Source organism: Granulicoccus phenolivorans DSM 17626 = NBRC 107789 = JCM 15570 (assembly GCF_000423085.1).
GTDB lineage: Bacteria > Actinomycetota > Actinomycetes > Propionibacteriales > Propionibacteriaceae > Granulicoccus > Granulicoccus phenolivorans.
In genome coordinates, this window is the sequence record NZ_AUHH01000033.1 from 1 (window position 1) to 48,083 (window position 48,083).

The 48,083-nt window shown below is 69.8% G+C and carries 46 protein-coding genes, 1 pseudogene and 2 CRISPR repeat arrays; of the genes and pseudogenes, 18 read left to right on the forward strand and 29 right to left on the reverse strand.

The genetic code is table 11. From position 1 onward, the window contains the following. The first annotated feature begins 3 nt into the window (after window positions 1-3). Window positions 4-398: a CRISPR direct-repeat array (repeat unit 28 nt; unit sequence GTGCTCCCCGCGCGAGCGGGGATGATCC). 248 nt (window positions 399-646) lie between these two features. Further along, window positions 647-1,858: pseudogene (istA, locus tag G531_RS22475) on the forward strand (IS21 family transposase); the annotation flags it as partial. 89 nt (window positions 1,859-1,947) lie between these two features. Further along, a complete protein-coding gene (gene istB, locus G531_RS0113210; RefSeq protein ID WP_026927625.1) occupies window positions 1,948-2,745 on the forward strand; it encodes an IS21-like element helper ATPase IstB in 798 nt (265 codons plus the stop codon). A gap of 107 nt (window positions 2,746-2,852) precedes the next feature. Next, a CRISPR array of direct repeats spans window positions 2,853-5,750; the repeat unit is 28 nt; unit sequence GTGCTCCCCGCGCGAGCGGGGATGATCC. Window positions 5,751-6,186: 436 nt separating this feature from the next. Here istB and G531_RS0113215 read toward each other — a convergent pair. Further along, the gene (locus G531_RS0113215; RefSeq protein ID WP_026927626.1) at window positions 6,187-6,831 is read right to left on the reverse strand and encodes a response regulator; all 645 of its coding nucleotides are present in this window, start codon (window positions 6,829-6,831) and stop codon (window positions 6,187-6,189) included. A gap of 20 nt (window positions 6,832-6,851) precedes the next feature. Next, the gene (locus G531_RS0113220; protein ID WP_211221852.1) at window positions 6,852-8,297 is read right to left on the reverse strand and encodes a sensor histidine kinase; all 1,446 of its coding nucleotides are present in this window, start codon (window positions 8,295-8,297) and stop codon (window positions 6,852-6,854) included. 226 nt (window positions 8,298-8,523) lie between these two features. Between G531_RS0113220 and G531_RS22480 the strand changes: the two genes are divergently transcribed. Further along, window positions 8,524-11,127: a heterodisulfide reductase-related iron-sulfur binding cluster gene (locus G531_RS22480; RefSeq protein WP_245630461.1), complete on the forward strand. Its 2,604-nt coding sequence runs from the start codon at window positions 8,524-8,526 to the stop codon at window positions 11,125-11,127. A gap of 376 nt (window positions 11,128-11,503) precedes the next feature. Here the strand turns inward: G531_RS22480 and G531_RS0113230 are convergent, their stop codons facing one another. The 4 genes from G531_RS0113230 to G531_RS0113245 form a co-directional block, all read right to left on the reverse strand. Beyond that, window positions 11,504-12,115: a vitamin K epoxide reductase family protein gene (locus G531_RS0113230; protein ID WP_051215467.1), complete on the reverse strand. Its 612-nt coding sequence runs from the start codon at window positions 12,113-12,115 to the stop codon at window positions 11,504-11,506. Then, window positions 12,115-12,897, reverse strand: coding sequence for a DsbA family protein (locus G531_RS22485; RefSeq protein ID WP_035758897.1), 783 nt, complete (start codon window positions 12,895-12,897; stop codon window positions 12,115-12,117). Before G531_RS22485 ends, G531_RS0113230 begins: the two co-directional genes overlap by 1 nt. A gap of 106 nt (window positions 12,898-13,003) precedes the next feature. Next, a complete protein-coding gene (locus G531_RS0113240) occupies window positions 13,004-13,474 on the reverse strand; it encodes a hypothetical protein (protein ID WP_145978645.1) in 471 nt (156 codons plus the stop codon). 145 nt (window positions 13,475-13,619) lie between these two features. Beyond that, window positions 13,620-14,039, reverse strand: coding sequence for a YchJ family protein (locus G531_RS0113245; RefSeq protein ID WP_051215468.1), 420 nt, complete (start codon window positions 14,037-14,039; stop codon window positions 13,620-13,622). A gap of 75 nt (window positions 14,040-14,114) precedes the next feature. Here G531_RS0113245 and G531_RS0113250 point away from each other — a divergent pair, with 75 nt between their 5' ends. Further along, window positions 14,115-15,119 (forward strand): DMT family transporter, encoded by a 1,005-nt coding sequence (locus G531_RS0113250; protein WP_211221853.1) that lies wholly within the window; start codon window positions 14,115-14,117, stop codon window positions 15,117-15,119. A 4-nt stretch (window positions 15,120-15,123) separates the two neighbouring features. On the opposite strand, the gene G531_RS0113255 is transcribed toward G531_RS0113250, so the two are convergent. Further along, window positions 15,124-16,638, reverse strand: coding sequence for a gluconokinase (locus G531_RS0113255; protein WP_035758915.1), 1,515 nt, complete (start codon window positions 16,636-16,638; stop codon window positions 15,124-15,126). Window positions 16,639-16,735: 97 nt separating this feature from the next. Between G531_RS0113255 and G531_RS22490 the strand changes: the two genes are divergently transcribed. Both G531_RS22490 and G531_RS0113265 read left to right on the forward strand, forming a co-directional pair. Continuing rightward, window positions 16,736-17,263 (forward strand): NUDIX domain-containing protein, encoded by a 528-nt coding sequence (locus tag G531_RS22490; protein ID WP_051215470.1) that lies wholly within the window; start codon window positions 16,736-16,738, stop codon window positions 17,261-17,263. A gap of 13 nt (window positions 17,264-17,276) precedes the next feature. Continuing rightward, window positions 17,277-17,576, forward strand: a complete 300-nt coding sequence (locus G531_RS0113265; RefSeq protein ID WP_035758920.1) for a GNAT family N-acetyltransferase — start codon at window positions 17,277-17,279, stop codon at window positions 17,574-17,576. A 13-nt stretch (window positions 17,577-17,589) separates the two neighbouring features. Here the strand turns inward: G531_RS0113265 and G531_RS0113270 are convergent, their stop codons facing one another. Further along, window positions 17,590-18,336: a DUF6882 domain-containing protein gene (locus G531_RS0113270; RefSeq protein WP_026927634.1), complete on the reverse strand. Its 747-nt coding sequence runs from the start codon at window positions 18,334-18,336 to the stop codon at window positions 17,590-17,592. 86 nt (window positions 18,337-18,422) lie between these two features. On the opposite strand from G531_RS0113270, the gene G531_RS22495 reads away from it, so the two are divergent. After that, the gene (locus G531_RS22495; RefSeq protein ID WP_051215471.1) at window positions 18,423-19,079 is read left to right on the forward strand and encodes an LON peptidase substrate-binding domain-containing protein; all 657 of its coding nucleotides are present in this window, start codon (window positions 18,423-18,425) and stop codon (window positions 19,077-19,079) included. On the opposite strand, the gene G531_RS0113280 is transcribed toward G531_RS22495, so the two are convergent. The 6 genes from G531_RS0113280 to G531_RS0113305 are packed head-to-tail and all read right to left on the reverse strand — an operon-like array spanning window position 19,076 to window position 23,279. Further along, the gene (locus G531_RS0113280; protein ID WP_026927635.1) at window positions 19,076-19,720 is read right to left on the reverse strand and encodes an NUDIX hydrolase; all 645 of its coding nucleotides are present in this window, start codon (window positions 19,718-19,720) and stop codon (window positions 19,076-19,078) included. The two genes, G531_RS22495 and G531_RS0113280, sit on opposite strands and share 4 nt — an antisense overlap. Continuing rightward, complete coding sequence (locus G531_RS0113285; protein ID WP_026927636.1) at window positions 19,717-20,265, reverse strand: hypothetical protein; 549 nt, start codon at window positions 20,263-20,265, stop codon at window positions 19,717-19,719. Before G531_RS0113285 ends, G531_RS0113280 begins: the two co-directional genes overlap by 4 nt. 32 nt (window positions 20,266-20,297) lie before the next feature. Then, window positions 20,298-21,254 (reverse strand): hypothetical protein, encoded by a 957-nt coding sequence (locus tag G531_RS0113290; RefSeq protein ID WP_026927637.1) that lies wholly within the window; start codon window positions 21,252-21,254, stop codon window positions 20,298-20,300. Beyond that, window positions 21,251-21,970 carry a hypothetical protein gene (locus G531_RS0113295; protein ID WP_026927638.1) on the reverse strand — a complete coding sequence of 240 codons (720 nt, stop codon included), beginning with the start codon at window positions 21,968-21,970 and terminating at the stop codon, window positions 21,251-21,253. The genes G531_RS0113290 and G531_RS0113295 overlap by 4 nt, the downstream gene beginning before the upstream one ends. A 30-nt stretch (window positions 21,971-22,000) precedes the next feature. Further along, entirely contained in the window at window positions 22,001-22,693 is a 693-nt protein-coding gene (locus tag G531_RS24725) for a DivIVA domain-containing protein (RefSeq protein ID WP_051215472.1), read from the reverse strand. Window position 22,694: 1 nt separating this feature from the next. Further along, window positions 22,695-23,279 carry a YceI family protein gene (locus G531_RS0113305; protein ID WP_026927639.1) on the reverse strand — a complete coding sequence of 195 codons (585 nt, stop codon included), beginning with the start codon at window positions 23,277-23,279 and terminating at the stop codon, window positions 22,695-22,697. A gap of 136 nt (window positions 23,280-23,415) precedes the next feature. Between G531_RS0113305 and G531_RS0113310 the strand changes: the two genes are divergently transcribed. From G531_RS0113310 to G531_RS0113330, 5 genes are all read left to right on the forward strand, one after another. Further along, window positions 23,416-23,874 carry a nitroreductase/quinone reductase family protein gene (locus G531_RS0113310; RefSeq protein WP_035758901.1) on the forward strand — a complete coding sequence of 153 codons (459 nt, stop codon included), beginning with the start codon at window positions 23,416-23,418 and terminating at the stop codon, window positions 23,872-23,874. 160 nt (window positions 23,875-24,034) lie between these two features. Next, window positions 24,035-25,147: an S-(hydroxymethyl)mycothiol dehydrogenase gene (locus G531_RS0113315; RefSeq protein ID WP_035758902.1), complete on the forward strand. Its 1,113-nt coding sequence runs from the start codon at window positions 24,035-24,037 to the stop codon at window positions 25,145-25,147. Continuing rightward, window positions 25,144-25,782 (forward strand): MBL fold metallo-hydrolase, encoded by a 639-nt coding sequence (locus tag G531_RS0113320; RefSeq protein WP_026927642.1) that lies wholly within the window; start codon window positions 25,144-25,146, stop codon window positions 25,780-25,782. Before G531_RS0113315 ends, G531_RS0113320 begins: the two co-directional genes overlap by 4 nt. A gap of 918 nt (window positions 25,783-26,700) precedes the next feature. Then, window positions 26,701-27,855: a DNA glycosylase AlkZ-like family protein gene (locus G531_RS22505; protein WP_035758904.1), complete on the forward strand. Its 1,155-nt coding sequence runs from the start codon at window positions 26,701-26,703 to the stop codon at window positions 27,853-27,855. Window positions 27,856-28,090: 235 nt separating this feature from the next. Beyond that, window positions 28,091-28,360, forward strand: a complete 270-nt coding sequence (locus G531_RS0113330; protein WP_026927643.1) for a DUF2277 domain-containing protein — start codon at window positions 28,091-28,093, stop codon at window positions 28,358-28,360. 61 nt (window positions 28,361-28,421) lie between these two features. Here G531_RS0113330 and G531_RS0113335 read toward each other — a convergent pair whose 3' ends face one another. The 6 genes from G531_RS0113335 to G531_RS25760 all read right to left on the reverse strand — a co-directional run bounded on the left by G531_RS0113335 (window position 28,422) and on the right by G531_RS25760 (window position 32,379). Then, on the reverse strand, window positions 28,422-28,820 hold the full coding sequence (locus G531_RS0113335; protein WP_026927644.1) for a VOC family protein: 399 nt from the start codon (window positions 28,818-28,820) through the stop codon (window positions 28,422-28,424). A gap of 27 nt (window positions 28,821-28,847) precedes the next feature. After that, window positions 28,848-29,318 (reverse strand): VOC family protein, encoded by a 471-nt coding sequence (locus tag G531_RS0113340; RefSeq protein WP_026927645.1) that lies wholly within the window; start codon window positions 29,316-29,318, stop codon window positions 28,848-28,850. Further along, a complete protein-coding gene (locus tag G531_RS0113345; protein ID WP_026927646.1) occupies window positions 29,315-30,094 on the reverse strand; it encodes a VOC family protein in 780 nt (259 codons plus the stop codon). The genes G531_RS0113340 and G531_RS0113345 overlap by 4 nt, the downstream gene beginning before the upstream one ends. A 126-nt stretch (window positions 30,095-30,220) precedes the next feature. Next, window positions 30,221-30,937: a DsbA family oxidoreductase gene (locus G531_RS0113350; RefSeq protein ID WP_211221854.1), complete on the reverse strand. Its 717-nt coding sequence runs from the start codon at window positions 30,935-30,937 to the stop codon at window positions 30,221-30,223. 60 nt (window positions 30,938-30,997) lie between these two features. Beyond that, a complete protein-coding gene (locus G531_RS0113355; RefSeq protein ID WP_026927648.1) occupies window positions 30,998-31,510 on the reverse strand; it encodes a hypothetical protein in 513 nt (170 codons plus the stop codon). 29 nt (window positions 31,511-31,539) lie between these two features. Further along, window positions 31,540-32,379 (reverse strand): hypothetical protein, encoded by an 840-nt coding sequence (locus tag G531_RS25760; RefSeq protein WP_051215474.1) that lies wholly within the window; start codon window positions 32,377-32,379, stop codon window positions 31,540-31,542. 97 nt (window positions 32,380-32,476) lie between these two features. Here G531_RS25760 and G531_RS22515 point away from each other — a divergent pair, with 97 nt between their 5' ends. Beyond that, window positions 32,477-33,007 carry a DUF6328 family protein gene (locus G531_RS22515; protein ID WP_174522474.1) on the forward strand — a complete coding sequence of 177 codons (531 nt, stop codon included), beginning with the start codon at window positions 32,477-32,479 and terminating at the stop codon, window positions 33,005-33,007. Here G531_RS22515 and G531_RS0113370 read toward each other — a convergent pair. The 9 genes from G531_RS0113370 to G531_RS0113410 form a co-directional block, all read right to left on the reverse strand. Continuing rightward, window positions 32,949-34,082 carry a glycosyltransferase gene (locus G531_RS0113370; RefSeq protein ID WP_026927649.1) on the reverse strand — a complete coding sequence of 378 codons (1,134 nt, stop codon included), beginning with the start codon at window positions 34,080-34,082 and terminating at the stop codon, window positions 32,949-32,951. The genes G531_RS22515 and G531_RS0113370 overlap by 59 nt on opposite strands. After that, window positions 34,082-34,618, reverse strand: a complete 537-nt coding sequence (locus tag G531_RS26755; RefSeq protein WP_051215475.1) for a hypothetical protein — start codon at window positions 34,616-34,618, stop codon at window positions 34,082-34,084. The genes G531_RS0113370 and G531_RS26755 overlap by 1 nt, the downstream gene beginning before the upstream one ends. Beyond that, entirely contained in the window at window positions 34,615-35,331 is a 717-nt protein-coding gene (locus G531_RS0113380) for a hypothetical protein (protein WP_026927650.1), read from the reverse strand. Before G531_RS0113380 ends, G531_RS26755 begins: the two co-directional genes overlap by 4 nt. Window positions 35,332-35,335: 4 nt before the next feature. Continuing rightward, entirely contained in the window at window positions 35,336-36,565 is a 1,230-nt protein-coding gene (locus tag G531_RS22525; RefSeq protein WP_051215476.1) for a glycosyltransferase, read from the reverse strand. Further along, the gene (locus G531_RS22530) at window positions 36,562-37,506 is read right to left on the reverse strand and encodes an NAD-dependent epimerase/dehydratase family protein (RefSeq protein WP_051215477.1); all 945 of its coding nucleotides are present in this window, start codon (window positions 37,504-37,506) and stop codon (window positions 36,562-36,564) included. The genes G531_RS22525 and G531_RS22530 overlap by 4 nt, the downstream gene beginning before the upstream one ends. Window position 37,507: 1 nt before the next feature. Continuing rightward, window positions 37,508-38,539 carry a class II fructose-bisphosphatase gene (gene glpX, locus G531_RS0113395; protein ID WP_026927651.1) on the reverse strand — a complete coding sequence of 344 codons (1,032 nt, stop codon included), beginning with the start codon at window positions 38,537-38,539 and terminating at the stop codon, window positions 37,508-37,510. Window positions 38,540-38,722: 183 nt separating this feature from the next. Next, entirely contained in the window at window positions 38,723-39,376 is a 654-nt protein-coding gene (locus G531_RS0113400) for a DedA family protein (RefSeq protein ID WP_026927652.1), read from the reverse strand. A 282-nt stretch (window positions 39,377-39,658) separates the two neighbouring features. Then, window positions 39,659-42,301, reverse strand: coding sequence for a pyruvate, phosphate dikinase (gene ppdK, locus G531_RS0113405; protein WP_026927653.1), 2,643 nt, complete (start codon window positions 42,299-42,301; stop codon window positions 39,659-39,661). A gap of 26 nt (window positions 42,302-42,327) precedes the next feature. Next, window positions 42,328-43,215 (reverse strand): pyruvate, water dikinase regulatory protein, encoded by an 888-nt coding sequence (locus tag G531_RS0113410; protein WP_026927654.1) that lies wholly within the window; start codon window positions 43,213-43,215, stop codon window positions 42,328-42,330. 63 nt (window positions 43,216-43,278) lie between these two features. Between G531_RS0113410 and G531_RS0113415 the strand changes: the two genes are divergently transcribed. The 5 genes from G531_RS0113415 (at window position 43,279) to G531_RS0113435 (ending at window position 48,081) form a co-directional block, all read left to right on the forward strand. Beyond that, window positions 43,279-44,295, forward strand: coding sequence for a class I SAM-dependent methyltransferase (locus G531_RS0113415; protein WP_051215478.1), 1,017 nt, complete (start codon window positions 43,279-43,281; stop codon window positions 44,293-44,295). Window positions 44,296-44,378: 83 nt separating this feature from the next. Further along, the gene (locus G531_RS0113420; protein ID WP_026927656.1) at window positions 44,379-45,188 is read left to right on the forward strand and encodes a YwiC-like family protein; all 810 of its coding nucleotides are present in this window, start codon (window positions 44,379-44,381) and stop codon (window positions 45,186-45,188) included. 129 nt (window positions 45,189-45,317) lie between these two features. Continuing rightward, complete coding sequence (locus tag G531_RS0113425; protein WP_162143180.1) at window positions 45,318-46,181, forward strand: aldose epimerase family protein; 864 nt, start codon at window positions 45,318-45,320, stop codon at window positions 46,179-46,181. Further along, on the forward strand, window positions 46,178-46,852 hold the full coding sequence (locus tag G531_RS22535) for a lysoplasmalogenase family protein (protein WP_051215479.1): 675 nt from the start codon (window positions 46,178-46,180) through the stop codon (window positions 46,850-46,852). The genes G531_RS0113425 and G531_RS22535 overlap by 4 nt, the downstream gene beginning before the upstream one ends. Window positions 46,853-46,884: 32 nt before the next feature. Further along, window positions 46,885-48,081 carry an ATP-binding protein gene (locus G531_RS0113435; protein WP_026927658.1) on the forward strand — a complete coding sequence of 399 codons (1,197 nt, stop codon included), beginning with the start codon at window positions 46,885-46,887 and terminating at the stop codon, window positions 48,079-48,081. The last annotated feature ends 2 nt before the right edge of the window (window positions 48,082-48,083 follow it).

Below are 48,083 nucleotides of genomic sequence, written 5' to 3' on the forward strand. Positions count from 1 at the left end.
CTTGTGCTCCCCGCGCGAGCGGGGATGATCCGACCTCGACGCCGCTCACGACGGCGCGGACGGTGTGCTCCCCGCGCGAGCGGGGATGATCCGTAGGCGCTCGACCCCTCCGGTAGGGCGTCTGCGTGCTCCCCGCGCGAGCGGGGATGATCCCATCAAGAGGCGGCTGCGGCTGATCTCGTCCTGGTGCTCCCCGCGCGAGCGGGGATGATCCCCTCAGCCCCGACCTCGGCGATGAGTGCCCGCAGTGCTCCCCGCGCGAGCGGGGATGATCCCGAAGGTCCTCACACGTCCACCTCGATTGTCAGGTGCTCCCCGCGCGAGCGGGGATGATCCTCCTCCACCAACTCCCTTGCCGTCTTCGCCGTCGTGCTCCCCGCGCGAGCGGGGATGATCCCATCCCCCACAGGCCCGAAAAAACCGCTCCGGCGTGCTCCCCGCGCGAGCGGGATGATCCGGACTCCAGACCCGCATGCCCGCCCGGGAACGCGTGCTCCCCGCGCGAGCGGGGATGATCCCCCCGCGCGTGTACCCGGACGGATTGCCCGAGCGTGCTCCCCGCGCGAGCGGGGATGATTGTCGACGGCACTCCAAAATGAGGCCATAGCGGCAGTCGAAAACGAGGCCACCCAGACAGATTGGTTGGGTGATCTCTGTGGAGGATTGGGCTCTGATCAGGCGGCTGGTTGCCGATGGTGTGCCGCAGCGTCAGGTCGCTCGGGACCTGGGTATCGGGCGGTCAACGGTAGCGCGGGCGGTCGCGTCGGATCGTCCGCCGAAGTACGAGCGGCCGGCGGTGCCGACATCGTTCACGTCGTTCGAACCGGCGGTGCGGCAGTTGCTGACCGACACTCCGAGCATGCCGGCCACAGTGCTCGCCGAACGGGTCGGCTGGGAGGGGTCGATCACCTGGTTCCGCGCGCATGTGCGACGGCTGCGGCCCGAACACAGGCCGATCGATCCCTCGGATCGGTTGACGTGGTTGCCCGGGGACGCTGCGCAGTGCGATCTGTGGTTCCCGCCGAAAAAGATCCCCTTGGAGGACGGCACCACGAGCCTGTTACCGGTCATGGTGATCACCGCGGCGCACTCGCGGTTCATGGTCGCCAGGATGATCCCGACCCGACACACCCAGGACCTGCTGCTGGGGATGTGGGAACTGCTGCAGCAGCTGGGTCGGGTGCCACGCAGGTTGATCTGGGACAACGAGGCCGGCATCGGCCGCGGTAAACGCAACGCCGAAGGGATCGGCGCGTTCACCGGGACGCTGGCAACGACGTTGGTGCGGCTCAAGCCCTACGACCCTGAGTCCAAGGGAGTCGTTGAACGCAGGAACGGGTTCCTCGAGACCTCTTTCATGCCCGGCCGCTCGTTCGCGTCTGCAGCTGACTTCAACGCCCAGCTCACCGAGTGGTTGGAGACCGCGAACGCCAGGGTGGTGCGCACGATCAAGGCTCGACCGGTCGATCTGCTCGATGCCGACCGAGCAGCGATGTTGCCGCTGCCACCGGTGGCGCCGGTGATCGGCTGGGTCAACCGGGTCCGGCTCGGACGCGACTACTACGTCCGCGTTGACAGCAATGACTACTCCGTTGATCCGAACGTGATCGGCAGGTTCGTCGAGGTCCGCGCTGATCTGTCCCGGGTCGTGGTCCGTCACGACGGGCGCCGGGTCGCGGCCCATGACCGGGTCTGGGCCCGCGGGATGACGGTCACCGACCCCGCCCACGTCACAGCTGCGAAGGCGTTGCGGGAACATTTCCAACGGCCCCGACCCGCCGCAGATCCCGGGGAGGCATTCGACCGGGACCTGGCCGACTACGACCGCGCTTTCGGCCTGCTCAACGGCGGCCTCGGCAACGCCGCAGCTGCGGACCCTGGTGACGGCACAGTTGCTGGCCTTGGTGCCGGTGCTGTTGCTGGCCTTCGGGATGGGGAGGTGGCCTGATGGCCACGAAGAAGAACGAGGCCAGCGAGGCGCTCAAGCAGTTGACCTACCTGGCCAGCGCGTTGAAGGCACCCCGGATCACCGAAGCTGCTGCCCGGCTGGCCGACCACGCCCGTGACGCGGGCTGGACCTACGAGGAGTACTTGGCCGCGGTCCTCGACCGTGAAGTCGCCGCACGCAACGCCTCCGGAGCACAGTTACGGATCCGGGCCGCGGGATTCCCCGCGAGGAAGACGATCGAGGAATTCGACTGGGATGCTCAACCCGCCGTTCGTCAACAGATCGCTGCGCTGGCCTCGGGCGGGTTCCTTACCGAAGCCCGTAACGTCGTGTTGCTCGGCCCGCCCGGCACCGGGAAGACGCACCTGGCCACCGGGCTGGGGATCGCGGCAGCCAACCACGGCCACCGGATCCTGTTCGCTACCGCGACCGAGTGGGTCACCCGGCTCACCGACGCCCACCGCGCCGGCCGACTCCCGCTCGAGCTGACCCGGCTACGACGCTACGGACTGATCATCGTCGACGAGGTCGGCTACCTGCCCTTCGACCAAGACGCTGCGAACCTCTTCTTCCAGCTGGTCAGCAGCCGTTACGAGCACGCTTCGCTGATCCTTACCTCCAACCTGCCCTTCAGCGGCTGGGGTGGTGTCTTCGGTGACCAGGCCGTCGCTGCCGCGATGATCGACCGCGTCGTCCACCACGCCGACGTCCTCACCCTCAAAGGCGCCAGTTACCGACTACGCAACCGCGGAATCGAAACCCTGCCCAGCATCAAGACGCAAGACACGGCAGACTAGGAACAACACGAACCGGTGGCCTCGTTTTCAACCGTCGGTTCGGCCTCAGTTTCAAGCGCCGTCGACAATGATCCGGTCGCGGGAGAGGTCCGGCGCAGCTCCGGGCAGTGCTCCCCGCGCGAGCGGGGATGATCCCCCTACGCCCGACCCGGACGTGTAGATCGTCCGGTGCTCCCCGCGCGAGCGGGGATGATCCGTTCGCGGGCACCTTCCGGTCCGAGCCGACCGAGTGCTCCCCGCGCGAGCGGGGATGATCCTTGCTGGGGTAACCGGTGTTCGACACGATCGCAGTGCTCCCCGCGCGAGCGGGGATGATCCTTCGGTGGCCGGTCAGACTGCGCTCAAACAGGTGTGCTCCCCGCGCGAGCGGGGATGATCCCTCTGCCCGGCCGCTGGTGGACGCACTTTCTCAGTGCTCCCCGCGCGAGCGGGGATGATCCCCACTCGGCGGCCTGCCGTCGCACGTCACAGGCGTGCTCCCCGCGCGAGCGGGGATGATCCCTCTGCCCGGCCGCTGGTGGACGCACTTTCTCAGTGCTCCCCGCGCGAGCGGGGATGATCCCCACTCGGCGGCCTGCCGTCGCACGTCACAGGCGTGCTCCCCGCGCGAGCGGGGATGATCCCTCCCACCCCGCCGGATACGCGGTCGGGGACCAGTGCTCCCCGCGCGAGCGGGGATGATCCCACCAAGGAGATCAGCATGGCAACCACTGACGAGTGCTCCCCGCGCGAGCGGGGATGATCCCTGATGCATGGTCGGACTGCCCCAGCCTGCCGGGTGCTCCCCGCGCGAGCGGGGATGATCCCCCGTCAAAGTAGGCGTCCGGGTAGCCGGTGCCGTGCTCCCCGCGCGAGCGGGGATGATCCGCAGTCACGATCACCCGGACCAGGAGCGCGGCCGTGCTCCCCGCGCGAGCGGGGATGATCCTCTCTCCGCCCAGCTCATTCGCGCGGTCACGCAAGTGCTCCCCGCGCGAGCGGGGATGATCCTCTGCGGGAGGCGTTGTCGCCCGCGGAGTTCATGTGCTCCCCGCGCGAGCGGGGATGATCCTCCCCTCCGCCTGAAACTCAACCTCAACCATCGGTGCTCCCCGCGCGAGCGGGGATGATCCGAGGTAGAGGTCCCCGAGCATCTGGCGGGCTACGTGCTCCCCGCGCGAGCGGGGATGATCCGAGAAGCGCGTCACGGACGCGTCACGCCGTGACGTGCTCCCCGCGCGAGCGGGGATGATCCCACCGGATGGACCATCCTCCACGGCGACACCGGGTGCTCCCCGCGCGAGCGGGGATGATCCGCGATCCGGATCTCTTCGGTGCTCTCGGCCAGCGTGCTCCCCGCGCGAGCGGGGATGATCCGATCCCGGGCGAGGGCATGTTCAAGGATGTGGCGTGCTCCCCGCGCGAGCGGGGATGATCCCTGACCCCGCAGATCACCGGACAGGCGGTGGTCCGTGCTCCCCGCGCGAGCGGGGATGATCCTCGACCTGAATCCAGCGGCCACCCTCGGGGTAGGTGCTCCCCGCGCGAGCGGGGATGATCCGCCGGAGCATATGGAGGTCGTGACCCTCCGGGAGTGCTCCCCGCGCGAGCGGGGATGATCCGGAGCGAGCATGGGTGCATCCGGCCAGTGGGGCGGTGCTCCCCGCGCGAGCGGGGATGATCCCAGGACATCGGCGAGCGGTCGGGGGGCGGTGATGTGCTCCCCGCGCGAGCGGGGATGATCCTGGTGGGACCAGGGAGACTACCCGTTCCCGGTAGTGCTCCCCGCGCGAGCGGGGATGATCCGAAGTCGATGCACTGCTTGATGAGTCCCCGGTTGTGCTCCCCGCGCGAGCGGGGATGATCCCGTGATCTGATGCACCGCCCCGGCTTGGGTGCGGTGCTCCCCGCGCGAGCGGGGATGATCCGCACTTGCCTACAAATCCCTGTCCGATCTGGTCGGTGCTCCCCGCGCGAGCGGGGATGATCCTATAGACGGCCGGGCGGGTGGTCACAGGCTGCTGTGCTCCCCGCGCGAGCGGGGATGATCCTTGATCAGCAGGTTGATGATGCCGCTGCCGAGGGTGCTCCCCGCGCGAGCGGGGATGATCCCGCGTGATACCCCGTCTGCGAGTCGTACGCGGAGTGCTCCCCGCGCGAGCGGGGATGATCCGGACAGGGCCGCAGTAGGCACCTGTCCGGCCGTGCGTGCTCCCCGCGCGAGCGGGGATGATCCGCTCGATGCAGCCGGACTACACGACCGACGAGAGTGCTCCCCGCGCGAGCGGGGATGATCCACCTAAAGCGGTTGACATAGCAACCGAAGCGTGCTCCCCGCGCGAGCGGGGATGATCCCACCCCCAGCGAACAGAGGAGAATCTCATGACCGTGCTCCCCGCGCGAGCGGGGATGATCCGGTCGGCGGGGCAGTAGAGCTGGAGCAGATCAAGTGCTCCCCGCGCGAGCGGGGATGATCCTCTTGGAAACTACATAGCGTTAAATGGGCGGCAGTGCTCCCCGCGCGAGCGGGGATGATCCTCACGATTCCGCTCATTGAGCGGGACCTGATCGAGTGCTCCCCGCGCGAGCGGGGATGATCCCGCAAAAGAGGCCCCCGACCCACCCCGTGAGGGGTGCTCCCCGCGCGAGCGGGGATGATCCCATCTCCCAAGCCGCCGTGATCATCGGCGTGCAGTGCTCCCCGCGCGAGCGGGGATGATCCGGCATCAAGCAGGGCAACCTGATCACCATCCGCGTGCTCCCCGCGCGAGCGGGGATGATCCCCCAAAGCGTACGCGCTCGGGCAACTGTCGGCGTGCTCCCCGCGCGAGCGGGGATGATCCCTGGAAGCTCCGGACCCTCAAGGATTCCACCGGGTGCTCCCCGCGCGAGCGGGGATGATCCGCAGACCACTTCGGTGGACTGGTCCGGTATCACGTGCTCCCCGCGCGAGCGGTGACGATCCCGCATACACCGAGGTGCCCATGTTCCGGGGGAACTGCTCCCTGCGCGAGCGGGGATGATCCCCGTTCGTGCATGTCGCCGCTCAGTTTGCCTGAGTGCTCCCCGCGCGAGCGGGATGATCCCCGGGCCGGCTTGGTTGTCGACGGCGGTTGAAGAGTAGACAGTAACGCCGCCGAAACTGACCAGTTTTCAAGCGCCGTCGACAATGATCCCACGCAGAACTGCCTGCCGACCGTGATCGCGATGTGCTGCCCGCACGAGCGGGGATGATCCAGAAGTGGAGAAGAGCCACACACCTCCGCCCACGTACCGCCCGGCCGGGAGACACCTCCGCTCGGACGAAGAATAGACCACTTGACAAGGCATTTACCTCGGGGTCGAGCGAGTCTTCTGGGCTGCGCATGACGTCCCGCATCCAGTGCCCCGAACCATCCGCAGGGACTGTCTGTCTCTCCGTTACGCAAACAACTCCCGTCAGAGTCGCCGCAACCGATCCCGTCAGCCCTGCAGAAATGCCAGCACCGCAGTCACCCGGCGATGCACCTCCTGGTCGCCGCGCAGGCCGAGCTTGGCGAAGATCCGCTGGGTGTGCTTCTCCACCGCCCCCTCGGTGACCACCATGGCCCGGGCGATCCCGGCGTTGGTGTGCCCCTGGGCCATCAACTCCATCACCTCCCGCTCCCGCGCGGTGAGCTGTCCCAACGGATCCTGGACCCGGCGCCTGCCCATCCACTGGGCCACCACCTCGGGGTCGAGCACCATCCCACCGACGGCCACCCGGTCGACCGCATCGAGGAAGGTGTCGATGTCGGAGACCCGATCCTTCAACAGGTAGCCGATCCCGCCCTGCCCGGAGGCGAGCAGTTCCTCGGCGTACGACACGACAATGTACTGACTCAGCAACATGATCGGGGCCTGCGGCCACTCCGCCCGCAGCCGTACGCCGGCGCGCAACCCCTCGTCGGTGTGCGAGGGCGGCATCCGGATGTCGGAGATGACCAGATCCGGCCGCAGCGCCAGCGCCCGGGCGACCATCAGCTCCCCGTTGCCGACCTGATCGACCACCTCATGTCCGGCGTCGGTGAGGATCAACCGCAGCCCCTCCCGCAACAGCACCGAGTCGTCGGCCAGCAGTATCCGCATGACCTCCACGCTACCGAGGATCACCCGGCCAACGGGATCGCGGCCTGGACCACCGTCGGTCCGCCGACCGGGGACTCCACATCGAGGCGGCCGGCCACCCCGCGCAACCGCTCGGCCAGCCCGGCCAGCCCGTGCCCCTTGTCCAGGGCGGCCCCACCGATCCCGTCATCGCTGATCGTGACGAACAGCCACCCGTCCTGCACCCCGGCGTACACCTCGGCCTGGCCGGCCCGGGCGTGCTTGTTCAGGTTGGTCAGCGCCTCGGCCACGGTGAAGTACGCCGCGGTCGCCGCCTGGTCGGGGATCTCCCGGGGCAGGTCGGCCTGCACCACGACCGGGGTACTGGAGCGGGCTGCCGCCTCCCCGATCGCGGCGGCCAGACCCCGGTCGACCAGGATCGGCGGGGCGATCCCCCGCGACAACTGCCGCAGTTCGGCCAGGGTGTCCTGGCTCTGCTCCATCGCCTCGGCCAGGATCATCTGCGCCCGCTCCGGATCGGTGGCCGCGAGCCGCCGGGCCCGGGCCAGATCCATGTTCAGCCGGACCAGTCGCTGCTGCGGTCCGTCGTGGATGTCGCGCTCCAGCCGGCGCAGGGCACTGGTCTCGGCCCGGTGGGCGGCGTCCCGGGTGTCGCGCAGTTCGTTGATCCGGGCGGTCGTCTCGGCCCGCGAACTGAGCAGGGCATGCGAGAGACTGCTCTGCACCCAGGCCGATCCGCGCAGCACCGGCCGCAGCGTGACCGCGAAGAACAGCCCGCCCAGGAAGTTCACCAGCACGTCCCAGAACAGCTTGCTGCCCGGCAGGTTCAGCAGATCCCCCAGCCCGTTGTAGTCGCCGCCGAGGGTGGCGTTGAGGATGACCGCGGCCAGTGGGCCGAGCACCACGCCCAGCGTGCCCACCCACCAGGTGACCGCGATGCTCCAGGTGGCCGTCGACACCGTGAACTGGGTCACCGTCCACAGTTGGTCCAGCCAGCTCTGCGGATCCTTCAGTACGCCCAGCCAGCGCCGCCACCACGAGCCGTCGCGGGCGACGTACACCCCCGGCGCCGGGCGATCCTGCCACAGCCGCAGCATCTTCCGCTCGGCGGTGGCGAAGCCGCGGGCGGTCAGCGCGCTGAGCACCAGAATCGGCAGCCCGACCCAGATGATCAGCGTGCTGACCCCGGTCGAGAACAGCGTGATCACCAGGATGAAGGCGACCAGCGCCAGCGGCCAGGCGGCAAACAGATAGGCGGTGTCATGGCCCAGCCGCCGCATTTCGGGGGTGTGCAGCCAGCCCGGGCGCTGTTGCTGCAGTCCGGTCGCCGCCGCGCTCGGATCGTTCAGCCGGACGCCGGCCGGGGCCGGGTCGCTGGCACAGGCGTACGGACGCGGCCCGGGCGCCGGATCCGGGGACGCGTACGGGTGCGGAGAGGACTGCCAGCCAGCGGGCTCATCGTCGGAGGTGACCTGCATCGATGTCATACCTCCATCCAACGGCGGAGTCGTCCGAACCACTATCCCGCAACCCGGCCGGTCGGTGTCGGGCTACCCCGACAGCCGCTGATCGGGCGCAGGCCGAGGGCACCCTATACCCCTACCCTATGGGACTGTTCGGATTCCGGTCCGGCATCAGCCCCGCGAACCGGTCCCCGGGCCGAGGCACCTCCTTTATGCTGACCCCGAACAGAACTCGACTCAAGGAGGCACGGTGCCGGTTCAGCATCTGGTGCCCGCGATACTTGCCCTGGCCGTCATGGTGGTCGGCCTGGCACTCTTCATTCGCGCCATCGTGAAAATCGTCAACGTCATCAAACTCGGCCAGCCGACTCTGGGCCGGGCGGACAACCCCGGATCCCGGTGGGGAACCCTGGTCAAGGAGACCCTGGGGCACACCCGGATGCTGCAGATCAGCTGGGTCGGCGCGGCGCACTGGATGGTGGCCTTCGGCTTCATCGTGCTCTTCCTGACCCTGCCGAACGCGGTCGCGCAGCTGTTCAACCAGGAAGCCGCGCTGCCGATCATCGGTCACTGGCCGGTGTACGCCTGGGTGACCGAGATCTTCGGCTGGCTGACCTTCATCGGGATCGCCGCCCTGGTCATCAACCGCTTCGTCGTGGTCGGGACCGGCAAGGGCCGCTTCTTCGGCTCGCGCACCTGGCAGGCGGTGTACGTGGAGTTCACCATCCTGGCCGTCGGCGTCTGCATCATGACGCTGCGCGCACTGGAGTATCAGCTGCTCTCCATCCTCCATCCGGAGACCGACCACAAGGGCGAGTTCCCGCTGTCGTGGTTCCTGCTCCCCCAGATCGGCAACGAGGACACCATCCGCACCGCGATCGTGTGGGTCGCCGCGATCAAGATCATCGTCTCCTTCGCCTGGATGATCGTGCTCGGCCTGAACCAGACCATGGGCGTGGCCTGGCACCGGTTCTCCGCCTGGCCGAACATCTGGTTCAAGCGCAACGCGAACGGCCGCACCTCGCTGGCCGCGCTGCAGCCGATCAACATCCGGGGCAAGGAATTCGACTTCGACAACTTCGAGGACCTGGCCGAGGAGGACCAGGATCTGCTCGGCGTCGGGAAGGTCGAGAACTTCACCTGGAAGGGCCTGCTGGACTTCACCTCCTGCACCGAGTGCGGCCGCTGCCAGGCCCAGTGCCCGGCCTGGGCCACCGACAAGCCGCTGTCGCCGAAGTTGCTGGTGATGGGCCTGCGCGAACACGCGTACGCCAAGGCCCCCTACCTGCAGGCCGCCGAGAGCGTACGCGAGTCGCTGCCGGAGGAGACCCGCAATGAGGCTGCCCGCGCTCTGGTCGGGCCGAACCCGGACGCCGTCGCGCAGGCGCACGGCAACCCGATCACCATCGGCCCGGACGGGCTGGCCGGGGTGATCGACCCCGACGTGCTGTGGTCGTGCACCTCCTGTGGCGCCTGCGTCCAGCAGTGCCCGGTCGACATCGAGCACGTCGACCACATCATGGATATGCGTCGCTTCCAGGTGATGATCGAGTCGGAGTTCCCGTCGGAGCTGAACCAGCTGTACAAGGGCCTGGAGTCCAAGGGCAACCCCTGGAACCTGAACAAGAAGGGCCGGCTGGACTGGACCAAGGGCCTCGACTTCGAGGTCCCGATCGTCGGCAAGGACGTCGAGGACCTCACCTCGGTGGACTACCTGTTCTGGGTCGGCTGCGCCGGCGCCTTCGAAGACCGGGCCAAGAAGACCACCCAGGCCGTCGCCGAATTGCTGCACACCGCCGGGGTCACCTTCGCCATCCTCGGCAAGGACGAGACCTGCACCGGTGACTCGGCCCGCCGCTCGGGCAATGAGTTCGTCTACCAGCAGCTCGCCGCGGAGAACAAGGAGACCCTCACCGAGGCCAAGGCCCAGAAGGTCGTCACCACCTGCCCGCACTGCATGAACACGCTGAAGAACGAGTACCGCCAGCTCGGGCTGGAACTGGACGTGGTGCACCACACCCAGTTGCTGAACCGGCTGGTCCGCGACGGGCAGCTGACCCCGGTGGCCCCGCAGGACGCCTCGGTCGCCGGCCGCTCGATCACCTACCACGACCCGTGCTACCTGGGTCGGCACAACCAGGTGTACGACGCCCCGCGGGAACTGGTCGGGGCGATCCCGGGTGCCGGATTCACCGAGCTGAACCGCAACCGGGAGAAGTCGTTCTGCTGTGGCGCCGGTGGGGCCCGGATGTGGATGGAAGAGACCATCGGTACCCGGATCAACCTCAACCGGACCGAGGAGGCGCTGCAGGTGCTCGGCGACAAGCCGAATGCCGCGGTGGCGACCGGCTGCCCGTTCTGCCGGGTGATGATCTCCGACGGGGTCACCGCCAAGCAGGCCGAGGGGATCGGGGAGAACGTCGAGGTCCTGGACGTGGCCCAGCTGCTGCTCGAATCGGTGCAGCGGGGTCAGCTGACCCCGGCCGAGGCCGCCGCCCTGGAGCCGCAGGCCGCCGGCGTACTGCTGGAGGAGCGTCCGGTGGAGGCCAAGGTCGCGCCCGAGGTGAAGGCCGCGCCCAAGCCGGAGCCCGAGGCGAAGGCCGCGCCCAAGGTCGAGCCCGAGGCCAAGGCGGCTCCGGAGGTCAAGGCAGCCCCGGAGGCGAAGGCCGCGCCCAAGGTCGAGCCGGAGATCAAGCCGCAGGCCGGCCCGTCGGGCGAGACCGCCTCCTACGGGGAGCAGACCTCCTACGGCGAGACCGCGTCCTACGGTGAGCAGACCTCGTATGGGGAGGCCACCTCCTACGGGGAGCAGACCGACTACGGCAGCAGCGAGGATTACGGCAAGCAGTCCTGACGCCTCCAGCACTGAGGGCCCGATCCGGCGATCCGGATCGGGCCCTCAGTAATTTCGGGGGTGCCCAGCGACGCACGCGGGCCGAGGAGCGACGCGAGCGGGCCGGGCAGCGAAGGGAGTTGGCAAGGAGCGAAGGCTCATCCCGGGGAGCGAGGTCACCAGCACTCGCTCCCGGAGAAGTTGCTTCGCTGGCTGACGGTTGCAACGCGGCAGAGCGCTCGGCCGAACGGACGGGGAGCCCGGAAGGAGGGGATACTCCGCAGAGTGACAGGGAGCCGACATTCGTTGCGCTCAGACGCCCGAATCGGGCTCATTTCGGCAACCGATGTCGGCTCCCTGGCACTGGAGCGAAGTAACCCCCTCGCAACCGGGGCGATCAGGCGACCAGCGCGGGTCCGTATTTCACCACGATCAGCGTGACCAGAAACACCAGCCACACCAGCACCACAAGCAGATCCAGATCGGCCTCGACGAACGCCTTCAACCCGCGATGCACCCGCTGCGGCAGGTACAGGTTGTTGTCCCGGATGTTCACATGCATCAACGACGTCCACACCAGCGTCGTGGACAGCGTGACCAGCAGGCACCAGGGGCACAGCGCGTTGATCACCAGGTAGGACTGGAAGAACAGCCAGTAGGCGAAGACCAGCCCGATCGTGTACACCGCCTGGGCCGCCAGCATGAACCAGCGCGGGAACTTCACCCCACCCAACGCAGCCACCGCGATGGTGATCACCACCGGCTCTGCCATCAACCCCAGGTAGGAGTTCGGGAATCCCAGCAGCTGCGCCTGCCAACTCCGCGCGACCGTGCCACAACTGATCACCGAGTTGATGTCACAGGCGAAGCCGGCGTTCGGGTCGGCCGCCAGCTGGATCGCGTCGATGGACAGCACCAACGACGCGGTCAGGCTGAGCAGCGCGGAGATCAACATCGTGATGTAGATCACCCGATGCGACTGGCGCAGCGCGCGCAGACTCCGCGGCATCAGGCCCCGGCCTGGGTGATGGCCTGCTCGATGGCGCCGGGGCTGCGGAAGTCCCCGGTGAAGTCCTTGCCGTTGATCCGGATCGTCGGCGTACCGGTGATCCCGGAATCGAAGGCCTTGGTGGTCTGGTCCTTGACCCAGCCGGCGTAGTTCTGGTCCTTCAGCGACGTCACGACATCCTCGTGGGCGCCGGCCTTGCGGGCCAGATCGGCGAGCTGATCGTCGGTGAGGCCGGAGCTGTTCTCCTCGGGCTGGGTGCCGGCGGCGTACAGGCTCTGGTAGAAGCGCAGGCCGGCCTCGGGGTCGGCGTCGGAGACCGCGACCAGGGCGTTGGAGGCGCGGGTGGAGTACTGGGTGCCCCGCGACATCTGGTCCAGGAACGCCAGCGGGTGCAGCTGCAGCTGGATCCGGCCGGCCTGGACGGCCTTGACGATGTCATCCCCGTTCGCCCGCTCGAACTGGCCGCAGTAGGGGCACATCGGGTCGGAGTACACCGTCAGGGTGACCTTCGCGTTGGTATTGCCGAACACCAGCGCCCCGTCATTGCTGACCGCGCTGGGGGTGCGGTTTCCGACGGTGGCGGTGTTGCCGTTGCCGCGGGTCCCGGTGAGGGTGAAGATCATCACCGCGATCAGGCTGATGATCGCCACGGCGCCGACGCCCCAGGCAACCCGGATCAGGATCTTGTTCCGCTTTTCCTTCTGCCGCGCAGCTTCCTGCTGTGCCCGCAGCGCCGCGCGCCGGGAGGCGTCGGCGGAGTTCGACTTCTTGTTGGTGGCCATGCTGGGTCCTTGGGTTCGGGGCTGGCAGCCCGTACGACGGATGGGTGCCCGACGAGTTGGCCGCAGGGCTGCCTCGGCAGCAGGCGTACGCGGGGCGGGCGTACGCTCAGGCGGCGAGTTCGTAAGCCGGGGGCCCGCGACGCGGATGGCGCTCGGCCCGGGGCCCACCGACCGGGACCGGCTCGGCGGCGGGAAACTCGGTACGCCCGGGCAGGACCAGCAGCACCGGCCCGACACACAGGGCGCGCACCAGCAGCCGGACCCGGGTGTGCGCCCGGCCGACCTCGCGGGCCAGCACGGCCGCGGTGGCCAGCAGCAGCGGCAACACCACCAACTGCACCGCCAGCGTCGCGGCGACCATCAGCGTGCCGCCGATGGTGGTGCCGGGAGCGGTGACACAGTGCCCGGGCAGTTCGCCGGGGATCCAGGAATACAGCGGCTGCTGGGGATCGAAACAGATCACCACGGCCACCGGAAGGCGGCGCAGCAGGGCCGCCAGCAACGCCACGGTGAGGAGTGCGGCGACGGCACGACCGACCGGAGTCGGCCGCAGCGGCCGGGTTCGTGCAGCACTCACGTCGTTCATGCTAACCGGTGCCGACCAACCCCGGGAATCCTCGCCCGGACCCGCCCGGCGCGTCGCTCCCGACCGACTCGGCCGCCGGTCCGCCGCCGACCCGGCGCCGGTCGGGCGCCGCTCGGGGCCCGGTCGGGGCCCCGGTTCAGTCGACGGAGAGGGTGTCGGCATTGAGGTAGAACCAGCGACCGGCCCGCCGGGCGAAGCGGGACCGTTCCCGCAGCACGGTCGGCCGGTCCCCGTCGAGGTAGCCCGCCTCGAACTCCACCTCGCCCATCTCGTCCTCGGGTCCGCCGTCCACGACGTCGAGGATGATCAGTCCGGTCCACGCCATCGGCGCGGGCAGCACCTCGGCCGGCCGGGTGCGCGGATGCCAGGTGCGGAACAGATAGTCGCCGTACTGCAGGGCGTACGCGGTGTAGCGCGAGCGCATCAACTCCTCGGCGGTCGCGGCCTGCCGCTCGCCGTTCAGCAGGACCCGGCAGCAGGCGGCGAAGGTAGCGCCCGATCCGCAGGGACAGGGTTGGGCTCCGGAGAAGTTCAGCACCGGTCCATCCCACCGCATCGGACGCCCCTGCGTCGAGTCCCGCCGACCCGTGGATTCCGTCGGAGCGGCAGCCAGCCGATACTCTCCCTTCCTGTGCCGAACCCCCAGACCCACCGCCACCCGGCGCGCACTATGTGGCTCTCCCTGGTCGCGGCGGTCCTCGCCGGCGGCGTGATGGCGTTCCAGGGCCGGGTCAATGCCAACCTGGCCGCCCAGTCCCAGGACCGGGTCGGCGCCGCGGTGGTCTCCTTCGGCAGCGGCCTGATCGTGATGGTGCTGATCACCGTGCTGACCCCGGCCGGGCGGCGCACGATCCGCCGGGTGGTCCCGGCCCTGCGCCGGGGCGAGATCCGCTGGTGGTGGCTGTGCGCCGGCTTCATCGGGGCCCTGCTGGTGATCAGCCAGACCATCACCGTCCCGATCGTCGGCCTGGCCCTGTTCACCGTCGCCCTGGTCACCGGCCAGCTGATCGGCGGCATCCTGGTCGACCTGTTCGGGGTCGGCCCCGCCGGCCGCCGCAATCCGACCCCGATCCGGGTGATCGGCGCCCTGGTCACCCTGGCGGCGGTGACCTGGTCGGTGACCCCCGCCCTGCGGACCGCGGACAGCCCGTGGGCCCTGCTGCTCCCGCTGCTGTTCCCGCTCGCCGCCGGCCTGACCAACCCCTTCCAGCAGGCGCTGAACGGACGACAGACCGTCGCCTACCGCTCGGCGATCCCGTCCACGCTGATCAACTTCATCGCCGGCACCTTCCTGCTGGTGGTGGTCTGGCTGATCTATCACGCGATCACCGGGCCCGCGACGGGCACCTGGCCGCCGCTGCTGTCGGGACACTGGTGGTGGTACCTCGGCGGCACCGCCGGCTGCGTGTTCATCGCAGTCAGTGCGCTGGTGATCCGCTACCTGGGTGCCCTGCTGACCGGAATGTCGATGATCGCCGGCCAGCTGGTCGGCGCGGTCGTGCTGGACCTGGTCATGCCCAGTGGTGGTGGGGTCACCGCGTACACCCTGTCCGGCACCGCCCTCGCCCTGCTGGCGGTGGTGGTGATGGCGATCCCGCCGGAGCTGTTCGTCCGCCGGTCCCGACGCCGGCCCTGATCGGTCAGCCGACCGCCGCGGCGTACAGCTTCGCCGACCGCTCGGCGACCCGCTGCCAGTGCGCGCGGTGCGCCGGGTCCGGGATCCGGGCCTCGTGCAGCGGCGGCGGCGCCGGTTTGTACGCCGGGTCGACCACGGCACTGGCCAGCAGGGCGGTCCCGCGCAGGGTCGAGCGTTTGAACGTGGCCGGCAGCACCGGGCGGTCGAGCGCATCGGCGAGCAGCTGGGTCAGCCCCGGCACATCCTGGGACACCCGACCGGCGCAGACCACCCGGGTCACCTCCCCCGCCGCCTGCTCCAGCTGGGCGCCGACCCGGGCGTAACTCGCGATCACGCCCTCCAACACCCCGCGCGTCATGCTGTTCGAGTCGGTGGCCGCGCCGACCCCGTCGAACAGGGCCCGGGCGTTCCCGGCCCACCCGGTCGAGCGCTCGCCGGACAGGAACGGCAGCACCACCGGGGTGGCATCGGAGGCGTCCCATTCGGCGATCGTGGCCAGATCCTGGGTGAGCGCGAAGGTCCCCGTGGCCCAGCTCAGCGCCCGGCCGACATCGTTGAGGGCACCGCCGAGCAGGCACCGGGTGTCGTCGATCCGGTAGCACCACAGCCCGGTCGGCAGCACTTCCGGCATCCGCGGCAGCAGGACCCGCATCGCGCCGGAGGTCGCCATCGAGGTGACGATCGTCGTCGCGTCGACCCCGCCGGAGCCGACATTGGCGGCCAGTCCGTCGGCGATCGGCGCGAACCAGCGGGCCTCCCCCAGCGCGGGCCAGCGCAGCGCCGACTGGCTCAGCAGGCCGAGCAGAGGTTCGTCCCCGATTCCGGACAGCCGTTCCGGGGCGATCCGGGCCAGCTCCAGCATCCGGGCCGACCATTGCCCGGTCCGCCGATCGAGCAGCCCGGTCCACGCGGCGGTCGCGGTCCCGGCGTACGCCCGCCCCAGCCACGCGCGATAGGCGTACTCCCCCAGCGAGATCCACTGCACCGTGCGGGCGAACTCCTCGGGGAAGGCCCGACGCAGCCAGCGGAACCGGGGCGTCAGGTAGGAGGTGTGCAGCCGCGCGCCGGTCAGCTGTTGCACTTCGGCCTCGTCGACCTCGGTCCGCAGTTGGGCCAGGTCGTCGGCGCTGCGGGAGTCGGCGTACGTGAAACACGGGGTGGTGGCCCGGCCCTCGGCGTCGATGCCGACCAGCGAGGTCGCGAAGGTGTCCAGGGCGACCGCGACGATCCGGTCCCGGACCGCCGGGTGGGTCACCACGACGTCGAGGATCTGCGCCAGTTCGGCGGTCACCTGCTCGGCATCGATCGTGGCCGAGCCGTCGGCGCCGACGGTGAAGCTGTGCGGCAGCTTGTGCCGGAAGCCGCGCACCGGGACCCCGCGCAGGTCGTGCAGGCCGCCGCGCGAGGCGGTCGACCCCACATCGAGGGCCATCACCAGCGGGCCCTCGGCCTCGTCGATCGGGACCGCGAACTCCGTCCGGTCGTTCGGCCGGGGTCCGGCCAGCGGACTCTTGCCCATCATTCCCCCTGTTCGGCGGCCGGCATGATCCCCTCAGCGTACGGGCGCCGGTCGGCGGGGTTGCGACCGGGCGGGCCGGACGGGGAAGAATGCGGATATGGCAGTGTATTCAGCAGGGTTGCTGGGCTACCGCGTGGGCCCGGCCGGTCCGGAGGTCTTCATCGCGCACATGGGCGGGCCCTTCTGGGCGCGCAAGCAGCAGCATGCCTGGACGGTCCCGAAGGGGATGTACGACCCCGCTGAGGAGACCCCGGCTGCTGCGGCCGAGCGCGAGTTCGCCGAGGAGATCGGCGTACCGGCACCCGACGGCGACCGACTGGACCTGGGCGAGATCAAACTGTCCGGCGGCAAACGCCTGCGCACGTACGCCGTGGCCGCACCCGATCTGGCCTTCGTGGCGAGCAATACCTTCGAGGTGGAATGGCCGCGCGGGTCGGGCCGGGTCCGGGAGTATCCCGAGGTCGACCGGGCCGAATGGGTCAGTCTGGAAACCGCCGCCGACCGGCTGGTCAAGGGACAGCTCCCGTTGCTGGACCGGCTGCGGACCGCCCTGGCTGCCCGGCCCGGGGACCCGGAGGGCGCGAGTCGGCCGAGCGAGGGTCTGGAAGAATCCCCGGAACCCTGATGTTGTGGATGCCATGAGCCAAAACACCACGCAGACCGATCCCGTCTTCACCCGCAACGAGGCCAAGCATCGGTTCGAGGCGCAGGTCGAGGGGAAGGTCGCCGGGGTCCTGACCTATGTCCACACCGACGGCGTCTTCGATCTGCAGCACACGATCGTGGAGAAGGAATTCGGCGGCCGCGGCATCGCCGGCGGCCTGGTCCGCCACGTCCTGGACGGAATCCGCCAGTCCGGCGAGAAGATCATCCCGACCTGCCCCTACGTCAAGAGCTGGCTGGACAAGCACCCCGACTACGCCGATCTGGTCGCCTGAGCCGGGAGCCGACTCACCCGAACCGGACGTCGGTGTCGCTCACCTGCAGGTGCAGCGCCCGCTCCGGCCCGAAGTGCAGCGTCGCCCGATCGGGCCGGTCGGCATCCAGCCCGGTCAGCGGCAGGCTGTACCACCGGGCGTACGCCCGGATCATCCCGGCCGCCCCGCCCCCGGCGCGGTGCAGGGTCCGGGTGAGCAGGTCGGCGAACCGGTCCGGATCCGGCTGCGCCCACGGCACCGCCTCGTCGTGGATGGACAGGAACGATCTGCCGTCGGCATGGGGCAGGGAGAACAGCGCTTTGGGCCGCAGCAGCGTGAACGCCAGATAGGACACCGGCCAGGTGGCCTCGGGCTGCCCGGGCACCAGCGGGATCGGGAACAGCGGCGTCCGCAGTTGCCAGAACTCATCCTGCCGGGGCGCCTGATCCCGCAGCCAGGTCGCCGCCTCGGTCCAGCCGGCCGTCTCCGAAGTGGCGAAGCCGGGATTCGCCCACGCCCACAGCCAGGTCCGCGACGTGTTCGACACCGACCCGAGCCACTGCACCCGGATCGGGTGCTCGTCGAAGTAGATGACCGGCTCGGTGTCGTCGCTGTGATAACGCTCGAAGGGACCCAACCAGTCGAAGAAGTGCGCCTGCGCCTCATTGACCACCAGGGCATGGTCGCGGGCCACCTCAAGCAGATGTCGATGGTCGGGGTCGGGCCGGGCCGGAGGCTGCGGATCGGTCGGGTCCGGATGGGGCGGGTGCGGATCGAGCATGGGGCCCATCCTTCCCGGTCCCGGGTCACCCGGCGCCCCGATGCCCACACCGACGTGCGGGCGCCGGGATGTGTCACACTCGCCCTGTGTCTGCCGATCGCTACCTGCCGCTGTTTCCGCTGGGGCAGGTGCACTTCCCCGAGGTGCCCCTGCAACTGCGGTTGTTCGAGCCCCGCTATCTGACCCTGTTGGAGGATCTGCTCGCCCTGCCGGAGCCGGAACGCACCTTCGGGGTCGTCGCGATCCGGGTGGGGCAGGAGGTCGGAGATCAACCGACCGATCTGTTCCGGGTCGGGTGTGCGGTCCGGCTGGTCGATGTCGCCGACGGCCTGAATCATGCCCGGATCACCGCGATGGGGCTGTGGCGGTTCCGGATCACCGAGTTCCTCGATGATCCGCAGGTGCCGTACCGGACCGCGTCGGTGGAGCGACTGTCGGATCCGTCCGGCGCACCGGAAGCGGCGTTGCACGAGGCCGCCGCCCAGGTCCGCAATGCGCTGTTCGAGTACGCCGCGGCGATGGGCGGGCGGATCCCCGAGATCGAGGCCGAGCCGGCCCAGCTGGCGTACGCGGTGGCGGGGGCGTTTCCCCTCCCGGTCGCGACGCGGCAGGCGCTGCTGGAGGAGCCGAGCACCTATCGCCGGCTGGTCTCGCTGGTCAAACTGTTGCGCCGGGAGACCGATCTGGTGCACAACACCGGCACCGTGGCGTACCAGCCGCCGCCGGATCAGTCGCTGAACTAACGCCCGCGGCGCATCGTCGCGAGGATGTCGGTCGGCAGCGGCAGCGTCCGCTCGCGGTCCCAGGGCCGGTTCACCCCGGCGGAGCTGAACAGGTGGTCCAGCAGGCCCGCGGTGAACCCCCAGATGAACAGGCCCTCGGCGGCGAACCCGATCGTCTCGCCCCAGTCGCCGCGGACCATGAAGCGGTTGGCCGGATCGAGCAGTTCGGCGACCGGCACCCGGGCCGCCCGGCCCACCTCGATCGGGTCGGGGACCAGCTCGGTCGGCGCCGGCCACCAGCCGACCACCGGGGTGACCGCGTCATCGAGCGGGGTCAGGTAGAGCTGCGGCAGTTCGGCCAGGACGCGCACCCCGGTGACCCCGACCTCTTCCCAGGCCTCCCGCAGCGCGGTGGCGGTGGCGTCGGCATCACCGGGTTCGGTCCCGCCGCCGGGGAAGGCCACCTGGCCCGGCGCCCGGCGCAGGCTGCGGGCGCGTTCGGTCAGCAGCACGTCGACCCCACCGGGCCCTTCGCCGAACAGCATCAGGACCGCCGAGCGGCGGGTGGTCTGCGGGGGTGGCGTGAAATCGGCGAACCAGGCGGGGAACTCCGACCACAGCCGGGCGGGGGCCTGCTCCAGCCAGGCGGGTGGGGTGCTCATGCCCCGCTCGGTCCCCAGTCGCCGGCCAGGATGCGTTGTCGGTAGTCCTCCAGCCAGCTCATCTCCCAGATCGAGCGGCGATGGAGGTAGTCGTCCTTGGCGCGGGTGGCGTCGTCGCGGGTGCCCAGATCGGCCGATTGCAGGAACTCCTCCTGCCGGGCCTGCAGGCCCCGGATGCGTTCGGCGAGCAGGTCGGCGGCCTGCTCGGCGGGGAAGACCGGCAGGAACGGCAGCGCGGTGACGAAGCCCGAGCCGGAGGTCCACGACGCGTCGGTGATCCCCCGGGCGACCCGGCGGCGCAGTTCGGCGGTTCCCGCCTCGGTGATCCGCAGTTGCTCGTCGGCCCCCTGCCCGGCCCGCTGTACCCAGCCGGCGTTCTGCATGGTCAGCAGGTGGGAATAGATCGTGCCCTGCTGGGGGCCGCCGTGCTCGTAGCGGGATCCCGGGCCCAGCAGGACCTGCAGTTCGGCCAGCGTCCGCGGGTGGGCCGCGAGCAGCCCCAGAAACGGGAGGACCAACTCGTTGTCGTGGGCGAACTGCGTCATGTGCCGACTTTAGGCCCGCAGGGTGCCCGGCGCTACGCCGGGTCCTGCTCCCGGACCAGCCCCTCGGCGACCAGCAGATCGCCCGCGGTGTCGATCGTGACGTCCCGGTAGGACCTGCCGTCCGGAGCCCGGCGCCGGGAGAGGTAGGAGCCGTGGCCGAAATGCTTGAACGGGCCGAGCACGTGCTCGGTCACCCGGCCGTCGGCGACCCCGCGCTGCCAGCTGGAGTCCCGTGCCCAGGGCCGGCGTCCGGAGAAGGCGATCGGGGCCAGCGGGATCACCCCGTCCTTGGTCCCGATCAGTTGCCACAGGTGCTGCAGCCGGTCGATCCCCGGGTCGTCGGCGATCACCCCGCCCAGCGCCATCAGGTAGGTCGGGACGCCGGCCGCCGACAGGTACCAGGACGCCCCGGCCGCCATCTGGGCGCCGCCGCTCCAGCCCATGAACACCACCGGAATCTTGCTGCCCGGCTGGTAGCCGGCGCCGAGCAGGCCCTTCCAGACCGTACGCGCCACCCCCGCCGAGAACATCGGCCCGTACCGTCGGTCGGCGGAGACGAGCACCTGGATCACATTGCGCAACGAGACCAGTGCCGACAGGGCGCCGAAGCGCTTGCCCTTCAGGCTGATCAGAAAGCGCCACCACCACGCCGTCCGGCGCCCCTTCAGCAGGCCGCGGTTCTCCATGGCGTACGGGTAGATCTCGGTCACGATGCGCAGGTTGTCCCCGAAGCGCTTCGTGAGGCTGTCCAACAGCGGCAGTTCCGGCTTCGGGATGATGCTCGGTTCGGCGACGCCGACGCCGGAGAAGTAGACCAGGTAGCAGTCGGTCGGATCGCCCGGTTCGGGGGTCAGGCTGCGCCGGTGTTCGATGCTGCGTCGGGTCTGTTCGGGACCGCGCCGGGCCCACCAGCTCAGGGTTTCCAGCGGCGCGGTGAGCAGCATCACGGTCAGGATCCCGAGCAGGGCGACCAGGATTCCCCAGATCATCGCTCGTCCTCCGGCTGCACGACGGTGACGCCGTCGACCACCAGCGGGCCGTCCAGGCGCTGGTCGAGTTCCTCGGGATCATCGCTGACGACCGCGCGCAGCAGAATTTCGCGGGAGTTGTGGTAGAGGTCGCGCCCGGTCACCCGGTACCAGATCACCTCGAGCAGCCGACCGGTCGGGGCCCGGACCAACTGGGTGACCAGGTACGTCACGACCCAGGTGCCCCCCGCCAGCAGGAGCCCGACCACCGCTCCGACGCCGAGGAAGGTCGACACCACCTGCCACAGCAGCACGAAGCTCCACACCTGGGCGAGCCGCCCGAGCCAGGTCCCGATCCAGGGCACCAGTTCGAGGAAATGGAACAGGCGCGGCGCGCTGGCCACCGCCACCAGCCACAGGGCCAGGGCCAGCGACGGAGGCTCGGCGAGGGTCCAGCGGGCGATCAGCCACAGCACCACGGACTCCCCGATGGTGCTGGCCACGGCGTACAGACCGTTCAGCAGGGAACTGATCACCACGCCCGCGCCGTGCACCCGATTGACCGCCAGCACCACCGCGTGGCCGATCAGCGTGGAGGTCGCCACCAGCAGCACCAGGGTGAGTGTGAGGCTCCAGGTCCAATTGTCGTACGCCGGTCGCAGCCCAGCCAGATCGGAGCGCAGCAACCGGTCGATCAACGAACCGAGGTCAGTGAGCCACGTAACAACCTGATTCATGGTCCTCGGTCGGGCTCCTCGTCTCGCCGGTCAGTGCTTCATGGCCTCCCAGGTGGTGGCGCGGTTGTCCTGGTTGGCCAGTTTGCCCAGCAACTGGATCTGCTTCAGCAACTCGGAGACTACCGACTCCAGTTGCTTGTGGGTGACTTTGGCATAGGTGCGTACGTAGTCGATGGAGTCAACGTTGGCGGCCTCGGCCACCAGCATATGGGCCTCGGTCTGCGCATCGGTGACCAGCCGGTCGGCCAGGTTCTGCGCCTGCAGCAGGATCTGCGAGGCCTGCGCGCCGTCGCTGAGGTTGCCGGCGGACGCCACCGGGGCGGGCATCGCGTGCGCCTCGAGCTGCTTCTCCGCCCGGGCGGCATTGCGGCGGGAGACATCGAGTTGGCGGCGCAACTGCTCGTTCTGCGCGCGGAGATCCTGGTTCTCGGCCTGCAGGTCCTCGACCGCGTCGGCGACCTCGGTGAGGTAGTCGGTGACCTCCTCCACGGCGTACCCGCGCATCCGGACCGGGAACTCCATCGTCCGGATCACCTTGGGGCGAATCTGGTCCGACGCCCCTGGCCCGCCGGTCCGGGCGGTGCTCCCGCTGGCGGCACTCGCCCCGGTGGCGGTACTCCCGGCGGTGGCGGCACTCGCTCCGCCGGCCGCGGCCGGCTTGTCGGTGGCGTCCTTCGGAGCGTCCGGCTCCGACTTCTCGCCCAACTTCTGGTTTTCGGCCACCTCAGGCTCCTGCACTCTTGAGCACTTCGTCGATGCTCTGCTCACGTACGGCACTGATGCTGTACTCGATCGTGATCCGCTCAGACACCAGCACACCACCGGTGTCCAGCGGGACATTCCATTTCAGCCCGAAATCCTGCCGATTGATCCGGCGGCTGCCTTCGAAACTGGCCCGCTCCACCTTGCTGAGCGGGTCGTACTGGACGCCCAGAAAGTCCATCGGCAAGGAAATACTGCGGGTGACGTCCCGAATGGTCAGATCCCCCTGAATCAGCAGGGAATCCTCGTCGACCTCATCGACCCCGGTGCTGACGAAGGTCATTTCCGGCCACCGCTGCACATCGAAGAAGTCGGCGCTGCGCAGGTGCTGATCGCGCTGCTCCTGGTTGGTCTCCACGCTGGCCACCCGGACCTTCGCGGTGACCGAGGACGCCGCCACGTCATCGGCATTGGCATCGATGCGAATGTCGAAGTCGGTGAATTTGCCGCGGATTCTGGTCACCACCGCGTGGCGAGCCACGAAGCCGAGCGTGGAATGGGCCGGGTCGGCGATCCAGATTCCCGATAAGGAACTTGCGTACGGCATCGCGGAACTTTCTGTCGAGGGAAGTGACTGCTTGTCCGACGTTACCGTGCCCGACCCCGCGCGGTAAGGGCGGGTCGAACCGGTTCTGGTCGGTTCGCAATGGCCGGTCGCGGCGGAGCATTAGGCTGAGCGAATCATGCCTGTGCCCGCGGTGCTCCGATCGTTGACCCGGCCGTCCCTGCGCGGCCTGATCGTGCGCAGTGATGCGGCGATCGGGCGGCTGAGCGGGTACCGCTGGTCCCTGCTGCGGTTCCTGCCGGGGACGTGTCCGGTGGTGTTGCACCTGACCGGGCGACGCAGCGGCGAAGTGCGGCACACGACACTGTTGGGCGTACGTGAGTCGGACCGGATCTTCCTGGTCGGGTCCAACTGGGGACAGCCGGTGGTCCCGGCGTGGGTGCACAATCTGCGGGCGTCCGGGCCGCGGGTCGAGGCGACCGTACGCGGGCACCGGGGATCGTGGCGGTGGCGGGAACTGGCCGGTGCCGAGCGGGCCCATGCCTGGCAGGCCGTGGTCCGGGAATGGCCGGCCTTCGAGGACTATGCGGTGACCGCGCACCGGCTGATTCCGGTGTTCGGTCTCGAGCCCGAATGACAGGCAGGCGTCGTTCGTTTCCAGAATCGGGCGTTTTCGGGCGTTTCGGCGCAACCGATGCTGGCTGCCTGTCACCTGCGGGAGGCAAGCATGCTGGTCCGTCTCGCGGGTCGCCAGTAGGGTCGGACCGACAGCGAGAGAACTCACAGCGGAGGCATCCATGGGTGTACACGAAGTCCAGGCAGTGGTCGTCAAGGCGAAGGACGCCCCGGCAACTGTGGAGACGATTCTGGTGCCGGACCCCGGGCCCGGGGAGGCCCTGGTCGATGTGATCACCTGCGGCGTGTGCCAGACCGATCATCACTACCAGGTCGGCGGTGTCGGCGATGACTTCCCGTTCCTGCTGGGGCACGAGGCCTCCGGCGTAGTGGCTGCCGTCGGCGAGGGTGTCACCGAGGTCGCGGTCGGCGATCGGGTGATCCTGAACTGGCGCGCGGTCTGCGGGAACTGCCGCGCCTGCCGCCGCGGGGAGCCGTGGTACTGCTTCGCGACCTTCAACGCGACCCAGAAGATGACCCTGGCCGACGGGACCCCGCTGTCGCCGGCGTTGGGGATCGGCGCCTTCGCCGAGAAGACCCTGGTCGCGGCCGGGCAGTGCACCAAGATCGAGGGCGACCTCGCCCCCGAGCAGTACGCCGCGGTCGGCCTGCTCGGGTGTGGCGTGATGGCCGGGATCGGCGCGGTGCTGAACACCGGGGCGCTCAAGCGTGGCGAGTCGGTCGCGGTGATCGGCTGCGGCGGCGTCGGTACCGCCGCGATCGCCGGCGCGCAGCTGGCCGGGGCGACCACGATCATTGCGGTCGACCTGGATGACGAGAAGCTGGAGACCGCGAAGAAGTTCGGGGCCACGCACACGGTGAACTCGAAGAATGTCGATGCCGTCGAGGCGATCCAGGAACTGACCGGTGGCTTCGGCGCCGACCTGGTGGTCGACGCGGTCGGGATCGCGCCGACCTTCGCCCAGGCGTTCCGGGCCCGGGATCTGGCCGGCCGGGTGGTCCTGGTCGGCGTACCGGATCCGGGCACCACCTGGGAGATCCCGCTGGACGAGGTGTTCGGCCGCGGCGGCTCGATCAAGTCCGCCTGGTACGGGGACACCCTGCCCAGCCGGGACTTCCCGATGCTGGTCGAGCAGTACCGGCTGGGCCGGCTCGACCTGGACGGCTTCGTCTCCGAGCGGATCGGTCTGGGGGATGTCGAGGAGGCCTTCACCAAGATGAAGGAAGGCAAGGTCCTGCGTTCGGTCGTCGAGATCAACGAGGTGCCGGCGTGAGCGTACGCATCGACAAGATCGTGACCAGTGGGACCTTCTCGCTGGACGGGGGTACCTGGGAGGTCGACAACAACGTCTACGTGATCGGCGATGACCGGACCTGCCTGATCATCGATCCGGCGCACGATCCGCAGGCGGTCGCCGACCTGGTCGGTGGTCGCGAGGTGTCGGCGATCGTGCTGACCCACGGTCACGACGATCACATTCGGGAGTCCCTGGCCACCCAGCGGCTGGTCGGTGGGAAGACCTACCTGAACCCGGTCGACACCATGCTCTGGCAGGCCGTGCACGGGGATGCGAAGTTCGACGAGGACCTGCACCCCGGGGACAAGTTCACTGTCGGCGACGTAACTCTGGAGGCGGTCTCGACGCCGGGCCACTCACCGGGGTCGATGTGTCTGATCGCGCCGCAGCTGGGCGAGCACGGGGTGGTCTTCTCCGGGGACACGCTGTTCTCCGGCGGCCCGGGCGCGACGGGGCGGTCGTACTCGGACTTTCCGACGATCATCGCGTCGATCAAGGAGAAGCTGTTCCCGTTGCCCGATGAGACCGTGGTGCTGACCGGGCACGGCGACTCGACCACGATCGGTGCCGAGCGGCCGCATCTGCAGGAATGGATCGACCGGGGCCACTGAGGGATCCGTCGGCAGGCTCGTAGCTCGGCGCCCGGGTCGCGTCGGTGGGTTGACGGATGCGTTCGGGTCGAGGCGGCCGGCCCGGGTCGGCGCGCCGGTTTGAGCCTGGTTGGCGTGCCGGGGCCAGGTTGGGTCGGGTGCCTGGCCGGGTGGCGTGCCGGGCCAGGTCGGGTCGGCGCGCCGGGCCGGGTGGCGTAGCGGGCTCCGGTCACGATGGCCGGACCCGCCACCACCGGGGCAGCGAGCGAGGGTTCGTGGCGGGGAGCGAGCACTGCTGCCCTCGCTCCCCGGGCTGGGGCTTCGCTCCAGGGACGGACCCTTCGCTGCCCACCCACGAGTCCTCGCCGCTCGTGCCTGAACCGTCGCTCCCCGGTAAGACACCCGCGGCTTCCCTCGCCCCATGGCCTACTGCGGGTGCTGCCCGGCACATTTCCCTCGCCCCCCCCGCCACGACGCCGATCCAGGACCTGCACCACGGCAACGAGCGAGGATTCATGGCGGGGAGCGAGCACCGCTGCCTTCGCTCCCCGGGCTGGGGCTTCGCTGCTTGGACGGCCCCTTCGCCGCCCACCCACATGTCCTCGCTGCTCGGGCCTGAACCGTCGCTCCCCGGTGAGACACCCACGGCTTCCCTCGCCCCACGGCCCGCCGCCGGTGCTGCCCGGCGCCCTCCCTACGCCCCATGGCCTACTGCGGGTGCTGCCCGGCACAGTTCCCTCGCTGCCCCACCGAATTCCCAGGGCCACGGCCAGGCCTCGGTCCCCGGTCACGCTCCGCCGTCCGTCGCCCACCGGAGGTGGCTCAGCGGACTCATCTGCGGTCCGATTCTGTCCCCAGATCGCAGAAATCAGCGGATTCGACCCCTGTACCCCGAAGTAGAGTCACTATCGGCACACACCGAAGCATCGAGGTGGATCCATGCACGTGAACCGTGAGCAAGTCCTTCGCTATCGCTGGCAGCGCCAACAGTTGGACACCCCCGAGACCGACACCGCGGCACGCAGCGTGGACAGCCTCGCCGTGCTCGATCTGGGCATCCAGCACGGCCAGGGCAACGCTGGACGGGTCGCGCTGCTGAACCGGGGAATCTCCGTTTGCGACGCGGTCGAGGTCACCGATGACTTTTCCGACCCCCTGGCGCTGGTGTGGGGCATCCGTGGCGGACCGCATTTCTACCGCCGGGCCGATCTGGCCGAGGTCGAGCAGGCGCTGTGCCCGGTGTCCGAGCGCGACGCGGAACGCCGGTCCGCCGGAGCGGCCAAGAAGGTGCAGCAGATGCTCACCGGCTGGGCCGACATGGCCGCGGCGATGTGGACGGCGTGCGCCGACCCGGCTGGCAAGGGCGTCGTCTCCGGCCGGCTGCACCAGGTCCTGCGCGACGAACTCCAGGTGGACTGCCGTCCCTGCGGGGTGGTCCATCCGCACGAGCAACTGTTCCGGCTGTCCGCCCTGCACGGCGGTATCGAACTGGAACCAGGCACTAACCCGCCGGTACTGCGTCGGATCCCCGGCTGGACCCCGACCCCCTGGGCCACCGGATCGGGCTCGGCCGGCGATCCGGCCGCGGTCCCGCCGCGCTATCAGATCGCTCGGGCCTACCTGCGCCTACTCGGTCCCGCCACCCCGAAAGACCTGTCCGGTTACCTCGACACAACGGTGACCGAGGCGAAGACGCTGTGGCCGAGCGACGCAATCGAGGTGGACCGGGCCGGGGAGAAGGCCTGGATCCTGCCCGAGGACGCGGACACCCTGGCACAGGCGCAGCCGGCCGACCCGGAGCGGGTCCTGCTGCTCAATGGCTTCGACCTGTTTCTGGCCGCCAAGGATCGGCATCTGCTGGCGGACGCGTCCCGGCACAAAGAACTCTGGCCGGTCCTGGGCCGTCCGGGCGCGCTCGTGGCCGAAGGAGAACTGCTGGGAACGTGGCGTCCGAAGAGTTCGGGTAAGAAACTGTCCATCCGGGCCGACTGGTGGATCAGGCCGACCGCGCAGAACCTCGCCACCGCCGAGGCGGCCGCGGAAAGGCTGGCCGAAGCGGGCGGACAACAGTTCGCCGGCCTGGTCGCGCCCTGAGTGCCCGGGCGGTCGCGAGTAGAGCCGGGCCGGTCACTCCCCGAGCAGAGCCTGGCCGGACGCTCGCCGAGCAGAGCCGGGCCGGTCGCACCCCGAGTGCCCGGGCCGGGTCGCCCCCCGCGCTCGGTCCCACTGCCCCGCGCTCGGCCCCACTGCCCCGCGCGTGGCCCCATTGCGCAGGGCCCGGCCCGGACCGCTGGTGGCAGACTGGGAAGACCCCCGAAGGAGTCGCCCCATGTGCCGCAATATCCGCCCGTTGTTCAACTTCGAGCCGCCCGCCACCGAGGATGAGGCCCGAGCCGCCGCACTCCAGTACGTACGCAAGGTCTCCGGCTACACGAAACCCTCACAGGCCAATCAGGAGGCCTTCGACCGCGCCGTCGACGAGGTCGCCGCGGCCACCGTGGCGTTGTTGTCCTCGCTGACCACCACCGCGCCGCCGAAGGACCGGGAGGTCGAGGCGGAGAAGGCCCGCGCCCGCAGCGCGGGCCGCTACGCCTCCTGAGCCGCCGGCTCAGTCACCCAACCGGCTCAGTCACCCAACCGTCTCAGTCACCCAATCCTGATCAGGCCCCCGGGGTATCCATCCCTCCGGGAGCCGGGGTGAGCAATCCGACGACATTTCCGTCCGGGTCCTGGATGTACGCCAACCGACCCACCCCCGGCACATCGGCCGGCGGGATAGCTTCTGCTGCCCCGTCGGCGAGGGCGGCGGCGTACGACTCATCGACGTTGTCGACCGGAACCACGATGGTGGCCGCATTCAGCGGGGAGCCCGGCTCGGGCGGATCGCCCTGCCGTTGCGCCAGCCCTCCGTTGATGCCGTCCCCGGTCGTACCGGTGATGATGGCCCAATAGGGATTGTCCCCGAACTGAGCGAACTCCCAACCGAGCAGCTTGGTGTAGAAGTCGATCAGCACCTGCGGCTGCGAGGCATGAAGCTCGAAATGAACAACGCGTGACATGCGATGCCCCCTGACTGGGTGATGGGTTCAGGCCGCCGCGACGGCGGCTTCGATGTCGGCCAGCACGATCCGGGTCTGCTTGAGCATGGCATCCATGCCCGCCTTGGCCCGGGCCGGATCCGGATCCGCCAGCAGGTCGTTCAGCCGGTCCGGCACGATCTGCCAGGACAGCCCGAACTGATCCTTGAGCCAGCCGCACTGCTGCTCGACCGCTCCGGCGGCCAGGAAGGCGTCCCAGATCCGGTCGGTCTCGGCCTGATCGTCGGTGTGCACCTCGATCGAGGCGGCCTCGGACAGGGTGAACACCGGACCACCGTTCAACGCGGTGAACCGCTGCCCGGCCAGCTCGAAGATCACCAACAGCACCGGTCCGGCGCCCGTGCCGTCCGGGGTGCGCACCTTCTCCAGCACGGTGAGCTCGTCGAAGATCCCCGCGTAGAAGTCCACCGCCGGTTCGGCCCGGTCATCGAACCACAGGCAGGTGGCCGCACGTTTCATGCGCTCGGGTCCTGATTGATCTGGAACTGGGCCCCCTGCGGATCGGCGACGGTCGCGAAGCGGCCGAACGGCGAGTCGGCGGGCCCGTCGAGCACCTGGCCGCCCTTGGCCCGGAACTGCGCGGCGGTCTCATCGGCATTGACCACCCCGAGGTAGTAGCGCCAGTAGGAGGTCGTCCCGGCCGGCAGGAACCCGGAGGCATCACAGATCCCGGCGACCGCATCATTGCCGGCACCGAAGGTCGAGTAGCGGAAGTTGTCGTCGCCGTCGCTGGGCATCGCGCTCAGTTCCCAGCCGAACACCTGCTGGTAGAAGTCCACCGAGGCGTCGAAATCGGTGCTCATGATCTCGAACCAGACCGGGGAGCCGGGCTGGAGGGTGAACTCGGTCCCACTGAAGGTGCCGTCCTGCCAGGCCCCGACCATGGCTCCGGTGGCATCGAGATAGATGGCCATCGAACCCATGTCGCCCACCGGCATCGGCTCGAAGAGGACCTGGCCGCCGTGGGTGCGCACCAGTTCGGTGGTCGCGGCGATGTCGGCGACCTTCAGGTAGACGCCCCAGGCCGGCGGCTGGTCGGCGGTTTCGGGGTTGGCCGTCATGTCCATCAGGCCGCCGACCGGCGCCCCCTCGGACAGGATGATGTTGTAGTGGCCGAACTCCTCGCCGGTGTCCTGGTAGGTCCAGCCGAAGAGGTCGGTGTAGAACTGTTTGGCCCCGGCCAGATCGTTGGTTCCCAGGTCGATCCAGGTGGGTGCGCCATTACGAGTGGACATGTCTGTCTCCTATCGGAGTGGCCGTGTGATCACGACCACAATCCAGCCTAGATCCGGCCGCTGACAGAAATTGCCGGGGCCCGCCCCGAAATCGGAGCGGGCCCCAGGAGAGCGTCGGGGAGCGGGTCAGCAGCCGTCCGGGCCACAGGCCTCACCGGCCGGACCGTCCAGCGTGATCAGGGCCGGCTTCGCCGGGCTGATCTCGGCCCAGACCTTGTTCAGCGCCTGGCCGAACAGCTCACTGGGCTGCGCGCCGGAGACGCCGTACTTGTTCTGCAGTACGAAGAACGGCACCCCGGTCACCCCGAGCTGCCGGGCGTTCTGCAGGTCGCTCTGGAAGGCGGTCACCAGGGCGGGATCGTCCAACGCGGCCAGCACCTGGTCGCGGGACAGGCCTACCTCCGCGCCGAGACCGACCAGGACCTCCGGATCGGAGATCACCGCGCCGTCGACGAAGTGGGCCCGGAACAGGGCGTCCTTGAGTGCGTTCGCGTCGACTCCGTCGGTCCGCTTGGCCAGTTGCAGCACCAGGTGGGCCCGGGTGGAGTTCGCCGGGCGTACCTTCTCGAAGTCCATCGCGAGGCCCTCGGCCCGCGCGTTCTCCTCGACCACCGCGGTCAGCTGGCGCACCTGCTCGGCCGGCATCCCCTTGGCCTGCGCCAGGTAGTCCCGCTCGGTGCCGTCGAAGGCCTCCGGGAGCGAGGGGTCCAGCAGGTAGGAGTGCCAGGTCACGGTGACCTCGTCGGCGTGCTCGAATTCGGCCAGCGCCTTCTCGAAGCGGGCCTTGCCGATGTAGCACCAGGGGCACGCCACGTCGGACCAGATATCGACATTCAAAGCCATGGAAACCTCATTCGCGAGAGTGATCGTTGCTGCAACACCCCGCGCGGGAGTTTTCTTCCGTCAGGGCGCGTCGGGCCGCAGTCGGTCGCCGAGCAGGTCGATCGACTTGTCCTCCACGTACGCCGCCGGCGCCACGATCAGTTGCAGGATGATCGGCAATTCCGGGTCGCCCTGCCCACTGAGCAGGATCACCCGACGCTGCGCCACCGGCCACACATCGGCACAGTCGAGGTTCTCCGCCATCAGCACCACATCCAGCGCCGAGCCGTGCGTGATGTCCTCGGTCTGGTTGTGCCGCTGCGGATCACCGAAGCGATCGCACAGGCCCCGCTCGATCTCGGTGATCCGCGGGTCGGTCCGATCCCACCAGTCGGCGGCCGAACCGGGCCCGGAGTCCGGCGCGTCCCAGAACTCGTCGCTGCGGATCAGCTCGACCACATGTCGCGGCGGATCGATCTCCGAGACCACCGCGATCCCGTCGACCTCGGCTTCCGCCTCGACCCAGTCCGCCGCCAGCAGCGTGTCGAGCAGGGTCACCACGGTCTGGGCCGGAACCTCCACGAACGTCCCCATCCGCACCTCCTGTATCCGGTCCGGCCCCCTCAGCCCTGGGACCCGGAGAAACGATGCGCCGCCCGCCAGGCCTGGTCGTCCAGGGGGCGCCGTAGGGGCACCACGATATGCCGATCCCCCAGATGTCGATACTGCCGCAGCGACGCCGTCCCGCCCGCGGTCACCACGCCGGCGACCTCGGGTCGATCCGCCAGCGGCGCCGCCGGGATCACCTGCAGCCACGCATGGACGCCGGGCAGCCGCAGGCCCTCCCCCGGTGCGATGATCACGATCGGGCCCGAGGCGTACGCCCGGGCGACCGCGACCAACTGGGCCACCTCCTGCAACGGCCCACTGTGGATCACCAGCCAGACCCCCTCGGGCAGGTCGACCGCGGCGGCCGGGCCGGGGTCCAGCGGCGGATCGCTCAGCGCCAACGGTTCGAGCACCCCGGAGTCGGCCGCCAGCCAGGCCCGGTGGGCGGGTTCGAGCTCCTCAGTCACCCAGACCGTGTCGTAGCGCGGCGGGTGGATCGTGAGCCGGCGTACGTAGGAATCCCAGCGCAGCCGACGGGCCAGATGACGCAGCGGTCGGTCCTCGAACAGGTCGTCGGTGAGTTCGCCCAGCACCCCGACCGGGAAGGCGTCCACCCACACCTCATCGGGCGCCTGCTCGGCCAGCAGGTCGCGCACCCAGGCGCGCAGCTCGGCCCGCGACCGCACCGCGGCGGGCGGGGAGATCAGCGAACAGCCCGGCGCCAGGGCCTCCGGCAGGTGCGGATCCGACACCACCACCAGCGTGGGCGCGGTCACCTGCAGGGTCCAGCGGGCCGCGGCCACCCGGCTCGCGTGCCCGTACCCGCCGCCCATGGCAAGTGCCAGCAGGCTCATCGGCGGTCCGTTCTCATCACTTCATCATGACTGAGCGAGCCAAGTTCCGGAGCCGTTTCGCTCAGTTGCCCGCTGTGCGCAGTGGCAGGATGGCGCTGTGGAGGAGTTGCAGCGAGGGCGCTACGAGACCCCGGAGATGCGCGCGGACCGGAACTTCAACGACATTCTGCAGGAACTGCGCGTCGTGCTCACCGGGACGCAGCTGACCTCCGGATTCCTGCTGGCGGTGGCTTTTCAGTCCGGGTTCGGGCGGCTGACCTCTGTCCAGGTCGTCCATTATCTGGTGCTGGTCGCGCTGGCCGGGACCGCCACCCTGCTGGGCATGACGCCGGTGCTCGTGCACCGGCTGCACTTCGCCAAGCGGATGAAGCCCGACGTGGTCCGGGTGGGGAACCACTTTCTGGTCGCGGCTCTGGTCGCGGTGTCCATGCTGGTCGCCGGCGTGACCGGGTTCATCTTCGAGGTGGTGGTCTCCGCCACCGCCGGGATCTGGGCCCTGTCGCTCAGTACCGCCGCGGTGCTGGCGCTGTGGTTACTGGCGTGGCGGTTGCGCGCCCACGCGGAGCCGCTCAGCGGGCCGTCTCGGCCAGCAGGCGACGATACTGCGCGGTCTCCCGGTCCGGAGTGAACTCCGTGGCCACCACGGCCCGGGCCTGCTCCCCCAGCCGGGCCAACTCGGCGGGGTCGGCGTCGGCCGCCGCGGTCAGGGCCCGGGCGCAGGCATCCCAGTCGCCGGCGGGGAAGGCGTACGCGATCGCCCCGGCCCGGTCCAGATCTCGCAGACCACCGGCATCGGAGGCGAGCAGTGGCCGCCCGAGCGCCGCCGCCTCGAGAGCCACATTGGGCAGCCCGTCATGCAACGAGGGCAGCGCGATCAGGTCGCACGCGGCGTACACCCAGGCGAGTTCGAAGCGGTCCAGGAACTCCAGCCGGGACCAGGTCAGCCCCGGATCCTCGTTCAGCCACTCCTCGATCGCCGGGTCCAGGTCGCCGACCAGCAGGATGTGGAATTCCTCCCGGGCCGGGGAATCGACCAGGGCGCGGAGCAGATCCAGCACGCCCTTCTTCGGTTTCAGTTGGCCGATCAGCCCCAGCACCCGCCGGCCGACGGGCACGTGTGCGGCCCGCCAGGCCCGGGCCCGCGCCCGGTCGGAGGCCACCAGGGTCCAGTCGGCGGTGTCGATGCTGTTGGCGATGTACTCCACCCGGGTGCCGGGCAGCAGGGCCCGGGCCTGCTCCGCGGTCCGGCCGGCGACCGTCGCGACCGCGGCCGAGGCGCGCAGCGCGTCGAACAGGGCCGCCCGCCGGCGCAGCGAGAAGACCCCCTGGTCGAAGTCGACGCCGCGCAGCAGCGTCAGCAGCGGCACGTCGAGCCAGGCCGCACAGATCGGGGCGGCGACGATCGCCCAGGTGCCGCCGAAGGCCACCAGATGGGTGTACGCCGGTTCGGCCCGGGCGCTCAGCCGCTCCACCTCCAGCCAGGCGGTCGCCAGCCCGTGTTCGGGATCCGCACCGAGCGGGCAGATCAGGGTCGAACCACCCAGCCCCGTGCTCAGCTGCGGTCCGGGCCCCTCGCGGGTGAACTGCACGACATCGACCGGGTCCCCGGCCGCCCGCAGGCCGCGGGTGATCCGATCACTGGAGTGGGCCATCCCGCCGCGGGAGGGTGGATGATGCTCGGTGAGCCACAGAATCCGGCGCATCAGCTGTCGAAGATTCCGTAGGAGTCGTCGTCCTCGTCGTAGTCCGCGGCGTAGTAGTGGGCACCACCGCCGCCGAATCCGCCCCCGCGCCCGGCGGCGAAGCGATACCGGTCGTAGCGGTCGAAGGCCCACCAGATCCCGGGATCCTGCAGCTCGCGGCCGGCGTCCTCGCGGTAGCGGCGACGGTACTGCAGCGCCCAGCTCCGGTCGGTGGGTTCGCTGTGCTGGCCGGCCAGCACGAAGCATTCCGGGCACAGGACGCCGCCGGGGCCGGAGATCGCGTGCAGGGCGCAGACCCGCCGGCCGCAGTTGGCGCACTGGTCGACCCCGAAGCTCGTGCACCGCGACAGCAGATAGAAGCCGGTGGTCACCTGGCAGGCCTGCTCCGCCGGGACGGCCGGCTCCGGTTGGCCCGACGGCTGCCCGTACCCCGGCTGCTGCCCGTACCCCGGCTGCCCGTACGCCGGCTGCCCACTCGGCCCGGGCTCGGAACCGTGCGGGGAATGCTCCCAGTCCGGGGGATACTGCCCACTCATCGCGGCACCGCCGTGGCCCGCGCGGTCGGCGACCAGCGGAAAGCCTCGGTCAGCACGTGCAGGATGAGGTTCACACTCGGCATCTCGTCCCCGGTGGTCTTCGTGTCGGCCCTGATCTCGTAGCGGTCCCCCGGATTCACGGCCACGCTCAGCCAGTTCGGGGACGGGGTGGGGGGCCGCACCGGCTCGACCCCGCGCGGCAGGCGCAGCGCCACCTGGAGCAGGTGGTACGCCTTGTCCTTCGACTTGAACTTGGTCTTGTGGCTCACCGAGCCCCGCTGTCGCCAGGTCAGTCGCCGGGTCCGGCGTACGATCCGGATGCGCAGCCGGGACCCGTCGCGCAGCCGGGCCTCGGCCTGGATCGGGATCTGGACCATCCAGGCGATCTTGATCCCGCGGCGATGGTGATGGTCCGGCAGCGGCATTCCGGGGCCGAAGACCAGGTCGAGGCGATCGTCGACCAGCAGCGCGACCGGTGCCTCCGGGCGGGCATCGGCGAGGATCACCCGGAGCAGCGGCAGCGCGACGGCGAGAAACGGGCCGGGCAGGGCGTACTTGCGCTTGCCGCCGGTGACCGCCTGGTGCTGGGCGATCGAAGCGAGCAGATACTCCCAGTCGTGCGGCAGTTGCGCGTACCCGAGTGTGCGCTCCAGCACCAGATCCCGGTGCAGCGGCGGCAGCGCCTGCACCTTCTTCTTGGTCGCGGAGAACATGGGCTTATCGTAGAGCCAGCGCGGGGTGATCCGGGGCGGGGGCGGTGAGTCCGTCCCAGACCGTACGCAGGGTCGCATCGGCGCGGTCCCAGGTGAACCGCTCCGCGGCGCGGCGGCGGCCCGCCTCGCCGAGAGCGCGGCGGTGCGCAGGGTCGTCGAGCAGCACCCGCAGGGCCCGGGCGAGTTGGGCGGGCCGGTCCGGGGGGACCAGTTTCGCGGTGGTGTCGTCGACCAGTTCGCGTACGCAGGGCAGGTCGCTGGCCACCACCGGGGTTCCGGCGGCCATCGACTCGACCACCTTGAGCGGGCAGCAGCCCTGTTCCACGTTGCGGGCGACATCGGCCAGCGGCGCGACCGACGCTTCGGCGTGCGCCAGCCAGCCCGCGATCAGGTCATGGGGCTGTTCGTACACCCAGTGCACCCGGTCGGCGATGCCCAGCCGGTGGGTGAACCGGACCCAGTCCTTGGCCCGGCGCCGCGGCCACGAGGAACACACCACCAGGTCGACGTCGAGGTCGGTCAGCCGGGCCATCGCCCGCAGCAGGGTGCCGAACCCCTGCCAGCGCTGCAGCGCGCCGACGTAGACCAGGTAGCGCCGGGGCGCCCCGGGTGGGCGTTCGGTCGCGCCGACGGGGTCGGCGCCGTTGGGGACCACCGTGACCCGATTCGGGTCGGCGCCCTTGCGAATCGCGCAGGCGGCGATGGTGGCCGACGGGGTGACCACGGCATCGGCGCCGGCCAGGCAGGCGTCCTCGATCCGGGCGATCTGGGCCAGGGTGTCGGCGGGGACCCCCGGCCAGGCCATCGGCAGTTCGATCGAGGGGAACCCGTTGGCCTCGTAGACCACCCGATGCCGGCGCCGCGGGTCGGCCAGCGCCGGTGCCGCGCTCCACGGATCGCGGACCTGGACCACCTGGAGGGTGTCGCGGTGCCGGCGCAGGGTGTCATCGACGAAACAGGCGAAGGCATCGGCGCGGTCCAGCAGGTTCGGGATGGGTTCGACGAACCGGATGATGTCGAAGCCGGGCTCGCGTTGGGCGATCGGCAGCAGACCGCCGCCCAGGCACGCCAGCAGGCCCGAGCCGAAGTGCTCGAACAGGGCACCGGCGGAGCGGCCGATGTGGACCGCGGAGCCCTTCGGCCCGGGGAACCGGTCGAAGGCGACGAACGCGGCCGCCGGGGCCGCGGCGGACCGCGCGTCCCGAGCGGTCCGGAGGTCGGGACCGCCGGTCACTGCCCCACCGCCGGAGCCCGTACGCCGGTCAGCCCCGCTGCCGCCGCCTGGGCGGCGATCCCCTCGGCCAGGCCGACCCGCGGGGTCCAACCCAGCACTTGGGCGGCCCGGCTCAGATCGGCCGCGGTCCGGGCGACGTCCCCCTCGGCCGGGGCCCGCGCGACGATCTCGAGCGGATACCGCAGGGTCTCCGCGATCAGGGCGGCCACCTCGGCGACGGTGACCGCCTCGGTACCGGCGACGTTGCACACCCCGCCGTCGATGCCGGGGCGGGTCAGCGCGGCGGTGGTGGCCGCGACCACGTCGTCGACATAGGTGTAGGCCCGGGTCTGCGAGCCGTCCCCGTACACCTCCAGCGGTCGACCGGCCCCGGCCGCGGCGAGGAATCGCGCGATCGCCATGTCGGGGCGCTGCCCGGGCCCGTAGACGGTGAAGTAGCGCAGGATCACCGCCTCCAACCCGCGGCTGTGCCGGTACGCCTGCACCGCAGCCTCGGCGGCGACCTTGCTGGCGCCGTAGGGACTGTGCGGCTGTTGAGGCGCGTCCTCGCCGACCAGGCCGCTGGCCACGGTCCCGTACACCGACGAGCTCGACGCCAGCACCAGCCGGGCCCGGCCCGCGGCCGCCTCGGCGAGGCGCCCGGTGGCGGTCACGTTGTCCCGGACGGCGGTCGCCCAGCCCGTCCCGAAGCTCGACCGTACGCCGGTCGCCCCGGCCAGATGGGCGACGGCGTCGATCCCGTTCAGCCACGGGTCGAGGGGATCCCGGGCGAGGTCGACGACATGGCCGCCGAGGCGTCCGAGTCTGCGGCGGCGTACCTCGAGGGTGCCGGGGTCACCGCGCAGGGCATCCAGCGCGGTGACCCGGTGTCCGGCGCGGCGCAGGGCCGCGGTCAGCCGGTGGCCGATGAATCCGGCGGCCCCGGTGACCAGGATCCGCAACTCAGAATTCGCCGAGCTCGGGGCCGGACCCGTGACGCTCGGCGTAGTCGTGCACCTTGGTCAGGTTGTGCAGGGCGTCGACGAACCGGACCGTGCCGGAGGAGGACCGCATCACGATCGACTGGGTCGAGGCACCGCGCGCGGAGAAGTGGACGCCGTGACACATGTCCCCGTCGGTGATGCCTGTGGCGACGAACAGGGTGTCCTTGCTGCCGACCAGGTCGTAGGTGTCCAGGACCTGGTCGGGGTCGATGCCCGAGGCGATGGTCTTCTGCCGCTCCTCGTCGCTGGTGGGGGCGAGCTTGGCCACGATCCGCCCGCCCATGGCGTGCATCGCGCAGGCGGTGATGACGCCCTCGGGCGAGCCGCCGATGCCGGCCAGCAGGTCGACATCGTTCAAGTCGTCGGCCGCGGCGACCGAGGCGGCCACGTCACCATCGGTGTAGAGCCGGGTGCGGGCCCCGGCCGCGCGGATCTCGGCCATCAGCGGCTTGTGCCGGTCGCGGTTCAGCAGGGCCACGGTCACATCGCCGATCGCCTTGCCCTTGGCCTTGGCGATCTTGGCCAGGATGTCGGCGATCGGGGCCTCGATGTCGAGCGCGTCGGCGGCCTCGGGCCCGGTGGCCAACTTGTTCATGTAAAAGCACTCGGTATTGGTGAACATGGTCCCCGCCGGCGACGCCGCGATCACCGCGATGGAGTTGCGCATGCCCTCGGCCATCAGCCGGGTCCCGTCGATCGGATCGACCGCGATGTCGATCGCCGGACCCGACCCCGCCCCGACCTTCTCCCCGTTGTGCAGCATGGGGGCCTCGTCCTTCTCCCCCTCCCCGATGATGACGGTGCCGTCCATCCGGATCGCGTTGAGCACCGAGCGCATCGCATCCACCGCACCCCCGTCGCCGGCGTTCTTGTTGCCGCGCCCGATCCAGTAGGAAGCGGCCAAGGCGGCCGCTTCGGTGGCTCGCATCAGATCCAGGCCGAGATTGTGGTCAGGCAGCATAAAGGTCTGCTGGGTGCTCGCATCGGTCATCGTGGCAGCTCCGTTCCGAGGGGTTTGGGCACAGTATGGCAGTTGGCCCGCCGGGCGATGTCCGAATGCCCGGTGACGCTGCCCACATCCCGAACCCGAACGGTCCGATGCTGCCGGAGCACAATTCGGGCGCGCCGCGGCACAGTGCCGCGGCGCGCCCGGAAGTGACGGAAGTGACTCGGCTCAGGCCGACTCGCCCGCGGCCTCCTCGGCCGGGGCCGGCTGGCGGTTGCGCAGCCCCTTGATGATCGAGAACGCCACCGGGATCAGCGACAGCGCCACGATGGCAACCGCGATCAGGTCCACATGGTCACGCACGAACGGAACCCCGCCCAGCAGCGAGCCCGCGACGATCATCACCGTCGCCCACGCGGTGCCACCGATGATGTTCCACAGCAGGAAGCGCGGGTAGCGGTAGCGCGCCATCCCGGCCACCAGCGGCACATAGGTGCGCACCAGCGGAACGAACCGGGCCAGCACCAGCGAGACGCCACCGTACTTGGCGAAGAACCGCTCGGCCTTCTCCAGGTAGGCGGTCTTCAGGAAGCGGGCATCGGGCTTGAAGAGCTTGCGACCGAACTTGATCCCGAGGAAGTAGCCGACCTGGTCACCCAGGATCGCCGCGACCGCGGCGACGAGGATCAGCACCGGCAGGGTGAGGTTCAGCGGCTGATGCAGCAGGCCGGCGGTGAACAGCAGCGAGTCACCGGGCAGGAACGGAAACAGCACCCCTGATTCGATGAACACCATCAGGGCAATGCCGAGCAACGCCCACGGACCCCATCCGTTCAGCAGGGTCACCGGGTCGAAAAGGTTCATCGGAACCATCAAGGTCATCACCCAATGAAGGTACGCCCACTTGCCCGCGCAGCCATCACCGAAACCCGCACCCCGGCATTCTCCGGGCCCACGGTCGGATCAGGTTCGGCCCGTGGGCAGAGAAAACCCCCGAACAACCCCGGATCGGTCCGAACCTGTCCCGATTCTGCCACCAGCGGCTCCGATTCGCCCCGATCCGGCCAATTTCGGGCACCTGGAGTCAAAATCGGGACACAACCGGCCGGTACCGAACGCACAAGCGCCCGGGACCACCGGGTCCCGGGCACTTGGTGGGGTCGATCAGCGCTGGTTCAGCACCGCGCGGGCCGCCGCGAACCGGGCAATCGGCACCCGGAAGGGCGAGCAGGACACATAGTCCAGCCCCAACTTCTGGAACAGCTCGATCGAAGCCGGGTCACCGCCGTGCTCGCCGCACACGCCCAGCTTCAGCTCCGGCTTGACCGCCCGGCCCTTTTCGACACCGATCCGGACAAGTTCGCCGACCCCGTCGACGTCGATGGTCGCGAACGGGTTGGACTTGATCACGCCGTCATCGACATAGTGACCGAGGAAGCCGTTCTCCGCGTCATCCCGGGAGATCCCGATCCCGGTCTGGGTCAGGTCGTTGGTCCCGAAGGAGAAGAAGTCGGCATACTTCGCGATCTGATCGGCCACCAGCGCGGCCCGCGGCAGTTCGATCATCGTGCCGACGGTGTAGGGCAGTTCCTTGCCGGCCAGTTCCAGCTCGTCCTCGACCGCGTCGACCACGATCTCGCGCTGGATCTTGATCTCGGCCTGCAGCGCGACCAGCGGGATCATGATCTCGACCTCGACGGTCTCCCCCTCCCGCTCCAGCACCGCCAGCGCCGCCCGGATGATCGCGCGGGCCTGCATCTCGGGAATCTCCGGGTACAGCATCGCCAGCCGGCAACCGCGGGTGCCGAGCATCGGGTTCTGCTCGTGCAGCCGCTTCACCTGCGCCAGCGTCTTGCGCTCGGCGGCCAGCTCGGCCGGATCGCCCCCGGTCAGCTCCAGCTTCTGCACCAGCAGGGACTGATCGACCAGGCTCGGCAGGAACTCGTGCAGCGGCGGATCGAGCAGCCGCACGTTGACCGGCAGCCCCTTCATCTCGGTGAAGATGGCCTCGAAGTCGGCCTGCTGCATCGGCAGGATCTCCGCGAGGGCGTCCGCGCGCTCCTCGTCGGTCTCGGCCAGGATCATCTTGTGCATCGCCGGGAGCCGGTCGGCGGCCATGAACATGTGCTCGGTGCGGCACAGGCCGATGCCCTCGGCACCGAGTTCGCGGGCCTTGGCGGCGTCGGGGCCGTTGTCGGCATTCGCGCGTACGCCCAACTGGCGCACCTCGTCGGCCCAGGAAACGACGTTGGAGAAATCGTCGTTGATCTGCGCGGGAACCAGCGCCAGCGCCCCGAGGAAGACCTCACCGGTGCCGCCGTCCAGGGTGACCGTGTCGCCGTGCTTGACCACGGTGCCGTCGATGGTGAACTGCTGGTTCTCCAGGTCGATCCGCAGCCCGGGCACACCGGCCACACAGGGCTTGCCGAACCCGCGCGCGACCACGGCCGCGTGCGAGGTCATCCCGCCGTGGGAGGTCAGCACACCCTGCGCCTGCAGCACCCCGTGAATGTCGTCGGGCGTGGTCTCGAAGCGGACCAGGACGACCTTCTCCCCGTTCTCGCCCCGCTCGGCGGCCTCGTCGGCGGAGAACACCACGGTACCCACGGCCGCGCCCGGCGAAGCGGGCAGACCGGTGGCGAGCGCGGTGACGGTGTTGTTCGGGTCGATGGTCGGGTGCAGCAGTTGGTCGAGCTGGGCCGGCTCGATCCGCTGCAGCGCCTCCTCCTTGGTGATCAGCCCCTCGGCGACCATGTCCGAGGCGGTCTTGATCGCCGCGGCCGCGGTGCGCTTTCCGGTGCGGGTCTGCAGCATGAACAGTTCACCGTTCTCGATGGTGAACTCCATGTCCTGCATGTCGCGGTAGTGCTGCTCCATCTTGTTCATGGTGTCCAGCAGCGCGGCGTACGCCTCGGGGAGCACCTGCTCCATCTCCGCCAGCGGCCGCGGGGTGCGGATCCCGGCGACGACATCCTCGCCCTGGGCGTTGGTGAGGAACTCGCCGTACAGCTCCTTGACGCCGGTGGACGGGTTCCGGGTGAACAGCACCCCGGTCGCCGAGGTCTCGCCCCGGTTGCCGAAGACCATCTGCTGCACGTTCACCGCGGTGCCCAGGTCGGCGGAGATGTTATTGGCCTTGCGGTAGACCTCCGCGCGCGGGTTCAGCCAGGACTTGAAGACCGCGTCGATCGCGCGGCGCAGCTGCTCGACCGGGTCGGAGCTCCACTCGCCGCCGAGCTCGTCGCTGGCCAACTTCTTGTAGCGGGCGACCAGTTCCTTGAGGTCCTCGGTGGTCAGATCGGTGTCCTGCTCGGCACCCTTCTCGAGCTTGAGCGCGGCCAGCGCATCCTCGAACACGTGGGAGGCGATACCTTCGACGACCTCGCCGTACATGGAGATGAAGCGGCGGTAGGAGTCCCACGCGAACCGCTCGTTGCCGGCCTCGCGGCCCAGCGCGTCGACGGTCTCATCGGAGACGCCGAGGTTGAGGATGGTGTCCATCATGCCCGGCATCGACTGCACCGCACCGGAGCGAACCGACAGCAACAGCGGCTTCTCGGTCGCGCCGAGCTTGCGCCCGGTCCGCTCCTCCAGCCGGGCCAGCGCCTCGGTGACCTCGCCCCACAGGCTTTCGGGCCACTCGCCGCCACGGTTCATCGTCTCCACACACGCCTGCGTGGTCACGGTGAACGCATCGGGGACCGGCACCCCGAGGGAGGCCATTTCGGCCAGGCCTGCGCCCTTTCCACCGAGCAGTGGCTTCATCGAGGCGTTACCGTCGGCCAGGTCATAGACGTACTGCGTCATTGCCATCTCTCCTTTGCTCCCCCAGCTCAGGGTTCGGGGTCGAATTCGTGCAAGGTCCCGGTTCGGACCTTGGCTCCGTGGGCCGCAGCGCGCGATTCCACGATGTCGATGATTCGGACGGCGGATTCCTCCAGGGCCGTCCGGGTCGTATCGAGCACCGGCGCTCCGAGCCGCTTCTGGACCGCGGTGATCTCGTCGAGTTCTTCGACGATCCGGCCCAGATCGGTATAGCCGTCCTTGCGTCGGCTGCGCCCGCCCATCGCGGCGACCCGGCGTTCGCGGATCTGCTGCAGGCGTTCGGGATGGATCGTCAGGCCGACGATGCGCCAGCGTTCGATCTCGAAGAGTTCCTTGGGCGGCTCGAGGCCGGCCACCAGGGGGATGTTCGCGGTCCGGAACCCGAGGTAGCCCAGGTACATCGACAGCGGGGTCTTGCCGCAGCGGGACGCGGCGATGATCACGATCTCGGCGTCCTTGAGCCGGTGGGTGAGCTGCCCGTCGTCGTGCCGGATCGCGAACTCCATCGCCGCGATCCGGGTGAAGTAGTCGGTGTCGACGCTGACCGGGCGGGCCGCGGCCAGGTCCGGGCTGCTGCCCAGGGCGGACTCGAGCTGCCGCAGCGCCGGACCGAGCGAATCGATGTGCTCCAGGCCCATCTCGCGGCAGGCCTCGGCGACCATGTCGCGCAGTACCTGGTCGACCAGGGTGGTGAACACGGCCACCTTCATGGTGGCGGCGTCCTCCTTGATGTCCTCGAAGATCGGGAACAGCTTCTCCGGCGACGTCACCCGCGGATGCCGGATGAGCCGGAAGATGTGATGCGGAAATTGGGCCTGACAAGCGCGGGCGAGCCGGGCTGCGGTCTCGCCCGTGGAATCAGCGATCACATGGATCCGCAGCGATTCATCCGGCATGGGGTCAACCTACCGGGGGTGAGCGGGATCACGCATTCTGGTTCCATCAGAAAGAATGGCCCGGTGACCCAGGTTCCCGATCCCCCGCCCGAACCCGCCGCCGGGCTCGATCCGGTGGATCGGCTGCTGATCGACGAAATGCCCCCTGCCCCGGGCCGGCTGCTGGTCCTGGATGCCCCCGAGTTGGCGAACGCCCTGGCCGCGGAGCATCCGGTGGTCGGCTGGTGCGACTCGCTGCTGGCCGAACAGCGGCTGCGGGTCCCGGTGGTCGATCCGGCGACCGCGACCGTCGACACCGTGCTGATGCGTACGCCGAAGGCGGTCGGCGCGCTGGGCGAGTACGCCGAGTGGGTCGCCCGGGACGACATCGCACTGCTGGCCGGCGGCCGGGTCAAGTATCTGACCCACTCGATGAACGACGCACTCGCCGCCCGCTTCGGCAGCGTCCGGGCCAGCCTCGGCCGGCAGAAGTCCCGGGTGCTGCATGCCCGACAGCCGCGACCGGGCACGCCGACCTGGCCCCGCCGGGCGACCGTCGACCTGCCGCCGGCCCTGGGCGGGCCACTGGTCCTCAGCGCCCACGGGGGCACCTTCGCCGGCACCCGGATCGACCCCGGCACCCGGGTCCTGGTCGACCTGCTGGACCGGCTCCCGGCCGCGACCCCGGCGCTCGACCTGGGCAGTGGCAACGGGACGCTGAGTGCGTTGCTGGCCCGCCGTGGGCATCCGGTCACCGCGCTCGATGAGTCCTGGGCGGCGACCGCGGCGACCCGGGAAACCCTGGCCGCCAACGGGCTGACCGGGACGGTCCGACGGGCCGACGGGCTCACCGGGCTGCCCACCGGATCGGTTCCGCTGATCGTGTGCAATCCGCCCTTCCACGTCGGGACCGCGAAGGATTCCGGGCCGGCGTACGCGATGATCGAGCAGGCGGCGCGGGTCCTCGAACCGGGCGGGGAACTGTGGCTGGTGTTCAACGCGCACCTGCCCTACCTGCCGACCCTGCGGCGCCGGATCGGGCCGACCGAGATCGTCAGCCGGCACCCGAAATACCTGGTGACGCGCTCGGTCCGGGGCTGAGTGTCGCCGGAATCACACCGCACCGTCCACAGCGCTGCGCCTTTTTCCACAGGACAGCCGTGGAAAATCTCTAGACTGAGGTCATGACGACCCTGGCGCGCCCGCGACCCCGGAACCGCCGGTCCCGTGCCGGCTGGATCCCGAATCAGCACGGCGCCTGGGCGATGCTGCTCACCCCGTATCTGCTGGGGGTGACCCAGCGGGTCCTCGCCGGGGGATGGTCGGCGCATCTGCTGCCGCTGTTCGGGACGTGGTTGTTCGGCTATTTCGCCTTCTTCGCCGCCTCGCAGTGGCTGAAGTCGCATCGCCAGCCCCGATTCCGCCGCCCGATGCTCACCTGGACCGCGGTCGCGGCCGGGTTCGGGGTGCTCACGCTGCTGTGGGGTACGCCGGTGCTGCTCACCTGGGTCCCGGCGTACGCCGTGCTGCTGACTCCGGCCCTGGTGCTGGCGTGGCGCCGCCACGAACGCGACCTGCTGGGCGGGTTGCTGACCACCGCCGCGGCGTCGTTGATGGCGCAGACGGTCCGCTTCGACAGTGCCCCGGCCGCGCTGGGGTCGTCCTGGCTGCTCCCGCTGGTGTGTTTCGGGTACTTCTTCGGCACGGTGCTCTACGTCAAGACGCTGATCCGCGAGCGCGGCAGCCGGCCCTGGTTGGCCGCCTCGATCGGGTACCACGCCGCCGGCGCGCTCGGCTTCGCAGTCGCCGCCGCGCTGGGAGCGGTCTCGATCTGGGTGCCGGTGTTCTTCGCCGCGCTGACCGCCCGGGCGGCGCTGGTGCCCCTGCTCGGTCCCGGGCGCGGGCGTACGGTCACCCCGAAGCAGGCCGGCATCGGCGAGGCGGTCGCGACTGTGGTGCTGGTCGGCCTGGTGCTCGGGCTCGGGCTGGGCTGACCCCGGCCGAACCGGTGCCCTGGATCATCCGGTGCCCCTGAATCATCGGGCCATCCCGGAAGCCCCGACCCGGTGGCGCGCTCGGTACCATTTCCCGAAGACCAGCCGACCCCCACCAGCTAGGCAATCGTGTACGAACGCACTCAGGCAGGAATCGAGGGTCACAGCAGCGGCACCGTGCCCGGCGGCGGCAGCTTCGTGATCCACGACCGCGGCGCGCAGATCGCCGCATGGAGTCCCGGTTCCCAACCGGTGATCTGGTACAGCCGGGAGAACATCTACCAACCCGGGCCGACCGTGCATTCGGGGATTCCGGTCTGCTTCCCGTGGTTCGCCGAGGGGCCGAGCCGCACCCCGTACACGCCGCGACACGGCTTCGCCCATGAGGTCGACTGGCACCTGGTTCGCAGCGAGATCAGTGACGGCGAGGTCACCCAGGAGTGGAGCTGCACCGAGGCCGACGTCGCCGATCGTCGCTTCTTCACCCACCCGTTCCTGGCCCGGACGCAGTACCGCTTCGGCCCCGAACTGGAGTTGCGGCTGCGGGTGCACAACACCGGCACCGATTCCTTCAGCTACGAGGGCGGCCTGATCCCGCACCTGCGCGTCGGCCAGGTGGCGCGGGCCGGGATCGACGGCCTGGGCGGAGCGGACCTGGTCGACCTGCAGACCGGCCGGGAGGACACCCAGGTGGGCACCCTGCACATCCCGGGCGGGCACCAGCTGGACCAGATGTTCGAATCGACCCAGCCGGTGGTGATCTCCGATCCGGTGCTGCATCGCCGGATCATTCTGCGCGGAACCGGTCACTCGCACATCGCGGTGTGGAACCCGGGCGCCGAACGGGCGGCCACCACCCCCGAACTGACCGAGGAGTGGCCCGAGATGCTGTGTGTGGGATTTTTCCAGCACGGGCGTGGGGCGGTGCGGTTGCTGCCGGGTCAGTCGACGGTGCTGATTCTGCGGATCGCGGTCGAGGAGATCCCCGGATGAACCGACTGCGCTGGATCCCGTTCCTGCTGGCGGTCGCGGCGAACCTGATCGGGATCGCCGTGGGGCAGACGACGGTGTCGAGTGTCGCCCAGGTCCTGCTGATGCCGACGCTGCTGCTGGCGGCCCGGAACATCGGTCGGCTGGGGGTCGCCGCGCTGCTGCTGGCCTGGTTGGGCGACACCGTCCCGAGGTTCCTGTCCGGCGATCCGGGGCTGCTGGCCCTGATCGGCTTCTTCCTGGCCTCGCAGGTGCTGTGGCTGCTCGCCCTGTGGCGCTATCGGCACGACGGCCTGTGGCCCCGGACGTGGGGGCAGTTGTGGGCCGAGCCGCATCGGTGGTGGACCCTGGCGTACGTCCTGTATCCGCTGGTGATGGTCGCGGTGGTGGTGCCACGCGCGGGCTGGCTGGGCACGGCGGTGGTGGCGTACGCGCTGGCGGTGGTGCTGATGGCGTACGTGGCGACCGGGCTGGGGCTGTGGGGCACCGTGGCCGGGATCTCCTACGTGGTGTCGGACTCACTGCTGGCCCTGCGACTGTTCGGCTTCTGGCCGACCACGCCGACCGTGTCGTTCGCGGTGATGGCGACCTACACGCTGGCCCAGGGGCTGCTGGTGCTGAGTCTGGGCCGAAAACGGCGCGCCTCGGTCTCGGAGTCGCTGCGCGCCTCTTAGCTGAGCGCTAGATACGCGAATAGATTGTCCGGGTGGATCCGATCAACAATCCGTACGCCCCCGGCGCCGGGCAGCGTCCGCCGGAACTGGCCGGCCGCGACGAACAGATGCGCATGTTCGAGGTTGTCGTCGAGCGCATCGGCCGGGGCCGGCCCGAGCGTTCGATCGTGCTCACCGGGCTGCGCGGGGTCGGCAAGACGGTGCTGCTCAACTCGCTGCGCTCGGCCGCGGTCCGGGCCGGCTGGGGTACCGGCAAGTTCGAGGCCCGACCCGATCACGGGATCCGGCGGCCGATCGCGTCGGCGCTGCATGTGGCGGTCCGCGAACTGGGCCATCCCTCCGCCGACGACACCCAGCACGTGCTGGGGGTGATCAAGTCCTTCGTGCAGCGCGATGCGCCCGCGGCGGCCAAGCTGAAGGACAAGTGGCAGCCGGGGATCGACGCGGCCGCGGTGACCGGACGGGCCGACTCCGGGGACATCGAGATCGACCTGGTGGAGCTGCTGACCGATGTCGGCGGGCTGGCCCAGGACGTCGGCAAGGGGATCGCGATCTTCATCGACGAGATCCAGGACCTGCAGCCCGACGATGTGTCGGCGGTGTGCGCGGCCTGCCATGAACTGTCCCAGACCGGACTGCCGGTGATCGTGGTCGGGGCCGGGCTGCCGCATGTGCCCGCGGTGTTCTCGGCATCGAAGTCCTATTCGGAGCGGCTGTTCCGGTACTCCCGGATCGATCGACTGGACCGGGCCGCGGCGGCGCAGGCGCTGCAGGCTCCGGCCGAGGACGAGGGCGCCCACTTCACCGAGGATGCGCTGGCGACGATGTACGAGGCGACCGGGGGTTACCCGTACTTCATCCAGGCGTACGGGAAGGTCGCCTGGGATCTGGCCCCGCAGTCCCCGATCACCGCCGACGATGTCGCGATGGCCGCGCCGGAGGCGGAATCGGAGCTGGCGATCGGGTTCTTCGGGTCCCGGTTCGAGCGGGCCACCCCCGGGGAGCGGGAGTACCTGCGGGCGATGGCCGATGTGGCGTACGAGAACCCCGACACCGACGATGAGGCGGTGGCAACCGCGCAGGTCGCCCAGCATCTGGGCCGCAAACCGCAGTCTCTGTCCCCCGCGCGCGATGCCCTGATGAAGAAGGGCCTGATCTATTCCGGGGAACGGGGTCGGATCGCGTTCACCGTGCCGCACTTCGGACGGTACTTGCGCGCCCAGGGATGATG

Excerpts from the sequence above, each read along its gene's own strand:
- G531_RS0113265 (WP_035758920.1), top strand. The coding sequence starts at position 17,277 with ATGAGCCAAAACACCACGCAGACCGATCCCGTCTTCACCCGCAACGAG.
- G531_RS0113370 (WP_026927649.1), bottom strand. The coding sequence starts at position 34,082 with ATGCGCCGGATTCTGTGGCTCACCGAGCATCATCCACCCTCCCGCGGC.
- G531_RS0113285 (WP_026927636.1), bottom strand. The coding sequence starts at position 20,265 with ATGACGCAGTTCGCCCACGACAACGAGTTGGTCCTCCCGTTTCTGGGG.
- G531_RS0113270 (WP_026927634.1), bottom strand. The coding sequence starts at position 18,336 with ATGCTCGATCCGCACCCGCCCCATCCGGACCCGACCGATCCGCAGCCT.
- istB (WP_026927625.1), top strand. The coding sequence starts at position 1,948 with ATGGCCACGAAGAAGAACGAGGCCAGCGAGGCGCTCAAGCAGTTGACC.
- G531_RS0113220 (WP_211221852.1), bottom strand. The coding sequence starts at position 8,297 with ATGACATCGATGCAGGTCACCTCCGACGATGAGCCCGCTGGCTGGCAG.
- glpX (WP_026927651.1), bottom strand. The coding sequence starts at position 38,539 with ATGACCGATGCGAGCACCCAGCAGACCTTTATGCTGCCTGACCACAAT.
- G531_RS25760 (WP_051215474.1), bottom strand. The coding sequence starts at position 32,379 with ATGAGCCTGCTGGCACTTGCCATGGGCGGCGGGTACGGGCACGCGAGC.
- G531_RS0113310 (WP_035758901.1), top strand. The coding sequence starts at position 23,416 with ATGCCTGTGCCCGCGGTGCTCCGATCGTTGACCCGGCCGTCCCTGCGC.
- G531_RS0113410 (WP_026927654.1), bottom strand. The coding sequence starts at position 43,215 with ATGCCGGATGAATCGCTGCGGATCCATGTGATCGCTGATTCCACGGGC.
- G531_RS0113340 (WP_026927645.1), bottom strand. The coding sequence starts at position 29,318 with ATGAAACGTGCGGCCACCTGCCTGTGGTTCGATGACCGGGCCGAACCG.
- G531_RS0113355 (WP_026927648.1), bottom strand. The coding sequence starts at position 31,510 with ATGGGGACGTTCGTGGAGGTTCCGGCCCAGACCGTGGTGACCCTGCTC.
- G531_RS0113255 (WP_035758915.1), bottom strand. The coding sequence starts at position 16,638 with ATGGGCAAGAGTCCGCTGGCCGGACCCCGGCCGAACGACCGGACGGAG.
- G531_RS0113230 (WP_051215467.1), bottom strand. The coding sequence starts at position 12,115 with ATGCCGCGGAGTCTGCGCGCGCTGCGCCAGTCGCATCGGGTGATCTAC.
- G531_RS26755 (WP_051215475.1), bottom strand. The coding sequence starts at position 34,618 with ATGAGTGGGCAGTATCCCCCGGACTGGGAGCATTCCCCGCACGGTTCC.
- G531_RS0113330 (WP_026927643.1), top strand. The coding sequence starts at position 28,091 with ATGTGCCGCAATATCCGCCCGTTGTTCAACTTCGAGCCGCCCGCCACC.
- G531_RS0113350 (WP_211221854.1), bottom strand. The coding sequence starts at position 30,937 with ATGGCTTTGAATGTCGATATCTGGTCCGACGTGGCGTGCCCCTGGTGC.
- G531_RS0113305 (WP_026927639.1), bottom strand. The coding sequence starts at position 23,279 with ATGCCGTACGCAAGTTCCTTATCGGGAATCTGGATCGCCGACCCGGCC.
- G531_RS0113335 (WP_026927644.1), bottom strand. The coding sequence starts at position 28,820 with ATGTCACGCGTTGTTCATTTCGAGCTTCATGCCTCGCAGCCGCAGGTG.
- G531_RS0113420 (WP_026927656.1), top strand. The coding sequence starts at position 44,379 with ATGACGACCCTGGCGCGCCCGCGACCCCGGAACCGCCGGTCCCGTGCC.
- G531_RS0113280 (WP_026927635.1), bottom strand. The coding sequence starts at position 19,720 with ATGAGCACCCCACCCGCCTGGCTGGAGCAGGCCCCCGCCCGGCTGTGG.
- G531_RS22505 (WP_035758904.1), top strand. The coding sequence starts at position 26,701 with ATGCACGTGAACCGTGAGCAAGTCCTTCGCTATCGCTGGCAGCGCCAA.
- G531_RS0113400 (WP_026927652.1), bottom strand. The coding sequence starts at position 39,376 with ATGACCTTGATGGTTCCGATGAACCTTTTCGACCCGGTGACCCTGCTG.
- G531_RS0113315 (WP_035758902.1), top strand. The coding sequence starts at position 24,035 with ATGGGTGTACACGAAGTCCAGGCAGTGGTCGTCAAGGCGAAGGACGCC.
- G531_RS22490 (WP_051215470.1), top strand. The coding sequence starts at position 16,736 with ATGGCAGTGTATTCAGCAGGGTTGCTGGGCTACCGCGTGGGCCCGGCC.
- G531_RS22535 (WP_051215479.1), top strand. The coding sequence starts at position 46,178 with ATGAACCGACTGCGCTGGATCCCGTTCCTGCTGGCGGTCGCGGCGAAC.
- G531_RS22485 (WP_035758897.1), bottom strand. The coding sequence starts at position 12,897 with ATGGCCACCAACAAGAAGTCGAACTCCGCCGACGCCTCCCGGCGCGCG.
- G531_RS0113295 (WP_026927638.1), bottom strand. The coding sequence starts at position 21,970 with ATGAATCAGGTTGTTACGTGGCTCACTGACCTCGGTTCGTTGATCGAC.
- ppdK (WP_026927653.1), bottom strand. The coding sequence starts at position 42,301 with ATGACGCAGTACGTCTATGACCTGGCCGACGGTAACGCCTCGATGAAG.
- G531_RS0113380 (WP_026927650.1), bottom strand. The coding sequence starts at position 35,331 with ATGTTCTCCGCGACCAAGAAGAAGGTGCAGGCGCTGCCGCCGCTGCAC.
- G531_RS0113290 (WP_026927637.1), bottom strand. The coding sequence starts at position 21,254 with ATGATCTGGGGAATCCTGGTCGCCCTGCTCGGGATCCTGACCGTGATG.
- G531_RS0113345 (WP_026927646.1), bottom strand. The coding sequence starts at position 30,094 with ATGTCCACTCGTAATGGCGCACCCACCTGGATCGACCTGGGAACCAAC.
- G531_RS0113245 (WP_051215468.1), bottom strand. The coding sequence starts at position 14,039 with ATGCGGTGGGATGGACCGGTGCTGAACTTCTCCGGAGCCCAACCCTGT.
- G531_RS0113215 (WP_026927626.1), bottom strand. The coding sequence starts at position 6,831 with ATGCGGATACTGCTGGCCGACGACTCGGTGCTGTTGCGGGAGGGGCTG.